This window comes from Nocardia sp. NPDC051321 (genome assembly GCF_044455225.1).
In the GTDB taxonomy this organism is placed as follows: Bacteria; Actinomycetota; Actinomycetes; order Mycobacteriales; family Mycobacteriaceae; genus Nocardia.
In genome coordinates, this window is record NZ_JBITEM010000027.1 from 1 (window position 1) to 57,671 (window position 57,671).

Sequence of the window (57,671 nt, forward strand, 5' to 3'; positions counted from 1 at the left end):
TCTCGTGTCCGAGCTGTCGAAGCGCATGCGCCGCAGGCGCGAGTCTCGACAGCTCGGACACGAGACTCCGGGGGCCGCGAACACGCCGCGCCCGCGCGGCCAATAAGACAGCTCCGTTAGGGTGTTGGGCAAACCGTGTGACATGGGCGGACGGGCTTTCCCCGGCGTCGTACTGCCATGGCAAACCAGCATGACGGAGGGCCTTCGATGGGGTTGTTCACGAAGCGCAAGCGGCGCCCGAGCCGCAGGGCCGAGGCGAAAGCTCTCAAGCACAAGGCCGGTTTGGAAGCCAAGCTGGTCGCGAAGAACGATCGCAAGGCCCGCCGCGCGGCGGGCCGTACCCAGCGCAAGGTGGCCAAGGCGCAGATCTCGGCATTGCAGGCGGAGGAGAAGGCCTCGCTGAAGCTGGCCGCCAAGGCCGAGCGTGAGCTGTTCAGCGCGAGCCAGATGAAGAAGTATCTCGGCGTCGCGCGGGTGCTCATCCCGGTGCTCGCGCCGCTGGCGTACCGCGCCGCGACGTTCCTGCGCGCGCAGCTGGACACCCGCAAGGCCCAGCAGCTCGGCATCGGCATCGAGCAGCTCGGCGATTTCGGCGGCCACGGCGCCAAGCTGCAGGCCAGGATCGCGAATACCGAAGCGGCCCTTGGCAAGGTCGGCGCGCAGGGCAAGGACAAGAGCGAGACGCAGAAGTTCGTCGCCGCCACCCAGGCCCGCCTGGACAGCCTCGCCGCCGCGGTGCAGACGGCCGAGCAGATGCCCGCGCCGCGCCGCCGCGCCGTGCACACGTCGATCGCGGAGGAGCTGTCCGGGGTCGAGGCCGACGTGCTCGCCCAGCTCGGCGTGCGCTGACCTGCCCTGCCATGTCCCCCGCACCGAGTACCGGCCACCTGCGTGGTGGTCTGGTCGGCGTGCTGGTGGGGGCGCTCGCCGTCGCCGCGCACGGTTCGGCGGGCGGCGGTTTTCCCGGTTCGGCGGAGCTGACGCTGATGCTGCTGGTCGCCGCGCTGGCCGGCGGCGCGGCGAATGCGCTTGCCCGCGGCCGTGGTTCGGTGCCCGGCCTGCTCATGGCCGGGCAGCTGGCGAGCCATGTCGCGCTGTCCGGTCTGCTCGGCCACGACCACGCCGCTGCCGCGACGAGCCCGCTGCCCAGCGGCTGGATGCTCGTCGCGCACGCGGTCGCCGCGCTGGCCTGCGCCGCGGTCATCTCGATCACCGATCGGCTGTACGCCGTGGCCTCCGGTGCCGTCCGCGCCGTGCTCGCCAAGCCATCGCTGCCCCGGATCGTGGGACCGGCGCACTGGTCCAATCCTGGTCTCCCGCATTACCGCTTTCATCCGAACGGCGCGATCGGCCCGCGCGCGCCGCCGGTGCTTGCCTGACCCGCCGCACCATTCCCCTTCGGACAGAAAGACTCTCCCCTCATGCACCGTTCGATTTCGCGCGTCACCGGCACGGCCGTTGCCGCCGCCACCCTCGCGTTCCTGGCCTGCGGCACCGCGGCCGCGCACGTCACCGTCGACGCGCCGGGCGCCCAGCAGGGTAAGTACGGGGTGATCACGCTCCGCGTCCCCACCGAATCCGACACGGCGAGCACCACCGCGCTCACCGTTGTCATGCCGAACCTGAAAAGCGCACGCACCGAACCGATCCCGGGCTGGTCGGCTAAGGCCGAGAAGAATGAGAAGTCGGAGATCACCGCGATCACCTGGACCGCCGAGCAGGGCAACCCCGGCGTCGGCCCCGGCCAGTTCCAGCGCTTCGCGATCGCGGTCGGTCCGCTGCCCGCGCAGGAGACGGTCAGTTTCCCGGCCAAGCAGACCTACAGCGACGGCAAGGTGGTCAGCTGGGATCAGCCCGAGGGCAAGGACGGCGCGGAGCCCGAGCATCCGGCCCCCTCGCTGAAGCTGGCCAAGGGTAAAGCAGCCGATGAGCACGGCGTCGACACCGCGGCAGCGAGCAGCTCCACCGACGACAACGACAACACCGCCCGCTGGCTCGGCGGCATCGGTCTTGCCCTCGGCCTGCTCGGCGTCGCGCTCGGCCTCGGCAACGTGATCCGGGCGCGGAAGTCGTGATCCGGCGACTAATCACCGCCCTCGTCGCGGGGGTGTTCCTCCTCGGATTCGGCGTTGCCGCAACGGGAATCGCCGCCGCGCATTCCGCGCCGACGGCCAGCGTGCCGGACGACGGGGCGACGATCGACGCGGGTCCGGCGCGGGCGAGCATCACCTTCAACGAGGCACTGCAGCCGAGCTTCCCCGCGCTCACCGTGGTGGGCCCGGACGGCTATCTGTGGTCGAAGGGCGCACCGACGGTCGACGGCAACACGGTGAGCGTCGAGGTGGGCGAGCTCGGTCCGGTCGGCGAGTACACGCTCGCCTACCGGGTGACCTCCGCCGACGGCCATCCGGTCAGCGGCAAAAGGCATTTCACGCTCAGCAAGGCGGGCAACGGTACGCACGGCGACAAGCCCAACGCCAACGGCGGTAGCGCCGACTCGGCCAGCTCCGGCGGAATTCCGTTGTGGGTCTTCATCGTCGGCGCTGTGGTGCTCTTCGGCGGCGGTTTGGCGTTCGCGTTGTTCGGCGGCAGAAGCCGGAAACCGAAGCAGCAGTGACCGGTAGGACGATCGGCGGCCGGGGCGGCGCGCGACGGGGCACCGCACGCGCGCCGTGGTCGGTGCTGCTGATCGTCCCCGCCGGGCTGCTCGGCGTCGTCCTCGCCTGGGCGCTGACGCTGCCCGCCGGTTTCGCCGCCGAGGCGACGGTCCGGGTGCTCGCCGACGGTGTCGGCGCGACGGTGCTCGGGCTGGCCGCGCTGCCCAGGGTGCACGAGCGGCTGGTGCCGCCGTGGCGGTTGCTCGCACTGCTGGCCGGATTCTGGTGCGGCACCGAGTTCGCGGTGCTGCTGTTCGAGGCGGCCCAGGTGGTCGGTGTGCCGGTCGGCAGGTTGGCTGCCGGACAGTTCGGCAGCTATCTGGTTGATGTCAGCGGCGGGCAGGTCGGCATCGCCATCCTGGTGGGTGTCGGTGTGGTCGCGGGGTATTCGGCGGTGGCCTTCCGGCGGGCGGATATCGCGTCCGCCGATCTGGTGCTGGTGTTCGCGGCCGTCGCGCTGGCGCTGCGGCCGATCACCGGGCACATGTCCCAGCAGACGTTCGGGTCGGTGCTCGCCGCGGTGCACGCGTTGGCGGCGGCGGCCTGGTTCGGGCTGCTCGTCGCGCTCGCGCTGGTGGTGCGCACCCGTGGCGAGTGGGCCGCGGTGCTGCCGAGGTATTCGGCGATGGCGTTGCCGCTGGTCGCGGCGGTGGCGGTGACCGGGCTGCTCAACGGGCTGGTGCGGGTCGGCGGGCTGACACCGTTCGTCAGCACCGGCTACGGCCGCATCCTGCTCGCGAAAACCGTTGTGCTGGTTGGCCTGCTGGCATTGGGCTGGTGGTGGCGGCGCAGTTGGGTGCACCGGGCCGCCGATCACCGCATGACCGCCGAGGCATCGCTGCGCCGAGCCACGGTCGAAGTCGTGGTGATGGCGCTCGCGTTCGGGCTGGCCGCCACCCTCGCGGTGACGGCGTGACCAGGCGACCTAGATCGAAACCAGTTACTGTTTTCGCATGACCGAAGTGAAGATCGTCGAGGATTGTGCCGCGTCGGCGGAGTCCGCGTTCGCCTACGTGAACGACTATCAGAACCTGCCGCGCTTCCTGTATGGCATCCAGTCCTTCACCCCGGTCGGCGCGCAGACGGTCGGCGTCGGCGCCGCCTTCGACGGGCACATCAAGCTCGGGCCCGCCTCGCTGAAGTCTCGCATCGAGGTCATTCGGTGGGAAGAGAACGCCGTCATCGCGGTGAAGTCGATCAAGGGCTTCGAGGTGGAATCGACCTTCCTGTTCCATCCCAAGGGCGACGGGGTGTGCACCGTCGACGCGATCGTCGACTTCCGGGTGGGCGGCGGCCTGGCCGGGCGCGCGCTCGGCAAGACCATCGAGCCGTTCGTGAAGATCGCGGTGCAGCACACCACGCACAACCTGATCACGCAGATCACCGCCTTCCACCGGAACCGCGCGACCGAATCGGACGGGTCCGTCCATTGATCGGTACATAAAGGATGCTTGACCGATGAGCGCTACACCGTCCCTCTTCCAGCGCCTCGGCTATCTGACCGGCCGCACCCTGCCCGCGTCGATGACCGACTGGGTGCGCGAGGACCTGGTCGGCCCGGGTGCGACGCGACGCTATCTGCTGCGCGTTCTGGTGCCGTTGATCCCGGTGCTCATGCTGTTTCTGCTGCTGCCCGGCCCGCTGTGGATGGGCCTGGCGATGATGGCGCTGCTGTATCTGCCGCTGATCTATTTCACGGTGGCATTGATGTATGTGTATCGGCGGCATCGGCTGATCAAGCACGGCCTCGATCCCGCGCTGGCCGACGCGGATGCCCGCCGCCGGGCCGAGCCGGAACGGCTCGCCTACGAGCGCAGGCACGGCCGAGGTTAACGGTCCAGCAACCTAGCGGTGACCAGTACCACAGGCATAGCCTTTAGGTATGAAAACCCCCACAATTCGGCAGCGGATCGCCTACGATCTGGGCCGCGAGCTCCCCGAGGAGCTGCACGAGTGGGTCATCCGCGACCTCGTCGGACACGGGGCCATGGAGCGATATCTCGTCCGATTCCTCGGACCCGTCATTCCGTTCTTCGCCCTGGTACTGCTGTTTCCCGGGCCGATGCCGCTGAAGATCGGCTTGATCGTGATGATGATCGTCCCGATGATCATCTTCACCGTGGCGCTCGCCTATGTGTGGCGCCGCTTCCGTCTGGTCCAGCACGGGTTGAACCCGGATCTGGTGGACCGCAACAAGTTCTCCGAACACGATCGGGAGATGTACGAACTGCATTACGGGCACCGTTAGGTATCGCCCGAACGAGACCCGCATACCCAAAGCAACCCCAACGCGCGAGTTTTGCGAGCGCCGTTCGCGGCCCGTCGCGCGTCCGAGTGGACGAAGCGCATGCGCCGCAGGCGCGAGTCTCGTCCGCTCGGACGCGCGACTAAGGGGGCCGCGAACACGCCGGGCCGCAGGCACGGCAAAATCAGCACAGTGACCGAATCGCAGAATAACGTTGTTGCCACTGCCGACCTGGCCGACGAGATCGGCCCCGACATCCGCAGCTGCGACACCCAGTTCATCCAGTTCGGTGGCCGTGCGGCCTTTTCCGGCCGGATCACCACCATCCGCTGCTTCCAGGACAATCTGCTGGTCAAGCAGACGCTCGGCGAACCGGGCAACGGCAAGGTGCTTGTCGTCGACGGCGACGCGAGCGTGCACACCGCACTGGTCGGCGACGTCATCGCCGGCCGCGGCGTGGACAACGGCTGGGCGGGCGTGATCATCAACGGCGCGGTGCGCGACTCGGCGATCCTGCGCACCCTCGACATCGGCGTCAAGGCGCTGGGCACCAACCCGCGCAAGAGCACCCAGACCGGCGCGGGCGACCGGGACGTACCGGTCGAATTCGGCGGCGTCACTTTCGTTCCCGGCGACATGCTCTACAGCGACCACGACGGCGTCGTGGTCCGCGCCGAGGACTCTGTCTGATCGGCGGCGCTCGCTGGCCCTTCGTGGTTACGCAGGCTGCCGCCTCCGGCCCTGACGCTCACGCCGCGGATCAGACCGACACCCTCGCCTGATGACCTGCCAGGGTGACGACGTCGCCGATCTGCAACTGCCGCCCACGGCGCAGTTCCACCTCGTCGTTCACCCGCACCAAACCGGAGGCGATCACCGTCTTCGCCTCCGAGCCGGATTCGATCAGATTGGCCAATTTCAGGAACTGACCGAGCCGAATGCCTTCGTCATCGATCGGTACGTCGACTGGTTCTGCCATGAGATACATCCTTACCTTGCACCCGAAATCGGTTGACGCCAGCCCCCGCGCACGGCGCCGCGGGGTGCGCGTCGCGCCCGGAGGAGGCAGCTTGGGTAACCACGGAGGGCGCCGCGAACACCGCCGATGAAACACTGACACGCGTGTGCGACGCGCCGAGAACCGACATGCCCGGGAGGTCTTCGAACACCACGGCGGCGGCACCGTACACACTGGTTCAGTGACCACCACGCAAGCCCGGCAACACCTGATCGAACCGCCCGCGGACAGACCAACCCCGCCGGTCCCCCATCGGGGGCACGGCCGACTGGCCGAGGTCCCGCATATCGCGGGTCTGGTGCTCGGGGTTTTCGCGGTGGTGTGTTTGCTCTGGAGCCTGTCGCCCGGCCTGCGTTTCCTGACCCAGGTACCGCGTCGCTACATCGACAACTACTACTTCGACGCACCCGACACCAACCTGATGTGGGCGCTGATCATCGGCCTGCTCGCGGGCGCGCTGGCCAGTCGCAAGCGCATCGCCTGGTGGCTGCTTGTCGGTTATGTGTCGCTGTACGCGCTGGCCGACGGCCTGGATTTCGCGGACACCGGCAATATCGACGCGCTGGTGGCGATGATCGTGCACCTCGGCGTGCTCGGCGTGCTGGTCGCGGCCTGGCGCGAGTTCTACACGAAGGTGCGCCGCGGGGCGGGCTGGAAGGCGCTCGGCGTGCTCATCGGCGGCCTGACGGTCGGCTGCCTGCTCGGCTGGAGTCTGGTCGAGTTGTTCCCCGGATCGCTGCCGCGCGGCGCGCAGCGGCCCGGCTGGGCTATCTATCGGGTAACCGCAGCGGTGTTGGTGGACAACGAACACTTCGACGGCCACCCGCGCCCGTTCGTCAACTTCCTGCTCGGACTGTTCGGCGCCATCGCGCTGCTCGCCGCGGTGATCATCCTGCTGCGCTCGCAGCGGGCGGCGAACGCGATGACCGGCACCGACGAATCCGCGATCCGCGGCCTGCTGGAGCGGTCCGATCTGGAGGACTCGCTCGGCTACTTCGCGACCCGGCGGGACAAGGCGGTGGTGTTCGCGCCGAGCGGCAAGGCGGCGGTCACCTATCGTGTGGAACTAGGCGTCTGCCTGGCCAGCGGCGACCCGATCGGCATTCGCGAGGCGTGGCCGCAGGCGATCGACGCTTGGCTGCGGCTTGCCGACCAATTCGGCTGGGCCCCGGCGGTGATGGGTGCCAGCGAAATCGGCGCGACGTCCTACCGCCGGGCCGGCCTGTCCGCGATCCGGCTCGGTGACGAGGCCATCCTGGACACCAGGACGTTCTCGCTGGCAGGCCCCGAGATGAAGCCGGTCCGCCAGGCCGCGAACCGGCTGCGCAAGCACGGCATCACCGTCCGGATCCGGCGGCATCGCGACATCCCGGCCGACGAGTTCAAGCAGGTGATCGCCCGCGCGGACGCCTGGCGCGACACCGAGACCGAACGCGGCTTCTCGATGGCGCTCGGCAGGCTCGGCGATCCGCTGGACGCGGACTGCCTGCTCGTCGAGGCAGTAAACGGACAGGACCGGGTGCTCGGCATGCTCTCGCTGGTGCCGTGGGGTCGCACCGGCGTCTCGCTGGAATTGATGCGCCGCGACCCGCACGGCCCGAATGGCGTGATGGAGCTGATGATTTCGCAGCTCGCGCTCAACTCAGAGCAGCAGGGCATCACCAAGGTGTCGCTGAACTTCGCGGTGTTCCGCTCGGTGTTCGAGGAGGGCGGCCGGATCGGCGCCGGTCCCGTGCTGCGGCTGTGGCGCGGTGTGCTGCTGTTCTTTTCGCGCTGGTGGCAGTTGGAGGCGCTGTACCGCTCCAACGTGAAGTACCAACCACATTGGGTGCCAAGGTTTTTCCTGTTCGAGGAGCGCAGGCAGCTGCCACGGGTCGCGGTGGCGAGCGCGCTCGCCGAGGGCTTCCTGCCCCGGTTCGGCAAGGAGCCGGACACCATCACGCACACCGGCATGCACAGCGCGGTGCCCCCGAACATGACCGGGCTGCACGCCGACGGCAGCCCGCCCGACCTCGGCCCGGTCGAGGGCAAGCAACAGCTGCCGCGACGGCCCGAGCAGGTGCGGGTGCGGATGGACAAGCTGGATCGGCTCACCGAGTCCGGCGTCGAGGCGTATCCGGTGGCTTATCCGCCGACGCACACCGTCGCGAAGGCCAGGCAGTCGCCGCGCGGCACCACGGTCCGGATCTGCGGCAGGCTGCTGCGCATCCGCGACTACGGCGGCGTGATCTTCGCGGTGGTGCGTGACTGGACCGACGACATTCAGCTGGTCATCGACCGCGATCGGGTCGGCGCCGACCGCAGCGGCGAATTCACCGAATTCTTCGACCTCGGCGACCTGATCGAGGTCAGCGGTCAGATCGGCAGCAGCAGGCGCGGCGAACTCTCGCTGCTCGCGGCGGACTGGCGGATGCTCGGCAAGTGCCTGCATCCGTTGCCGGACAAGTGGAAAGGCCTGTCCGACCCCGAGGCGAAGGTACGGCAGCGCTACGTCGACATGGTGATCAATCCCGAGTCGAGGGAGTTGCTCGCCAAACGCAGCGCAGTGGTCCGCTCACTGCGCGACTCGTTGAACGCCTGGGGCTATCTGGAGGTGGAGACGCCGATCCTGCAGCAGGTGCACGGCGGCGCCAACGCCACCCCGTTCCTCACCCACATCAACGCCTACGACCTGGACCTGTACCTGCGGATCGCGCCCGAGCTGTACCTGAAGCGGCTCTGCGTCGGCGGCATGGAGAAGGTGTTCGAGATCGGCCGGACCTTCCGCAACGAGGGCGTCGACTTCAGCCACAACCCCGAATTCACCATTCTCGAGGCCTACGAGGCGCACAGCGACTACGAGCGGATGATGCACGTCTGCCGTCAGCTCATCCAGGACGCCGCGCTCGCGGCCAACGGTGCGATGGTGGCGTTGCGGCCGCAGCCCGACGGCTCCTACGAGCAGGTGGACATCTCCGGCGAGTGGGCGGTGAAGACGGTGCACGGCGCGGTGTCCGAGGCGCTCGGCGTCGAGGTCACCCCGGAGACCGACCTGGACCAGCTGCGTGAGCTGTGCGACAAGGCCGAGGTGCCCTATCAGCACGGCTGGGACGCGGGCCAGGTGGTGCTGGAGATGTACGAGCATCTGGTCGAATCCCGCACGGAGGAACCGACTTTCTACATCAACTTCCCCACCTCGGTGTCCCCGCTCACCCGCGCACACCGCAGCATTGCCGGTGTCACCGAGCGCTGGGACCTGGTCGCGTGGGGTGTCGAACTCGGCACCGCCTACAGCGAACTCACCGATCCGGTCGAGCAGCGGCGCAGGCTCACCGAACAATCGCTGCTCGCGGCCAACGGCGACCCCGAGGCGATGGAGCTCGATGAGGACTTCCTGCAGGCGCTCGAGCACGCGATGCCGCCGACCGGCGGGCTCGGCATGGGCGTCGACCGGGTGGTCATGCTGATCACCGGGCGCAGCATTCGGGAGACATTGCCGTTCCCGTTGGTGAAGCCTCGCTGAACGAGGCATTGCCTGCGAGGGGTTCACAGGGGACGAATCGGACAGCTACCCTGGGAAATTCGGGCCGGGTGGCCGGGAGCATTCGGTCCCGGGAGGAGTCCGATACACGAGATGGGGTTCGGAAATGTACCTTGACCTGCTGACCAACATGAGCCTGGTGGACCACAGCGTCTGGGCGAGTCCAGACACCTGGAACTCGGCGATGGAACTAGCGGCCAAGAAGAAGCGCCGCAGCAGCGGCGGCCTGATCATCGGCGGCCTCTGCTGCCTACTGGTCGTCGCAGCCATCATCGGTGGCGTTTACCTGCTGGTGCGCCGCAGGAAGCAGTAACCCTCGCACCCGAAATGGCCCGGTCCGCAGCACGCGAGCCGGGCCATTTGCGTTGAAAACGCTGGGGCTCAGAGGCGCCCCCGCACATCGACTGCGACCCGGGTCCGTCCAACGTGCAGCACGCAGGGCGGATGCGGCAGAGTGGGGCGGGTGCAGTTGATTCTCGTTCGCCATGCCCAACCGGTCCGGATCGTGAACTCGGCCGGGCCCGCCGATCCCGAGCTCGCGCCCGTCGGCCTCGAGCAGGCCGAGCGGGTGCCTGCCGCGTTGAGTCAGCATCGGATCACCCGGGTGGTGAGCAGTTCGCAGCGCCGGGCTCGCGACACTGCGGCACCGACCGCAGCGAAGCTCGGCCTCGGTGTGGACATCATCGACGACCTGGCCGAGTACGATCGCGATCTGCCCGCCTACATTCCGATCGAGGACGCCAAGGTCGAGTTCCGTGCGGTGTACGAGCAGATCAAGGCGGGGCACTTCCCGGACCAGATCGACGGCGGGGCGTTCAAGTCCCGGGTGCTCGACGCGGTCACCGAGATCGCCGCGGGCACCGATCCGGCCGACACGGTGGTCGCGTTCACGCACGGCGGCGTGGTGAACGTGTTGCTGCAGGAAATACTCGGGCTGGAGCGGCCGCTGACCTTTCCGATCGACTACTGCTCGATCACCCGAATCCTGTACTCCCGCACCGGGCGGCGGACCGCCGCGACGGTCAACGAGAACGGGCACGTCTGGGACCTGTTGCCGCGCAATATCAAATCCTGACCGTCCATTCACAGACGATTGGCAGGGACGTCGCACCGCCGTCCCAGTGACGGAACCTTCTATGGGAGCTGGCCGGTTCAAGCGGCCCAGCTCGAGAGAAAGGACTTCCGTGTTGCTCTCAGGAACATCGATGCGACGTCGCATTGTCGGAATCGCCGCGGCGGGGGCGCTCCTCGCCCTTCCGCTAGGCGCGTTCGCGGCCACCGCTTCCGCCGAGGCCCCGGCACCCGACGCCACCGTCCAGGTCCAGGCGGCCAACGGTGACGTGGACCAGCAGGGTGCCGACATCAACCGGCCCCATCACAAGCACCGTCCCGGCGGACCCCACCGCCACCATCCGCATCCGGGTGGCGCGCCGGAGCAGCTCCAGCAGTTCCAGCAGCTGCTCCCGCCGACCGGCTCCGGGTAATCCCTGCTCGGACAAAGCGAAAGGCCCACCTCCTGTGGTCGGGGGGTGGGCCTTCGCTTTGTGTCGGGTGGATCAGGCCATGCCTGCGATCCAGTTGTGCATCCAAGAGACGGCGGTCTGACCGCCGCCGACCGAGTAGCTGCCGTACAGCGTGTGCGCCTGCGACTTGTAGAACCGCTCCAGGTCCTTGGCCCGCTGCTCGTTCGCCGAGTCGGTCAGCTGTGCCTGCAGCGTCGGCACGCCACCATGCGCGAACAGGTCGTTCATGATGTTTCCGGCTTCGATCTGGTAGCGCCACATGTTGGCCGGGTTCGCGTCCGAGGCCTGTGCCATGAAGCCGGCGAACCGGGTGACGAAGTCGTCCGGCTCGGTCGCGCAGTACAGGTCGTCGGTCGCACAGATGCTGCGGGTGCGGTCGGCGATCCAGCCGAAACCGCCGACCCGGGGGCCGCCGGCACCCGCACCGGGAGCAGGCTCGCCGACCTGAACGTCGGTCGGCGAACGACGCGGGTCGGAGATCAGGCCGACACCGGCCATCCGATCCGGCGCGACAACGCTGAGCCCGGTGCCGATCTCGGCCGCGAGATCACCGGCGGCGTCGGCGCCCTGGCTGTACCCGACGAGCGCGATCTTCGTCGCGCCGCACGAGTGCACCATGTCCGAGATCAGGCCGCGCGCCCGATCGACGGCTTCCTTCTTCGAGTTGCCGTAGACCTCGCCTTCCCAGGGGAAAGCGGTCGCGGCATAAGTCACATAGTCGACATCCGCCGACCGAGGCAGATTATTCGTGACACCCGCCAGCATGCCGGGTTGCGGCTTCTTGTCTTTGCCGGTCTCCCAGGTACCAGGGATCGCCACCACGTAGAGGCTCGGACAGCCGGTGTCCGCACTCGCGGAACCGACACCGAACACCATGCCGGACAACACCGTCGCGGATGCACCAAGAGCCGCGACAACCTTCTTCAACTGCATACCGCTCCAGTCCAAACCAATGCCCCTCGTGGGCATCCCCGACAAGTTGCGCACCAACTCTGAACCCGACGGGTGACCTTCCAGTGCACACTGGGTTAACACCGGTCACCCACCACCGTGACGGCTGCGACCCCAAACCCGCATCCCAAGATCAGCAGCGCGACGGGATCACAATAGAGGGCCGAGCCCCCGCGCGCCATCCGAAACCCCGGGTCATGTCCGTTTTCCGTCGAATGCCCAAACCTCAACCACCCCACGGAAACCCACGGCTCAAACCCCGCCTGGCCGACCTCACTGCGCTGTTGACCATTCGGCAATCACACAGCAAATTCAGCCTCATATCGAAACCTACCCGCCCTAGCGGCTATAACAACCCGTGCACCGCGCTCGATCAGCGAGCGGCACCGGACCACGGCAAACACTGAAGCCCCCGCAATGATGACCTACACGTCGCCATTCGGAATCCATTGACAGCCAAAACCATCCCCGGGAGTGTCGCGATCCTTCGACACCTCGCCCTGTGTGGTCAGGCGATTGCCATCACCAGAGCGGTGCCGCCCACCGCTGCCAGCACGCCGAGCAGTGAAATGAAAATTCCTACGCCCAGGCTGCGCGCGCGGCCACCAGACAGGATCAGCACGGCAGCCAGCAGAGTTTCGACCAGGTAAACAATGACGAGCCAGAAGATCAGATACGGATTGATCAGTATCGGGATCGCGTTCACCACCATGCCGACGGCTGTCGCCGTGAACGACGCCACCCCGAAGATCGGTGCCTGTCGCCCGGTTGTCCGCTCCGTCCCCTCGGTCGGCGTCATGTCCCCGCCGGAATCAGTTGGAGCACAACAATCAACGCCGGAGCGCACAGCAGGATCAGCGACGCAACCAGCGCACCGAAGCCGATGCCGCGCCTGGCTGGATTCGCGGACCCCCCCACCACGAACGCGACAACCAGCCCGACCCCCGCGGCGACAAAGTACGCAGTGAGCGGGATGTCATTATCGGCTGGATCGATGATCCTCGTCATGATCGCCAGTATCGGAACAAGCACCACAAACGACAACGAAACACTCCAGGTCGCAGCCATCCAATAGTGTCGACCAGGCTGAAGCAGACGCACGTTTCGTACCCGCTTTCTAGATGTAACCCTTATCGGATGTCGTGATCGGCTTGACTCTCGGCGGATCGCCGACTGTACCGAACTCGGTACCGGGATAGGGATTGCCCGGAATGTCGTACTGATAGTTCCATTCGTTGAAAGGGCGGAATTCCAGCCCACCCCTGCCGATTTCGTGATGGAACGGTAGATTCGCGGCGGGCCCCCAGCTGCGACCGGACACGGCGGGATCGCTGGCCACAGTACGGCTCGAGCCGTCCGGCCGGTCTTGATACACCTCGAGCGAGGGATAGTCGGTGCGCGTGCCGTGTACTTCGATGCCGTCACGTCCAGGCTTGAACACCAGGTCACCATTCACGGTCGCGGCGTGGTCGGCCAATGGGCTAGGCGGTTTCTTGGCAGCCTCGGGCGCCAGTGGATTCGCCGCATCGTACTGAATACGGACAGCACCGTCGTTGGTCTGCCACACCTTGCCCTCGGGAGCGGCCACCTTGACCGGGCCGGGAGTTCCGTCCGCGTTCTGTTCTACCGACGGGTTTTGCCGCATCACCACGATGCCGTTTTCGTAATCGATATACGTGGTGACCCGCGCATGCTCGGGGTCGAAGTTCGGGTCGGTCGATCGGTTGTCTCCCCGGTCGCGGCCGCCCGGATTAGTGATACCGGGATTGCTGACATCCCGCTGCTCGATGAACTGCGAAGCGCGCACGATCCCCTGGCCGTGCACCGGATCGATTCTGACCACCCGGATCTCGGGCCCAACTCCTTGATATTTCGGATCGTAGCTTTTCGGATTGAGCGCCTCGGCGGTCGTCCAGTCGGTCGGGGTCTTGGGTGGCCGTCCGAAACTTTGCTCGAACGCCGCCGCCGATGTCCGCATACGATCCGGATCCGCCCGTGTATCCGAGGATTTGTCCCGCTGGATCTCGGTCGTGGCCGCCGTCAGCACCGAGGCGGGCGCCATGTTCTGGAGTTCACCATTGGCATCGGCGATTTTCGCACCCCAACTCGCGTCGTAACCGTCCAGCGCCGAAACCAGGCCCACCAGCCGCAATAATTGGATACCCGCCTCGGAGTTCCAGTCGGTGACGCCGTGCACAGTCCAGTCGTCGGCGACGCTGATCGGCGGCACCACGTACTGCTGGAATATGCTGCGGATCTCCGCGATCGGATATGCCATGTCTCGGCCGGCAGCAGCACAGGCCACGCTCAGATCGTCGTAAGCCGTTGCGATCGCGCGCATCTGGGTCTGCTCTCGATCAGCTCGATCCTCGGCAGACTGTTTGGCCTCACCCTGCCAAATCAGGTCGTCGTGGATCGTTCGATGCATGGTGTTCGACGCTGTGATAACAGCTTCCGCGATAGCGGTCGCGTTATCGGCGACCTTCTGCAAACCGGAAACATCCCAGTTGAGCACCTGATGCGGAGTTGCCATCGACGTTACTTTCCGGCGTGGGGATCGCCGGAATTGAGGTCGCCGATATCAGCGGGTCTAGCTCTAGCTCGTCAGAGACCGTAACACATGCTTGAACACCCTGTCTGACCTGCAGAATCGGCAGGGAAGGCGGAATAGAACAAAGCGCCTGTGGACGTCGGTGTCCACAGGCGCTTTTCCGCTCCGGTAAGAGAGGGTTCGGGTCAGCGTTGGGCGACCATGGTGGGGGTGATGGGGGCCGGGAGGGCCGTTTCACCTTCCAGGAAGCGGTCTACCGAGGAGGCCGCGGCGCGGCCTTCGGCGATGGCCCAGACGATGAGGGATTGGCCGCGGCCCATGTCGCCCGCGACGAAGACGCCGGGGATGTTGGTCGCCCAGTTCTTGTCGCGCTGGACGTTGCCGCGCTGGTCATAGCCGACGCCGAGATCTTCGAGCAGGCCCGGCTTTTCGGGACCGGTGAAGCCCATGGCGAGCAGCACCAGGTCGGCCTCGAGGGTGAAGTCGGTGCCGTCGACCTTCTCGAAGCGGCCGTTGGCCATCTTGACCTCGTGCGCCTGCAGGCCGGTGACCTTGCCGTCGGTGCCGACGAAACGCTCGGTGTTCACGGAGAACACCCGCTCGCCGCCTTCTTCGTGGGCCGAGGACACCCGGAACATGAGCGGGTAGGTCGGCCACGGAGTCGAGGCGGCCCGCTCCTCGGGCGGTCGCGGCATGATCTCGAACTGGTGGATGCTCGCCGCACCCTGCCGGTGCGAGGTGCCGAGGCAGTCGGCGCCGGTGTCGCCGCCGCCGATGATGATGACCTTCTTGCCCTTCGCGTGGATGGGCGGCAGGCCGTCGGCATCGGTGACGTCGTCGCCGAGCTGCACCTTGTTGGCCCACGGCAGGAACTCCATGGCCTGGTGGATGCCGTCGAGTTCGCGACCGGGGATCGGCAGGTCACGCGCGATGGTGGCGCCGCCGGTGAGCACGACCGCGTCGTACTGTTCGCGCAGCTGCTCGGCGGTGATGTCGACACCGACGTTCACGCCGGTCTTGAAGATGGTGCCCTCGGCCTCCATCTGCGCCATCCGGCGGTCGATGAAGCGCTTCTCCATCTTGAATTCCGGGATGCCGTAGCGAAGCAGCCCGCCGATGCGGTCGGCCCGCTCGAACACGGTCACGGTGTGACCGGCGCGGGTGAGCTGCTGTGCGGCGGCGAGTCCGGCCGGACCGGAGCCGACGACGGCGACCTTCTTGCCGGTCAACCGGGTCGGGTAGACCGGGGTGACCCAGCCCTCGTCGAAGGCGTTCTCGATGAGGTCGATCTCGACCTGCTTGATGGTCACCGGGTCCTGGTTGATGCCGAGGACACAGGACGCCTCACAGGGCGCGGGGCACAGCCGCCCGGTGAATTCCGGGAAGTTGTTGGTGGCGTGCAGGCGGTCGATGCCCTCGCGCCACTGGCCCTTGTAGACCAGGTCGTTCCACTCGGGGATCAGGTTGCCCAGCGGACAGCCGTTGTGGCAGAACGGAATACCGCAGTCCATGCAGCGGCTGGCCTGACGCTGCAGTGTCTCCTTCGGATAACCCTGCTCGTAGACCTCTTTCCAGTCCATCAGCCGCAACTCGACCGGGCGACGGGTGGGTAGTTCCCGCGAGGTGTGCTTCAAAAAACCTTGTGCGTCAGCCACGTTCGGCCTCCGTAATCTTGCCTGTGGACATCGGGCTCAGCTGGTTCGGGATGCAGTGTGTACTAGCCACGAGCCGCCTCCATGATTGCTTCGTCGACGTCCTTGCCCGCCTTCTCCGCCTCGGAGATGGCAAGCAGCACCTTCTTGTATTCGCGCGGCATGAGCTTGACGAAGTGGTTCACCTGCTGCGACCAGTCGCCCAGAATGCGTTCGGCGACAGCGGAACCCGTCTGGTCGCGGTGCTGGGTGATGATGTCGCGCAGCCAGGTGAAGTCGTCACCGGAGAGTTGCTCGACGGCGTCGGCCTGCTCGGGGTTGAGCCTGGCCTCGAAGGTGCCGTTGGGGTTGTAGACGAACGCGACACCGCCGGACATGCCTGCCCCGAAGTTGCGTCCGGTCTCGCCGAGGATGACCACCCGGCCGCCGGTCATGTACTCCAGGCCGTGGTCGCCGACACCCTCGACCACCGCGAGTGCGCCCGAGTTACGCACGGCGAACCGCTCGCCGACCACGCCGCGGATGAACGCCTTGCCGTTGGTGGCGCCGAACAGGATCACGTTGCCCGCGATGATGTTCTCTTCCGCCACGAACTCGGCCGGTGCGTTCAGCGACGGGCGCACCACCAGGTGGCCGCCGGAAAGTCCCTTGCCGACATAGTCGTTCGCGTCACCCTGCACGCGCAGCGTGATGCCTGCGGGCACGAAGGCGCCGAAGCTGTTGCCCGCCGAGCCGGTGAAGGTGATGTCGATGGTGTCGTCGGGCAGGCCCGCGCCGCCGTAGAGCTTGGTCACCTCGTGGCCGAGCATGGTGCCGACGGTGCGGTTCACGTTCGTGATCTTGGTTTCGAACTTCACCGCCTGGCCACGCTCGAGCGCGTCCCGGCTCTGCGAGATCAGCTGCTGATCCAGCGCCTTGTCCAGGCCGTGGTCCTGCGTCTTGGTGCAGCGCCGGTCCTGGTACATGAACGCGGTCTCGACGTTGTCGAGGATCGGCGACAGGTCCAGCTTGCTGGCCTTCCAATGCTGCTTGGCCTTGGCGGTGTCGAGCAGGTCGACCCGGCCGATGGCCTCGTCCAGCGTGCGGAAGCCCAACAGCGCCAGGTGTTCCCGGACCTCTTCAGCGATGAACAGCATGAAGTTCTCGACGAATTCCGGCTTGCCGGTGAAGCGTTCGCGCAGCACCGGGTTCTGCGTCGCGACACCGACGGGGCAGGTGTCGAGGTGGCAGACCCGCATCATGATGCAGCCCGAAACCACCAAAGGCGCAGTGGCGAAACCGTATTCCTCGGCGCCGAGCAGCGCGGCGACCATCACGTCGCGGCCGGTCTTCATCTGACCGTCCACCTGCACGACGATCCGATCGCGAAGTCCGTTGAGCAGCAACGTCTGCTGGGTCTCGGCCAGGCCGAGCTCCCACGGACCGCCCGCGTGCTTGAGCGAGGTGAGCGGCGAGGCACCGGTGCCGCCGTCATGGCCGGAGATCAGCACCACGTCCGCGTGCGCCTTGGACACACCGGCCGCGACGGTGCCGACGCCAGGCTCCGCAACAAGTTTCACGTGAATCCGCGCCTGCGGGTTCGCGTTCTTCAGGTCGTGGATCAGCTGCGCCAGATCCTCGATCGAGTAGATGTCGTGGTGCGGCGGCGGCGAGATCAGGCCGACGCCCGGCGTCGAGTGCCGCACCTCGGCGACCCACGGGTACACCTTGTGCGCCGGAAGTTGGCCGCCCTCACCGGGCTTCGCGCCCTGCGCCATCTTGATCTGGATGTCGGTGCAGTTGGTCAGGTAGTGCGCGGTCACGCCGAAGCGGCCGGAGGCCACCTGCTTGATCGCGCTGCGCCGCCAGTCGCCGTTCTCCTCCGGCTCGAAGCGGGCAGGCGATTCGCCGCCCTCACCCGAGTTCGACCGGCCGCCAAGGCGGTTCATCGCGACGGCGAGAGTTTCATGGGCTTCCGCCGAGATGGAGCCGTAGCTCATCGCGCCGGTGGAGAACCGCTTCACGATCTCCGCGGCGGGCTCGACCTCGTCGATCGAGATCGACGCGCGCTCCTTCTTGAACTTGAACAGGCCGCGCAGCGAGGCGAGCCGCTCGGTCTGGTCGTCGACCAGCTTGGTGTACTCCTTGAAGATGGAGTACTGCCCGGTGCGGGTCGCGTGCTGCAGCTTGAACACGGTGTCCGGGTTGAACAGGTGGTATTCACCCTCGCGCCGCCACTGGTATTCGCCGCCCACCTCGAGCTCGCGGTGCGCGCGCTCGTTGCGGTTCTCCAGGAACGCGATCCGGTGCCGCTCGGCGACGTCGGCGGCGATGTCCTCGAGGCCGATGCCGTCCAGGTGCGAGCGCAGGCCGGTGAAGTATTCGTCGGCCAGCTCCTGGGACAGCCCGATCACCTGGAACAGCTGCGCGCCGGTGTAGGAGGCCAGCGTGGAGATGCCCATCTTGGACATCACCTTCAGCACGCCCTTGCTGGCGGCCTTGTTGTAGTTGTAGACCGCCGTGCGGAAGTCCTCGGCGTGATCGCCGGTGCTGCCTGGCATTTCGAGCGCGCCGCGCTCGAGCATGTCCTCGATGGTCTCGAAGGCCATGTACGGGTTGATCGCGGCCGCGCCGAAGCCGACCAGCATGGCCATGTGGTGCACCTCGCGGGCGTCACCGGCCTCGATGACCAGGCCGACCATGGTGCGGGTGCGCTCGCGCACCAGGTGGTGATGCACCGACGAGGTCAGCAGCAGCGACGGGATCGGCGCCAGCTTCTCGTTGGACTCACGGTCGGACAGCACGATGATCCGCGCGCCACCGTCGATGGCGGCCGAGATCTGGGTGTTGATCGCCTTGAGCGCCTTGCGAAGTCCCTTGCCGCCCTTGGCGACCGGGTACAGGCCGCGCACGATCACCGAACGCAGCTCGGGCTGGGAGCCGTCGTCGTTGATGTGCACAAGCTTGGCCAGCTGATCGTTGTCCAGGATCGGCTGCTCGATGGCGATCTGCTTACAGGACTCAGGGCCGGGATGCATCAGGTCGGCCTCCGGGCCGAGGGCCCGGCGCAGGCTGGTCACCACCTCTTCGCGGATCGCGTCCAGCGGCGGGTTGGTGACCTGCGCGAACAGCTGGGAGAAGTAGTCGAACAGCAGCCGGGGCCGCGACGACAGCACCGCGATCGGGGTGTCGGTGCCCATCGAGCCGAGCGCCTCGCCGCCGGTCTTGGCCATCGGCGAGATCAGCAGGTTCAGTTCTTCGTTGGTGTATCCGAAGATCTGCTGCCGGATCAGCACTCGATCGTGCGACATGTGCACGTGCGGGCGGTCGGGCAGGTCCTCGAGCTTGGTCACACCCGCGTCCAGCCATTCCTGGTACGGGTGCTCGGCCGCAAGATCGGTCTTGAGCTCGTCATCGCCGACGATGCGGCCGAGCGAGGTGTCGACCAGGAACATGCGGCCGGGTTGTAGTCGGACCTTGCGCACGACCTTGGACGGGTCGATGTCGAGCACGCCGACCTCGGAGGCCATCACGACGAGTCCGTCGTCGGTGATCCAGATGCGGCTCGGCCGCAGGCCGTTGCGGTCGAGCACGGCGCCGACCACGGTGCCGTCGGAGAAGCACACCGACGCCGGGCCGTCCCACGGCTCCATCAGCATCGAGTGGTACTCGTAGAAGGCGCGGCGCCGCTGATCCATCGTCTCGTTGCGTTCCCACGCCTCGGGGATCATCATCAGCACCGCGTGCGGCAGGCTGCGGCCGCCGAGGTGCAGCAGTTCGAGCACCTCGTCGAAGCGCGCGGTATCGCTCGCCCCGGGGGTACAGACCGGGAAGATCTTCTCCAGCCGGTTGTTGCCCGCCGAGTCGGTGCCGAAGATGTCCGAACGCAGCAGCGCCTCGCGCGCCCGCATCCAGTTCTCGTTGCCGGTGACGGTGTTGATCTCACCGTTGTGCGCGACCCGGCGGAACGGGTGCGCCAGCGGCCAGGACGGGAAGGTGTTGGTGGAGAAGCGCGAGTGCACGATGCCGAGGGCGGACTCCACCCGGCTGTCCTGCAGGTCCAGGTAGAAGGCGCGCAGCTGCGGCGTGGTGAACATGCCCTTGTAGACGAAGGTCTGGCCGGACAGGCTCGGGAAGTACACCGACTCCTTGCCGACCGTGCCCTCGCCGGGGCCCGCCTTGCCGAGCTCGTGCTCGACCCGCTTGCGGATGACGTACGCGCGACGCTCCAGATCCATTCCGGACAGTTGCTCGGCCGCACCCCTCGGAGAGCCGATGAAAACCTGCCGGAACGTCGGCATCGCGTCGCGGGCGAGCGCACCGAGCGACGACTCGTCGATCGGCACCTCCCGCCAGCCGAGCACGGCGAGGCCCTCTTCCTGCACGATCTTCTCCACGCCGTAGGCGGCACGGGCGGCCTCACGACGGGCCTGCGGCAGGAAGGCGATACCGGAGGCGTAGGAGCCCTCCGGCGGCAACTCGAAGTCCACGATGGCGCGGAAGAACCGATCCGGAAGCTGGATCAGGATGCCCGCGCCGTCACCACTGTTGGGCTCGGCGCCGGCAGCACCACGGTGCTCCAGGTTCAACAGCGCCGTAATAGCCTTGTCGACGATGTCGCGGCTGCGGCGGCCGTGCATGTCGACGACGAACGCGACACCGCAGGAGTCGTGTTCGTTCGCCGGGTCGTAGAGCCCGACGGGTCCAGGTGACCGGTGGCCAGGAAGTTGCATCATGCCTCTGCCTTCAAGAAGGGCGTTCGACGAAAAAGAAATAGGCAATTCCGTCTGAATGCCTCCGTACAAGACTGCGCCCGTACGTTCCGAAACCAGCCGCGCTGATGGTCTCAGTGTTCGATTAGTGGTGCTCTCGGGCTCTGCGTGGTTACGCAAGCTTCCGCCTCCGAGCCTGACGTTCGCACCACTATGTGCAGTCACGTCTCCAGTTGTTCACCCGCTTCAGTGACGTAGTGGGTGCTCGTCGGTAACAGATCCCTAACGAGATCCTTACCTCCGTGCGGGTTCTCGCCAGCTACGCTGAGCACCGGTGAGGAGCTGCCCGAGCGGGCGAGGGTGCCGATCATTCTGTGTTCGGCGTAAGAGCAAACGATAAGTCAGGTCCGGGGCCCAACCAACTTAGGTTGCACTAATAACCGGGTCTAGCTGGGCTTCTTCATTCGGTCCTCCACGTGTGCGCGTCGTCCAGTGTAAAGCAGCAAGTACCCCATGATCGATCCCGCGGCAGTCGAGGCCAGCCGCGCGGCGCCGGCGCGCGAGAGCGGCCCCAAACCTCGCAAAAAGGTCAGGAAACCGCTCTCACCTGCATCGAAGATGATTTCCCTCGCTCACCATCCGGCAAACCCTTCGGCGGCGGCTAACTCGGAAGCGGGCTGGATGAGATATTTCCGACAGGGTTCTGACGAGCCTGCGCCGGGATCCGACCGTCCGGATTCTTTTGCCTCCTGTGGCATTCAGCACACATGCAGCAAACATGGCCGAGTGGTATTCGACACATTTTGATAACCGAAACCTATACGCCGTCAGGCGGTAATGGACGTGACTTATTGCGGACCGGAACGCCTTTCACCGAACATTCGCCGACAGGGCCGATGCAGCACCTGAAGTTCACCCTTAAAAAGAGGTTAAGGGGGTCCTTAGAACTGTTCTGCGAACGGCACGCAGCGTTCAGCGAGGAGCACACAGTGCGGCCGCGGCACGCACCAGCGCGGCTTGATGCAGCACGTCGGTATTACCGGCGCCGAATACGCCGAAGACGCTGACGGCCAATCTTTCCGCACAGTCCGGCGCGGTCAGTTCGGCGCGCCGGGCGGCGAGTTGGTCGACGATCTCGACGTTCACCCGGTCGATCACCGGGCGTACCGACGTCAGATCGGGTGCCGAGCCGGGCGCGGCGGCCGGATCGAAACGCCAGCGGGTGATCAGGCCGCGCTGCACGACCTTGTTGGACTCGATCTGACCGGCGAACACCTGCCGCACCCAGCCTTCTGGCAGGTCGAGGCCCGCACCGAGCGTTGCCATCGAGTCGTACACCACGGCCTCCCTGGCCGGATCGTCGATGGTGGGTTCGGTGCCGGTGCGGGCGGCGCTCACCCACTTCGCGGCGGCCACCGCGTCGCCGGTGTCGAGCCGTTCCAGCACCAGCGCGACCAAGCGGTCCAGCGACTGGTCGCGGTCACCGCCGGGATCCGCCGTTGCGCTAGCGGGCGACACGATCAGTGCCGCCGCGATGATCATCAGCGAAATGCGCCGCATGACCTGACCTCCCCAGATGGTTCGCACGGAAACGGATCATCGAGTCAGAGTAGGCGAACTCGCGCTCGCGCTCCCGGGCGTCCCGGCTCTGGAAAAACCCGACGCGCTTGCCTCGACGCCCTCCCTACCAGCACCACATCGCCGGCTTTGTGAAGCTGGCCACATACGTCCGCTGCCACTCGGTGTGTCGGGGGGCGCCCTGTCACGCTGTGACAACGAAACCATGTCGGTTTCAGCGGGTCCGTTCGAGCGACCTGCAAGCAGTAGCGGTACCCGCGAATCGAATCCACTGGGACCAAGAGGATGTGAGTTCCCATGACCCTCACCGGCTTGTTCACCTGGCTCGGCGGGGGCCAAGACGGCGAAGTCGCCTACCGCCACGAACGCACCGGATACGCCATGACCGGCGCGGCGGTGCTGCTGTTCGCGATCGTGTCCGGCCTGATCACCGCGCTCGCGCTAGCCGCGACCGGCACCTGGGCGTGGTTGACGACAGTCCTGGTTGCGCTGCTCGTGACGGTGCTCGCCGGCGCGATCGCGCGAGCGCTGGCGACCGCGCGCCCCGCGGGCGGACCCGACCGGCTCGGCCTGCTCGCCCGTCTCGCCGTCGCCGTGCTGGCCGGTGGGCTGATCGCCGAACTGGCCGCCATCGTCGTCTTCGGTGGCAGCGTCGACCGGACTCTCGACGAAAGCGCCCGGCGCTCGGTCGCTTCCGCACCTCAGGTCGCCATCGCGCGCACGGAACTAAACAAGGCGCGGGCCGATCGGACCGCACTGGGTCAGTCGATCGCCAAGGCGCAGAACGATGTCGACCGTTCGCTGGTGATCGCCCGCTGCGAACTCAACCCGATTCCGGACTGCCCGCAGCTCCCGATCACCAGGGTGCCCGGGCGCGGACCGGAGGCGCAGACCGCCAACGACATGCTCGACGACGCCCGCAAGCAGCTGGCCACGGCGCAGGGCCGGGCTGAGGCACTGGACAACCGCATCGCCGACGACGAAAAGGCCGTGACCACAGCCGAATCGGCGGCCTTCACCAGCGCCGACCGCGGCCTCGGCGCGCGCTGGCAGGCGATGAACGACTACACCACGCAGCACCCGGGCGCCATGCCGCTGCGCATCCTGACGATCATCGCGTTGATCGCGCTCGCGCTGCTGCCGCTGGTACTGCGGTGGTGGCGTGGGCAGACCTCGTTCGACCGGCGTGCCGCCTTCCTGGATGTGCAGAATCAGGCCGAGCACAAGGCCGACGCCGCCATCGCGGTCCAGCGGGCCGAGGCGCGGGTCGCGGCCGAAGCACTGCTCGCGGAACAACAACTCACCGCCGTGCGCCTCGCCACGGAGGCGGACACCGCCATCGACCGGGAGCGGCAGCGCACCCGGATAGTCGCGGCCATCGGCGGCTTACGGATCGGCATCACCGAACCGCCGCGCCGCCCCGAACTACCAGCCGCAACGGCTGACGATCGAAAGGACAGCTCCGTGTCTGCCGAAGGATTCGTGACACCGAACCTGCCCGCCCCCGCCGCGCGGGCACTCGCACCGAGCGCGCCTGCGCCCAAGACCGGTGGCGGCCTGGAACTTCCGCTGATCGGCACGGTGCCGTTTACCGACACCGCGGCCAGGTTGATCCGCCCGCTGGTCCCCTCGTTCGTGGCCAACGCGATCGACAACGCCACGCACCCGCTGCGCACCGCGCGACAGGCGTTCGAGGAGGTCGAGGAGATCACCTTCACGCTGAAGCGCACCCGCAAGGTCACCATCGATACTCAGGATTCGCACGCGCCGGCGGGTTACCAGCTCGCACCGGGGTCGCCGGAGGCGCTGCACGCCCAGCGCGTCGCCGCCACCGTGGTCGACGCGGACTACGGACCGGACCCGCGCTACTCGGCGCTGCCGGAGGGCTCGGCGGCTCAGCCGTATGGCCTGTCCGGTTCGCGGCAGGACGAGCTCGGCGGCCGAGGGCAGTCCGAACTTCCCGGTCGTGGCCAGCGCGAACTGCCTCGCGGTCGCTGATTGCCACTCCCCCGCCCTGCCGCACCGGTAGCACCGATAGTCGAGGCACTCGGACGATCTTGGGCCGCTGGTCCGGCTCTTCGCGGGTGGTCCGGCCTAGGCTTTCCTCCCATGGCCCACAGTGACGTTTCGACAGCCGCGTTCGGTTCGCGGCTGCTCGGACCGGTGGACGAGTCATCCGGGATGCGGCGGATCCGGGTGCAGCTGCTGCTGACCGTGCCGTTGGTGGCGGCGAACCTGGCCGGGATGGCCGTCACTTTCGCGTTGATCGGCTTCGTGTTGCCGGGGCCGACGGTGTTCACCCGGGAACTGTTGCTGCTCGATGTCATCGCGACGCCGGGATACGCGGCGCTGGCGTTGCTGGTCGGGATGTGGTGGGGCACCGTGCGCGGACTACGCACCTTGCGCTGGGCGATCGATCCGGACCAGGTGCCCACCGAGGCGGAACAGATCGCCGCCGCCAGGGTGCCGCGAAATCTGGTGCTGCAGCAGGCACTGCTGTGGTCGGGTGCCGCCGCCGTACTGACGCCGCTCTATGCCCTGGTCGAGCCCGCACTCATTCCGAAGATCCTGATCGGCATCGCCTTCAGCGCGATCGTGGTGTGCGCCAACGGCTACCTGATCGCCGAGTTCGCGCTGCGGGTGGTGACCGCGCGGGTCTTGGACGCGGCGCCGTCGCGGCGGCGGCGTGGCATGGGCGTCTTCTCCCGTTCGATGGTGGCTTGGATGTTGGGTGCCGGCGTGCCGGTGGCCCTTTCGATGATCGTGGCCGGGTGGGCGCTGGTCGACTCGTCGGTCAGCACGGCCCGGCTCGCGGTCTGCGTGTTGTCCCTCGGCGGCGCGGCGCTGGTATTCGGTCTGTTGTTGATGATGCAGAGCGTGTCGGCGATCATCGCGCCGATCCGCGGTGTGCGGCGCGCACTGCGCCAGGTCGAGGACGGCGACCTGCAGGTGGCGATCACCGTGTACGACGGCACCGAGCTCGGCGAGCTGCAAAGCGGTTTCAACCACATGGTGGAAGGGTTGCGCGAGCGCGAACAGATCAGAGATCTGTTCGGCAGGCACGTCGGGCGCGATGTCGCCGACGCCGCGCTGGCGGGCAATCCCTCGCTCGGCGGCGTGGAGACCGAGGCGGCGGCGCTGTTCGTCGACATCGTCGGATCGACGACGATGGCCGCGACGGTGCCCGCCGCCGAGATGGTCGCCATCCTCAACCGCTTCTTCGACATCGTGGTCGACGAGGTGGAGGAGCACGGCGGCCTGCTCAACAAGTTCGAGGGCGACGCGGCGCTGGCCGTATTCGGCACGCCCGCGGTCCTTTCCGACGCGCCAGGGGCGGCACTGGCCTGCGCGCGTGCGATTCGACGGCGGCTCGACGACACCGCCAACGACTTCATCGCCGCGATCGGCGTCGCCGCGGGCCGCGTGGTCGCGGGCAATGTCGGCGCCAGGCAGCGCTACGAGTTCACCGTCATCGGCGACGCGGTCAACGAGGCCGCCCGCCTCTGCGAACTCGCCAAACAGGACAACCTCCTGCTCGCCTCAGCCAACACCGTCGCCGCCGCCGACCCCACCGAGGCCAAACACTGGCAACTCGCCGAATCCGTAACCCTCCGCGGCCGCCTCACCCCCACCCAACTAGCCCGCCCCCAACACTGACCGGTATCACCTGGTAGCAGGTCCGGGGGGTGTTGACGTGAGCCAAATGGTCGCTGGTGAAGATCGTTAAGCGACCACTTGACTCACCGCGAGGGGTTGGGGGTGCGGAGTCGGAACGCTACTACTGCCGCGATCAGCAGGATCGAGGCTGTGCCTATCGCGGCGAAGTGGATGCCTGAGACGAACGACTCGTGCACCGAGGTGAGGAAGGTGCCAGAGACGGACTCTGGTAGTTGTCGCGCGAAAACGGTGGCCGCGCCGAGGGATTCCGAGGCGACGCCCACTTTGTCGGTTGGCACGTTGGTCAGGTCGAGGCCGTTGCGGAAGATCGCCATGACCACGCTGCCGAGGATGGCGACGCCAAGGGCGATGCCGGTTTCGTAGGCGGTCTCCGAGACGGCCGCGGCCGCGCCCGCCCGCTCGACCGGAGCCGAGCTGACCACCAGGTCCGACGAAACCGTCAGGGCGACACCGACACCGGCGCCGATGAACAGGAAGCCGAGGATGAACGGCGTTGTGCTGCCCGCCAGGGTTCGGGCCGAGCCAGAGGAACAGCGCGGAACCGAACGCGGCAACGGTCAGCGAGCCACCGAGCACCGCGCCGGGCCGAGCCCGCTGCACCAGCCACGCCGCGGCGAGCGACGCGACCACGCTGGCCGCCAAGCCGGGCAGCAGTAGCACACCTGCTTCCATCGGCGAGTGGCCGAGCACCAGTTGCAGGTACTGCGAGCCGAAGAACAGCACACCGGCCAGCGCGAACACCGCGAGCAGGTTGGTGATCACCGCGGTGCGGAACCTGGGCAGCGCGAACAACTTCAGGTCCAGCATCGGGTTGTCCAGGGTGCGCTGCCTGCGCACGAACACCACACCCGCGATGACGCCGACCGCACCGATCACGGCCAACCGCGGGCTGAGCCCGTGTGCCGCCGACTCCTTGATCGCGTACACGATCGGCACCAGCGCCAGCATCGACAAGCCCGCACTCGGCAGATCGAATCGGCCGGGGTTCGGGTCCCGTGATTCCGGAACGAGGAACGGGCCCAAGGCGATCAGCACCAGCATGACCGGCAGGTTCACCAGGAACACCGAGCCCCACCAGTAGTGCTCGAGCAGCCAGCCGCCGAGCAGCGGTCCGGCCGCCGCGCCGCCGCCCGCCATCGCGCTCCACACCGCGATGGCGACGGTGCGCTGGCGCGGATCGAGGAACATCGAACGGATCAGGCCGAGGGTCGCGGGCATGAGGGTGGCACCGGCGACACCCTGCAGCACCCGCGCGCCGATCAGCATCTCCGGGGAGACGGCCCAGGCCGCGATCACCGACGCGACACCGAAACCGGCCGCGCCGATCAGCAGCAGCTTGCGGCGGCCGATCCGGTCGCCGAGGTTGCCCATCATCACCAGCAGGCCGGCCAGCACGAACGAGTACACGTCGATGATCCACAGCAGCTGTGGTGTGGTCGGCGCCAGATCGGCGCTGATCGCGGGCACGGCCAAGTCGAGCACCGTGGCGTCCACCGCGAGCAGCAGCAGGGCGAGGGCGAGCACGGCAAGGGCCGCCCAGTCGCGCGCGGTGGCGCGGGGTGGGGCGTCGGCGGTCGGCCCGGTCAGCCGGGGGTTCTTCGCGGTCTGGGTGGTCATTGTCTTTCTCGACTTCCGTCGTATTTCTTACCGTCCGGACGGTACAGTACCAGACCTTACCGTCCAGCCGGTATAGTTCGCCAGGTGACGGCTAACACCCGCGACCGGATCCTGGACGCACTCGAATCCCTGCTGCTGGAAAAAGGCATGTCGCACGTGACCCTGGAGAGCGTCGCGACCAAGGCCGGCGTCTCCAAGGGCGGGCTGCTCTATCACTTCAAGAGCAAGGACGCGCTGCTCGCCGGGCTGGTCCGGCGGCTCACCGAACGCGCGGGCCAGCAGCTGACGGACTACACCGACCGCGGCCAATCGGTCGCCAGCTGGTACCTGCAGACCCCGAACCCGGACAACGCCGCCGACGCGGTGGAACTCGAGATCTACCGCTCCATGCTGGCGACCATGCGCACCATCGACGCCGCGGCCGACGCGGAGGCCGACGAGGTGCAGCAGGCACTGATGGAGATGATGAACTCCTGGTCGGACGGCCTGGACCTGGAGATCGACGACCCGGTCCAGGCCGACATCGTCCGGCTGGTCGGCGATGGCGTATACCTGCGTGCCCTGCTCGGCCTGCCGCAGATCGAACCGGCCCGGTACCGGAAGGTCGTGGAACGGCTGCTGGACAAGAGCGTCGAACCAGCGACGAACTCGACCGCGTAGGGCCTGTCAAGACATTCGGCACGAGGTTCAGGTCCATGCGTGAACGACGAACGACCTGCGAGGGCCGCAATTCTGGGACAGCCCGTTAGACTCGGCCCGTGCTACCAGCCGCCGACCCGGCCGGTGCCGTCGGGGCGGGAGACGATCCGGTACCAGGTTCCCCTGGAACGACGGTGCCGATCCGTCCGATGACCTTCCGCGAACTGCTGGACGTGCCGTTCGCGCTGATCCAGGCGAATCTGCCCGCGCTGGCCTGGTTGACCGCGCTGTCCATGGTCGCCGCCGAGCTCGTGGTGGTCGCGACCACCGCTGGCATCGCGCGGCTGACCGGTGATGCCGACAATGCCATCGCGTGGGCGGCGATCCTGTCGACGATGGCCTGCGCGTGGCTGCTGCGGTTCATGCTGCGCGGCGCGACCGTCGCGATCGGGCTGGCCGATGTGTCCGGTGCGCCGATCGGCTGGCGCACAGCGCTGCGAAGGGTCGCTGCGGCGTCCGGGCCGTTGCTGGTGTTCCAGGTGCTCTATACCCTCGTCGCGGTCGGCGTGCTCGCGCTGTCCAGCCTGCTGATCATCACCTTTCCGTTCGGGGTGGCCTGGCTGGGGTGGTTGCGCGCCAAGCGTTTCGTGGCGGTCCCGGTCATGTTCGTCGAAGGGGTACCGCATCGCGCGGCCGTCGCTCGCGCGAAAATCCTGGTCGCCGGTGCGGAGTGGCAGACGGTCGGCCTGTGGTTCGCGCAGCGTTGCCTGCTCGCGCTGTTGTCCGTGCCGCTGCTGGGGATTCCGTGGTATTTATCGGACTTCTCCGGCACCCATCGCTGGCCGGTGATCGTGCTGCTCACCAGCGGTGTGCTGCTGATCATCGCGTTCGGCGAGGTCGTCGAGGCGGCCACCAGGGTGGTGTCCTACCTCGACCGCCGTTGCCGCCGTGAGGGTTTGGACATTCACATACCGGGCCAGGTGCGATGAGCGAGCACGACGAAGTGTCGCAGGACATCGAGCCGCCGGGCCCACCGCGGCTCGGCGCCGCGGCCGAGCACCGCGCGGCCGCCGAAAACGCCGCACAGCAGCGCGATTTCGACCGCGCGCTGCGCGAACGCTTCCGCGCCGTGCTGCGTGGACTCGAACAGCGTGGCGTGCTCGAGGTGCGCAGGTCCCGCACCGCACGGGAGACCGCCGACGATGTGACGACCGCGCTGCCGCTCGACGTCGTCGCCGAATTCGACCCGGCCGCACACAGTTTCGACGAGGTTGTCTACGGCGGGCGACGCGCGACCGAGGACGAGTACCGCAGGCTCGAATACGCCGACCGCTTCTCCGCGGCGGCGCCGCCGCCCGTGCTGGAACCCACGGAGATCACCGCCACCGACAAGGCGCCGCGCACCCGCCGGACGCTGCCGCCACTGCCGGAGCTGTTGCGCAACCCCAAATTCTGGGCGGCACTCGCCGGTGTGGCCGCACTACTGCTGCTGCTCTACGCCGCGCTGCAGTCGTGCGGCGCGCCGAACGCGCCGCAGCAACCTCCGGACATTCCGCGCACCAGGCCGCCACACGACTCCGGCGGATCCGGCTTCGGCACCGGCGACGACGCGATCTGGGATCGGCTGCCCGCGCCGGTCTTCTTCGGCGGGCTGCAATTCCTGATCGCCGCCGCCCTGGTGGTGTGGTGGCGGGCGCGCCGCCGTGGCGCGCTGGTGCGCGAGCCGCGGCCGGTCGAGGTCGCGGCGAACGAACTGCTCGCCGGGCAGGCCGCGCTGTATCGGCGGTCGAAGGACCACGAGCACGTCGCGACCAAGCTGCGCGCGGCGACCCTGCGCCGCATCCGCCCGACGCTCGGAATGACCGCGGACACCCCGCCGGACCGGCTCGTCGCCGCTTTGGCCGCCCGCATCGGCGAAGATCCGCATCAGCTCTGGCTCGCCCTGTTCGGCGAGGTGCCCGACGCGGACACCCTGGAACTCGTTGCCACCCAACTCGAGTGGATCGAAGCGGAAGTCGGATGAACCGCCGACACCATGCCGCAGCACTCATCCCATCGACGGGGCGCGGGAACCCCCGCATGACACTGGAGGTCGGATGACCATCCCCACTACGGACACCAACCACACCCCCACCGCCGAGGAGGCTGGGGCGGCGTTCGCGGCGTTGCGCGCCGAGATCGGCAAGGCGGTGGTCGGCAACGACAACGCGATCATGTTCCTGGTGCTCGCGCTGCTGTGCCGTGGACACGTGCTGCTCGAAGGTGTACCTGGCGTGGCGAAGACGCTGCTGGTGCGGGCCTTGGCGACGGCACTGGAGCTGGACCACGCCAGGGTGCAGTTCACCCCGGACCTGATGCCGGGCGATGTCACCGGCTCGCAGATCTACGATCCGCACTCGGCCGAGTTCACCTTCCGGCACGGCCCGGTCTTCACCAACCTGCTGCTTGCCGACGAAATCAACCGCACGCCACCGAAAACCCAATCGGCGCTGCTGGAATCCATGGAGGAGCGCCAGGTTTCGGTCGACGGCCAGCCGCGCCCGCTGCCCGACCCGTTCGTCGTGATCGCCACCCAGAACCCGATCGAGCAGGAGGGCACCTATCCGCTGCCCGAGGCGCAGCTGGACCGGTTCCTGTTCAAGGTCGACATCCAATTGCCCGGCCGCGACGACGAATTCCGCATTCTGCAGCGCCATGCCGCCGGTTTCGATCCACGCGATCTGGCCGCCGCCGGACTGCGCCCGGTGGCCGGACCCGCGCATATCCTCGCCGGCCGGGCGGCGATCGCCAAGGTGACGATCAGCCCAGAGGTGCTGGCCTACGTGGTCGACGTGTGCCGGGCCACCCGCATGTCCCCCGCCGTGCAGCACGGCGCGTCCACCCGTGGCGCCACCGCGCTGATGGCGGCCTCGCGCGCGTTCGCGTGGCTGAACGGGCGCGGATTCGTGACTCCCGACGACGTCAAATCCCTTGCCGTCGCGGTGCTTCGGCATCGGCTGCAGCTGCGGCCGGAGGCGGAGCTGGACGGCGTGACCACCGAGAGTGTCATGTCGTCGCTGCTGCTTTCGGTCCCGGTTCCGGTGTAGTCCGTGGTCGTCACCGGTCGGCTGGCCGCCGCGGCAGGCCTGCTCGCGCTGCTCGTCACCTTCGTCGTTCCGTCGTTGATCGGCGTGCTGGTCGCGACCGGCTTGCTTGCCGCTGCAGTGCTTTTCGACCTCGGCTCGGTCGGCCGGGCCCGCGATCTCGCCCTGTCCAGGGAGCCGCTCACCGTGGTCCGGCTCGGCCGGGCCACCGAGGTGGAACTCGTCGCGGTGAACAACGGCACCCGCCCGCTGCGCGGCACGGTATGGGACGACTGGCCAGACAGCGCACGCACCGAAAATCGTACGCACCCACTGGATCTCGCACCGGCCACGCTGGTCCGCTTCCGCACCACGCTCGCCCCGACGTATCGCGGCGATCGGGTGGCGGGCCAGGTCACCGTGCGACTGATCGGCCCACTCGGCCTGGCGGGCAGGCAGACTCGCCGAAATGTCCCGGCCCGGGTCCGCGCGCTGCCGCCGTTCCGTAGCGAGCGCCTGCTGCGCTCGAAAGTCAAACGGCTGCAACAACTCGAGGGTCGCAATGTGGCCAACCTGCGCGGGCAGGGCGACGAATTCGACTCGTTCCGGGAGTATGTCGCCGGCGACGACGTGCGCGGCATCGACTGGCGCGCCACCGCCCGCGCCACCGACGTGCTGGTGCGCACCTGGCGCCCGGAACGGCACCGGCACATGCTGATGCTGCTCGACACCGGCCGGATCAGCGCGGGCCGGGTCGGCGATGGCACCCGACTGGACGCCAGTATCGAGGCCGCACTGCTGCTCGGTGGGCTGGCCGCCGCCGCGGGCGACTCGGTCGATCTGCTCGCCTACGACCGGGAGCCGCGCGCCGAGGTCCGCGGTATCAGCGGAAAAGGCTTGCAGCTCAAGCTGATGCACGCGATGGCGGGCATCACCCCGGCCCTCGTCGACACCGACAGCGCTGGGTTGGTGCGCGCCGCCATCCAGCGCACCCGCCGCCGCAGCCTGGTCGTCTGGTTCACCAGCCTCGACGGCGCCGCCGTCGAGGAAAACCTGCTCCCGGTGCTGCCCACCCTCGCCCAACGCCACCGCGTCCTCATCGTCTCGGTCACCGACCCGGACGTCGCCGCCGCGGCGACGCGTCGCGCCACCCGCGCCGACCTCTACCCCGCGGCCGCCGCCGAATCCATCCTCGCCGAACGCGCCCTGGTGCAGGAGTCCTTGCGCCGCAGGGGCATCGCGGTGGTCGCCGCCTCCCCCGACCACCTCGCCGAGGCTCTCGCGGACGAATACCTGGAGCTCAAGAAGTCCGGCACGATGTAGCCCGCCCGGCGGCCCGCGGCGCATGATGGGAGCCATGTCTGATCTCGCCGCGTTCGTCCGCGGACTGCCCAAGGCCGAGCTGCACCTGCATCTGGAGGGGACGCTGGAGCCGGAGTTGAAGTTCCGGTTGGCGCAGCGCAATGGGATCGAGCTGGCCGAGCAGACGGTGGACGAGGTCAAGCAGACCTATCAGTTCCACGATCTGACCTCGTTTCTGCAGGTCTACTACCCCGCCATGCGGGTGCTCCTGGAACCGGCGGACTTTCATGATCTGGCGTTCGACTACCTCACCAGGGCGCATGCCCAGGGGATTCGGCACGTCGAGATGTTCTTCGACCCGCAGGCGCACACCGGGCGCGGGGTCCCGTTCGCCACCGTGATCGACGGGTACCGGTCGGCGATCGTGCGGGCGCGACGCGAGTTCGGCATCTCGGCCGAGCTGATCCTCTGCTTCCTGCGCGACTATGCCGCGGAGTTCGCGATGGCGACCTTGCTGGAGGCGCTGCGGTACCGGGACTGGATCATCGGCGTCGGGCTCGACTCGGATGAGCGCGGCAATCCGCCGAGCAAGTTCGCGGCGGTCTTCGCGCGGGCCCGGCGCGAGGGCTTCTTGCTGACGATGCACTGCGATATCGATCAGCAAGACTCGATCGAGCACATCCGGCAGGCCCTGGAGGACATCGCCGTCGACCGGCTCGACCACGGCACCAACATCGTCGAGGACGACCGGCTCGTCGAACTGGCCAAGGGCAAGGGGATCGCGCTGACCTGCTGTCCGGTCTCGAATTCGTTCGTCACCACCCGGATGAAGTCCGACGAGATCGTTGGCCTGCTGAACCGCGGCCTCACCGTGACGATCAACAGCGACGATCCCGCGTACTTCGGCGCGTACGCGGCGGACAACTATGTCGCGCTCGCCGAGCACGCGGGCCTCGACATCGATCAGCTTGTGGCGCTGGCCAAGAACTCGTTCCGCGGCTCCTGGATCACCCCGGCGCGGCTGGACCAGTTCCTGCGCGAGATCGACGACTACGTCGCGGCCAACCGATAACTACGGACCGACCCGAAGCGGTACCGGCCCCGGCCGGAAGACCGGGAACATCGGCGGCGGCAGCACCCGGCGTTGCCGCTCGGCGATCACCGCACCCAAAATCTGCAACGGCGGATATCCGGTCGGCACCGGCACCTGCAGCCGCTGACACACCGCACTGACCAGCGCGGTGCCGAGCTCGTGTTGCACGACGGGCGTGAGGGTGCGGAACCGGCTCAGGTACTGCCGCACCGCGAGCGCCAGATCGTCCGGCAGCATGGCCAGCGGCAGCGGACCCGCCCAGCCCGCGAGCCACGGCGGTGCCACCGCGAGCAGCGGTGCGGGCAGCGGCCGCTGGGCGTGCACGACAACGGTGCCCGCGAGCACGTCACCGACCCGCCGCGCGTTCGGCGAACACAGCGACGTCACCACCGCGACCGCCCCGAACGCGCCGAGCATCCAGAAGTCGACGATCGCACCGGCCAGCCCGCGGGTGAGCGCGTGCCGGAAATCGATCGGGCCACCGTCCGCGCGCACCACCCGCAGCCCGAGCACCAACTTGCCCAACGTCCGCCCGCGCGACGCCGTCTCGCAGACCACCGGGTAGCCGACCAGCACACCAACGACGGTGACCAGCACGGCAACATCCAGCCACGCCGTGTCCGCCCCGCTGGGCAGCAGCACGCTGACGGTGAGCACGAACAGCATGACGGCCAGCAGCAGCTGCACCACCACGTCGACGAAGAACGCGGTGGCCCTGGTGGGCAGGCGGGCGATCGGCAGCTCTAGCGCGACCGCTTCCCCGGTGGTGAATTCAGCCATGTCGATAGCATTCTTGCGACCGGCGGTAGTGGGAGGCAAGCCAGTGGATGTTGACGCGTACAGCTATGCACACCGGAGGGCTTGGGAACGGCTCGACTATCTGACCAAGCGGAGCAGGCTCACCGGTGCCGAGGCGGACGAGCTCGTCACGCTGTACCGGCGCACGTCCCAACAGCTGGCCCGGTTGCAATCGCACAGCCCCGATCCGGAGCTGATCGCCGGGTTGAGCGCGCTGCTGGCCAGGGCGCGCGGGCGGGCGATCGGCGGCAGCGGCGATACCTGGCAGGAGATCGGCCGGTTCTTCACGCACCGCTTCCCGGCCGCCCTGTATCGGACTTGGCCGTGGTGGGTCAGCGTGGCGGCGGCGTTCCTGTTGATATCCGCCGGGTTGGCCGTCTGGGTGGCCCGATTCGATTCGGCGCGTGCGGTTCTCGGCATTCCGTCCGACACCGGCGAGCTGACGGGGCGCGGCGGTGCCTTCGAGTCCTATTACTCCGAGCATCCGCAGGGTGCGTTCGCCGCGCACGTGTGGACGAACAATGCCTGGGTGACCGCGATCGCGCTGTTCACCGGGGTGCTGATCCTGCCAGCGGTGTACCTGCTGTTCATGAACGCGCTCAACCTCGGCGTCTCCGCCGGGCTGATGGCCGAGGCAGGGCGGCTGGATTCGTTCTTCGGGTTCATCCTGCCGCACGGCACGCTCGAGCTGACCGCGATCTTCGTTGCGGGCGGGGCGGGCCTCAAACTTGGCTGGACACTGATAGATCCGGGTCGGCTGAGCCGGTTGGCGGCGGTGGCGCGGCAGGGCAGGGCGACCGCGACGGTGGCGCTCGGGCTGGTCGGCGTGCTGCTGGTGTGTGGCTGTATCGAGGGTTTCGTGACGCCGAGCGCCCTGCCCGCGCCGGTGCGCATCGCGATCGGATTCCTCGCCGAGGCGTTGTTCCTGGTCTACGTGTTCGGGGTGGGTCGAAGGGTGGTGCTCGCGAAGGCCGATGCGGCACTTGATGTGGCGGGCGAGGGCCGACAGACAACCTCGAGCACACACTGAGCGAAGCGGGTTCGGACACTCGACAGCAACGCCGCGTCGCGGTTCGGTTTCGATGTCCCCCAATTGAGTTCCGCTGGCCGCAGCGAGTCATGCTCAGCTGCGGCCAGCGTTACCGTTGACTCTACACAATCGTTATCCCCATGCAACCCTTGTCGCTCGTGTCAAGCGTATAAAGCAGCACGCCAGCAAACCTTGGTGAGCCCATGGTTTTTCACAGTTCCAGCTAACTTGCAGCTGTCGGTTTTGGACCGTTTGAAACGGTCGGCGAGTTCATGATCGCGCGAATCCGCAGGTCCTTCCATATCTGCTTCGTGGCGACACAGACATCGTTCGCACGATTAGCTGGGGTCTCGACATAGATCCCTCAATGACACCTGCACATGGCCGACGACCTGCATGTTTCTCTCGAAGAATCGAGATAGCTGGACACCGGGTGAACAGAAAGCGACTACAGGTTTGTTTAAGGTCTCATTAACACGACACATACCTGGTTGGACCGCCTGTGGACATGCATACATCTGGTCAAGATCGGGAATAACCAGATACGGAAAGGTGGCGGCACGTCCGCTTCAGCCGGGCCGGTTCAGCACCACGGCCGCAACTTCCAGGTGCAGTGTGATCTTCGCCTCACTAGTCCCCTGAACCATGGCGAATGGGGCGAAATCGACACTGCGGCAAGCATTCCCCAAACGGGACACACCGGTACAACACGCCGAAAGGCCCACGCCCAGTTGGCTGCCCGCTCCAGTCGAGGCGCAGCGCGACCGCTACGCGCCGCCCGGCTATGCACAGGGTTCAGCAGCCGTAACCCGCGATCACGCGCCCTGCGCACTCCGTGCACAGGCTGGGAATCGTGCACCGTCCACCGCTGTGGACAAGTTCGGCACGTGCCGCCGTCGTCCGGAACACCATGGGTCGATCCGATCGATGTCCACACCTGGGCACCGCCGCGTCATCCACACAGGCGACCCTGTCTCAACACCTTTCGCGCACAGCTTTCCGCACCCTTGGCGACCTTCATGCACAGCCACCACCCAGGCGCTTCGGAGTCGATTGCGCCGCAACGCTCGAGGTCAGGCAAGGAACGCGAAGGTGAACGGCGTTCGGCCATCCCGAAACAACACACAGCTCCATCCACAGCCGCGATCCGGCTCCGCCAAACCTCCTGCGGCGCAATATCACGCCCAGAAGGGGCTACCGCACGTGCGGGTCTCGCTGGATGCTCCTCGAGCAGCTCACAGATTTATCCACAGGTGGAAGCATCAACATTCGGCATGTGCATAAACCGTGAAGTCGGCTGAGCGACAGCGATATCCACACCTGCCCAGCGCGCTCAGCCGACCCGAAGAATCCCGGTGACCGTGCCCTGCAACACCTGTCGGCCATGGGTGATCAACGGCGACGTCTGCAACGGATCGTCGACAATGGCGCCCGGCAACGGACGACTGGCGATCACCGCTCCGGTCTCCGGGTCGAGCACGGTGAACGCGTAACCGTCCAGCGGTGTGGTGACGTCCGGCCCGAGACGGGTCACTGCGTACAAAGCGCCATCGGCTGTGGACAAATGCGGGACGGCCGCGCTGCGCACCGAGTTCTCCCACACCGTGTGACAACCGTTGTCGTCCACGTCAACCCGGGTCATGCCGCCGGTGAACGGCGCGGTCGGCGGGACGGCCGGCCCCGCGCCTTCGGGCACCGCCGGATACGGGTAGCCATAGGTACTGGCGACGAACAACGAGCGCCCGATGCCGACCGGTGAATTCTCGCTGCCCGCACCGCCCTTCGTCAGTACCGGTTGCGTGCACACCAATTGTCCGGTTGCCGAACGGAATACCAGCGCGTTGACCTGCCCGTCGGCATTGTCGACGATGGTCAGGTATTCGGCCCCCGTGTTCGGCCCGAAGTAAGTGGGCGTAGAGCCGGTACCCCAGCTCAACTGGCCCGGCTTGCGGGCCGAGCCGCGCGCGTACGGCGCGCGCCAGAGCACCTCGGGCCGGCCCGACGCGTCGGCACGCAGCTCGTACAGCGCGTGGGTGGTCGCCACCGCGATCCGTCCGCTCGGCGCCGCCGAAATACTGTTGGCCACGTGCTCATCGGCGGGCAACGTCACTGTGACCGCCGCGCCGGACGGTGCGACCAGCCCGACAACGCCTTTCCCGGTGGCGAACCAGATGTTGCCCGACCAATCCGGCACCAACCCGGTCACGTTGTCCCCCAACGGAATCACCGCCGACAGGTCGGCCACCGGCGCGCTCGCCAACTGCCACTTACCCGCCGCGTCGCGGGCATGACCGACCCGGAGCAAGCGATTGTCACCATCCACGACCACGAGCCGGTCGTTGTTGTCCAGATACGCGTAGACGCCGCCGAGCAGACTGCCCTTGGTCAGCTGGAGCGCGGCCAGCGAGTGCCCGAGCGGTCCGGGTGCCGCCGGATCGATCAGCTGCACCGTCGGAGCCTGGCCGGCGATCGCCGTGCACAACGCCACCACCAGCCTGTCCGAACCCTCGAGCAACGTCGGGCATGCCGCAGCGAGCGGATAGGCCGAGACCGACGCCGCGCCAACGCCTGGCCCGGCCAGCGGAGTGGCATCCGACGAGCCCGCGTCCCCGTGCATCGTCGAGGTGCCGAGCGGCCCGAGATAAGGATTGGGCGGCGCCAGCGGACCCCACTGACCGGTCGCCGCGGCGGGGCCCGCGTTCAACAGCGCGATCGAACAGGCGGCGAGCAGGATCAGTGGTGCGCGCATCACGGTCTTTCGGGTCGACAACACAGCATCCGATCGAACCGAAACGAACGCCTTCGGAACAGTATTCGAAACGTCGATGATCCAAATTGCGGCCGGACATCGGTCGTCAGCGGCACCGGCGGCTGTGTGCCTACGATGGCGCCATGAACGGTGTGCGCGCCCGCTTGATGTCCACCCTGGCCGGTCAGCTCGGCAATCCACACGGTGTGCTCGGCAAGGGCGTTGCGTTCATGCTCAACCGCGGCAACAAGCGCGCCATCGCGGCCGCGGTGACGGCCGCCGCGATCACCGAGGGCGAAACCGCCGCCGACCTCGGATTCGGCGGCGGCGCAGGGCTTTCCCTGCTGCTCGCGCGCGTCGGGACGAACGGCGTCGTGCACGGCGTCGAGCTCTCCCCCGACATGCTCGCGCGCGCCCGTTCGGCCTATCCGCGCGACCTCGCCTCGGGCCGGCTGCGTCTCGCCGAGGGCTCGCTCACCGCATTGCCGCTCGCCGATGACAGCCTGGACGCCGCGATCACGGTCAACACCATCTATTTCGTGCCGGATCTGGACGCGGTCTGCGCGGAACTGGCCCGCGTCGTCCGCCCCGGCGGCCGGGTGGTGATCGGCATCGGCGACCCGGACACCATGGCGAAGATGCCGTTCACGCCCTATGGCTTCACGCTCCGCCCGGTCGCCGACGTCATTGCCGCGCTGGAGAAGTCGGGTTGCACCGTGGACCACCAGCAACTGCCGAATCCGCCGATCCCGCATCATCTGCTGATCGCCACGAAGCGTTCGTGAGCCCGCGCGACTACATCAACGCGCCGCCGTCGATCCTGATCTCCGTGCCGGTCATGTACCGGCCATCATCCGAAGCCACCATCGCGACCACCCCGGCGATGTCCTCCGGACTACCGAGCGCACCGCCGTTGAGCCAACCGGTCATCCGGGCGAACAGCTTCGGATCGAAGCCTTCCGGCTGATCCCGGATCGACTTCGTGGTGATGCCGCTGGTGATGCCCGCGGGCACGACGTTCACCGCGCGCAACCCCTGCTTGGCGTACTCCAGCGCGATCGCGTGCGTGAAGGCGTTCACGCCGCCCTTCGACGCCGCATAGGCCGCGAGGTAGGGCGCGGCGCTGAACGCCGCGGTCGAGGAGATGTTGACGACGACGCCGTGCCCGGATTCCACCAGCGCGGGCAGCGCGGACTGCGTCATCAGGAAGGTGCCGGTCAGGTTCACCGCGATCACCTGGTTCCACGCGTCCAGCGGCATCTCGTGGGTGCGGGCCGGGCGCAGGATGCCCGCGCCGTTCACCAGCACGTCGAGCCCGCCGAGGAAGTCCAGCGCCGTCGCGGTCGCCGAGCGCACCGAGTCCGGATCGGCCACATTCACCGCGACCGTCCGCAATCGCCCGGCGGCATCGCCCGCCTTCTCCGCCGTCGCCGCCAGCCCCGGCTCATCGATATCGGCGGCGACCAGCTGGGCCCCCTCGTCCAGCAGCCGCAGGGCGATGCCCTGTCCGATGCCGGAGCCTGCTCCCGTCACCACCACGCGGCGGCCGTCATATCTGCGCATGCCAAGAATTAGAACAGGTTCTCATTGTGAGTCAAGCCACTTCCGCCACCTCAATTCCAGAACGCCGAATTGAAACACGTTCTAGTGTGAGCAGATGCCGAACGACGCGTTCCAACCGGCCAGGCTCGGGCCGGTGCAGCTGCGCAACCGCATCATCAAGGCCGCGACATTCGAGGGGCGCACGCCGGACGCCCTGGTCACCGACGAGCTCGTCGACTTCCATCGCCGGGTCGCGGCCGGCGGCGCAGGGCTGACCACCGTCGCCTACTGCGCGGTCGCGCCCGAAGGAAGAACCGACCGGCATCAGATCTGGATGCGTCCCGAGGCGGTGCCGGGGTTGCGGCGGCTCACCGACGCGGTGCACGGCGAAGGCGGCGCGGTGTCGGCGCAGTTGGGCCACGCTGGCCCAGTTGCGAACGCGGCCTCCAATCGCGCACCGGCGCTCGCGCCAAGCAGGCAGTTCAGTCCGATCAGCCTGCGGCTCACCAAGGCGGCGACCGCCGCCGACATCCGGCGGATCATCACCGCGCACGCGCGAGCCGCCCGCTTGGCGGTGGAATCCGGGTTCGACGCCGTCGAACTGCATTTCGGGCACAACTATCTGATCAGCTCGTTCCTCAGCCCCGCGCTGAACAAGCGCTCGGACGAGTACGGCGAAACCCTGGTCAACCGCGCGAAGCTGGCCAGGCAGACCGCCGACGCGGTGCGCCAGGAGGTCGGCGGTGAGATCGCGGTGCTGGCGAAGTTCAACATGGACGACGGGGTGCGTGGCGGGTTCGGCGGCGACGAAAGCCTGTCCGTCGCACGGTGGCTCGCGCAGGACGGCAACCTCGACGCGCTCGAACTCACCGTCGGCAGTTCGCTGCGCAATCCGATGTACCTGTTCCGCGGCGACGTGCCGCTGCGCGAGTTCGCCGACCAGTTCCCGCCGCCGCAGCGCTGGGGCATTCGACTGGCGGGCCGTCGATTCCTGCGCACCTACCCGTATCGCGAGACCTACCTGCTCGACGACGCGCTGCGCTTCCGCTCCGAGCTCGGCCTGCCGCTGGTGCTGCTCGGCGGCATCGCCTCGCGGGCCGCGATCGACACCGCGATGTCGCACGGCTTCGAGTTCGTCGCGATGGCTCGCGCGCTGCTGCACGATCCGGAATTGGTCAATCGCCTACGGGCCGAGACGGCGACCGAGTCGCTGTGTACACACTGCAATCGGTGTATGCCGACTATCTATCGGGGCACGCATTGTGTGTTGACTTCTCCGGTATCCGATTCGGCAGCAACGATTTAGCCAGCGAGAAGGCCCGGTCCGCAATGGACCGGGCCTTCTTTCGGTGCGGTATCCCCATTGCTCGGCAATGCGGACTACGGTGCCTGGCCGGGCTTCGTCAGCCTGGCACCGACCACGCCAGCCGTCGAACTATTAGGCAGGCTTGGCTGCGGCCGCGGTCAACTCCGGACCGACGATCGACACCCACTCGTTCATCTCGGGCGAATCGTCCTTTGCGATTGCCACGACATCTTGCCTATTGCAGCCGCCGCCGATCGGAACACCGTCGAACCGCTCCTGCAGCCACTGATACGTTCCCGGCACGGAAAGGAAGGCTTGTGAATAGGACTCACCGATTTGGATGCGCCGGTAGGTGATTTGCCCATCGTTCTGGCAGTAGTTGTCCACCAGTCGGTCGGTCGCGTAGGCGGGCATAATCCAGTCACCCATCGACTGGAAGATATACGTCGGGCGGTCCGGAACCGCATTTCCCAGCTTGACCTGATCCAGAATCTTGCTCGGGAGCGGCTCACGCGTCAGGTCCGGGGTGTCGAACAGTCCCTTGATGTTCAGGTTGGGGAAACTCGATACCTCCCAGCCCTGGCACACATTGCTGTGCACGGTCCGCAGGCCCTGACCCAGCGGGTTCATGTGCTGATCCAGGTAGGTCTGCAATTCCGGGTATTCGCGACTCAGGCCGATGATGCCCGCGAACACCGTGCCCGCGGCAGGGCCGTTGTTCTGGTAGTCGACCAGGTCGCGCAGGTCCGACGCGGTGGAACCGGAGACGACGCCGGCCACGTTCACATCCGGCGCGTAGGTGGCGCGCTGTTCGGCGGCGTGCATCGTCGGGATCGAGCCGCCCGAGTCACCCCACAGGCCGACCTTGGTGTCGCGGCCCTGATGCAGCTCCATCGGCTTGAAGTTCTCCGCCGCCCGGATGCCGTCGAGGGTGATCCGGCCAGCCAGCGGGCCCGCGGCGAAGGCGGAGAGCAGGCCTTCGTGGTCGGGGATGGAGACGCCCCAGCCCTTGGTGACCGCGTAAAGGGCCATCGGGAGCATGAAGTTGGGGCCCATCGTGCCCGCGTAGTTCGGCGGCAGCGCCAGCATCTGACTGGTGTACGACGGCGCGCAGTGTGCCGCGACCGCGTCCTCCGGGATCTGTACCGACACCAGGTTCGTCGGGGCCTTGCCGCGCGGCTTCATGACCGTGGTCACCGCGGCGATCGGCTCGTCCCGGCTGTTGTTCGAACGGTACGACAGCTGCCACGCGTCGACGTCGGGCTGAATGATCGACTGGAACGCGGGATGCACTTCGCGGGCGGCGATGATCTCGCCCGGCTGCTTGGCCGCGACCACATCGCGCGGCGGGTTGAGAAACACCTGATCTTCGGCAGGCATTGCCGGCGGAGTCAGGGCGGGCTGAATCGGGACATAGTCATCCGAGGCGCACGGACAAGCCGCGGCGAAGCCGACAGCCGCCACTTGAATCATGGCCGCGGCACCCGCGGCCAACATCGTTGCCCGCCCATATCGGCGGTGCCGAGTTTTGAACATGTTCATACCTGATCCTTCAGCTGAGGGAAAGGTGCATGACAAGCTGTTGACCGGGAGCGGCGGCACCAAATCCCTGACGAATGCAGGCATTAGCGAAGTGACCACTCCGGTGTGAGCCGCCGCAATCGTAGATGAACATTTGAATAATCCAACGCGAAACGCGAGGAAGAACCGATTTAAATCCCTCCCACCACCAGCAACACCGCCCTGACCTATCCCCAATTAACTTCCGCCCGAGACCTTTCCACCCCGCCCCCGGCCCGAAATGTCCGATGTGATAACACCCCCACCAGCGTGAATCGACGCCGTTTCAATAACTGAGAACAGCAATGTACACGAACCACAAATCCCCGAAAATAACCCCCACTGGGCGGATTTCACGTTGTACACACCTTGTGGATATCGATAGCTATACACAGCTTGTGGATATGCCTCAACCCCAATGAAGCCCCGCCGAGCGGGGCGTGGCGGCAGCGGCCCACAAGGATGACGAAACGAGAAAAGCCCATGCTCTACATGAGCATGGGCTTTCCACGAGTGAGTGGGCGAAGGTGCCGGGCTTTCGGATCAGCCGAGACCCGGGATACCCGCGCTGCCGGTCGACGGCTTGCCGCAGGAGGGGTTCATGTCGACATTGACCATCTCGGTGAAGGTGGCGTCGGCGGTCGGATACTCCTGCGCGAGGATCTTGTGCTGTCCCTTCGTGCCCGGCTTCCAGGTGGTAGTCGCCTTCCCGGAGGCGTCGACCGACGGCGTATCCGGCTGGAAGCTGTCCCGGGTGCCGACACCATTGGCATCAACCTCGAAGAACGACACCGCGGTACCCGGCTGCGCGGTCGCGGTGATGATGTAGGAGCAGCCCGCTGCGTTCGGCACGATCTCGAGGCCGGTAACCGCGGCACCGGCCTGAGGCGCGCCGAGCACCACCGCGCACGTTACTGCGCCGAGCGCCGCGACCACGAGACCTGTCCGGTTCGAGACAGTCACACTAAAAACCTTCTTCCGCAATGGATTTCCCGACTATTGACCGTGCCAGCATGCCACACCAGAACCCCGGCCCAAGCCGATGAAATTCGGTGCTTGACACGCTCGTGGCGCTGACGAACTGTCGTTTGATCATGTCGCTAGCGCACATTCGAAACGCGGTACCCATAGCCACAAGAGGTAGCCACACCCCCCACGCCGTAGCCATCAGAGACCCAACCCACACATGGGCTTTACAGGCATCGGGGGTTCGGGGGCGAAGCCCCTCCGAGCGGGGCGTGGGGGCAGCGCCCTCACAAGAATGACGAAACGAGAAAGGCCCATGCTCTACATGAGCATGGGCCTCCCACGAGTGGAGTGGGCGAAGGGGGACTTGAACTTCCGGTTTCCCTGCTCACACGTGCATTTCGGTGCAATATCGTGCGTTTCACGTGACTTCGGCACGCTGACGACGACTACCGTAACGCCGTAGTGTTGACCCGGTCAACATCCCCCACCGAGGGGATCCCCTCGGCGTGTCGCCCCGAGAGCCAGCCCGCCATCTCCGTCTGCAGCGCCTTCGGTAGCCATCGAAACGGTCCGGTTCGGGTCCTCGCCCGGTTGGCCGACATCTAATCGGCCAACCAGGCCCGACAACTACCCCGCCGGGTCGGGCGTGTCGTTCAGTCGCGGTATCTTCGCAGCAACGACTTGCGCCGCGGCAGCACTGGCGGTGCGGTCCAGATGCCCATACCGTTTGTCGGTCGTGTCGTAGGAGTCGTGCCCGGCATCGCGGGACACCACGAACATCGGCACACCACCCAACAACCGCCAACTGATCCCGGTATGGCGCAACGTGTACGGACTCGGCCGCTTACCGCCCAACCGATCCGCCACAACATTGCCTTCGTCATCGACCCGCACCAGCTCGCGCAGCGCGGGCAGGAAAGCTTCTTGATAGAAGTACGCAGCACGGATCGGGGTGCCGCGCCGGGTGTGGAACAACAACTCGTCATACGACCGGTCCAGATCCAACAACTCGATCGTCTCGAACGGCACGTTCACCGTCCGCACACCACGCCTGGTTTTCGGTGGTCCCAACCTCCACCCTGTGCCGGTGTACTTGAACGCCTTGTTGATCCGCACCGCGCCGGTGTCCCGGTTGACGTCTCCCACGGTCAGAGCACCGATTTCGCTGGGGCGAGCCATCGACGCCAAGGAAAACTCGGCCTGCACATGCCACCGCTCGGGCATCGCTCCCAGGAACAGCTCGTACTCGGCAGGTTCGAAGAACACCATCTCCGGGGTGTCATGACGCGGCAACCGGGTGCCGATACACGGGTTATAGGCGATCAACGGCCTCGGCCGCACCCGCGCCGCCGCAGCCATCGCCGCAGCGAAGAAACCGTGCTTGTTGGCGATGGTCTTGCCGCTGTTGCCCTTCTCCTCCGGCCACAACACCCATGCGGCGTCGGTGAACTGGGTGACTGCTCCCAGGGGTAGGTGTCTATGAACGGGCGATGTCATTGACGATGTAGGCGCGGTACTTACGTTTCGTGTACGGCTCGACACCGATCAGATGATCGACGTAGGCGTGCAGCCAGTCGGTCACTGTCGCCGGCGCCGCGGTGCTGCCGCGCTGAAAGTCGAGCAACGCCACCGCATCCGCTGGGCCGAGCTTGTCGACCAGCTGCGCCCATCCGATCGCAGCCTCCAGAGTGGGAAACGATTTCGAACTCTGCGCCACACGCCCATCACGGGCGATACGGATTGGGACCTGCCACACGACCGTGCCATCACGACGCACACGCGGACGAGGAGTCGGCATCAAGGAACCTCCAGATAGTCGGGACAATTCCTGTCCACCAATCCGCAGAAGTCCTAGATCACCACGGCAGCAGGGCCGTTGTGTGGGACAAGCCGAAACGACGAAGCCGCCGCGGACCACGACGGGTACCGCGGCGGCTCCTGTGCCGGAGGTCGGTCAGCGCTGGTTGGGCCTTTTGCCGTGGTTTGCCTTCTTCTTCCGACGGGCCCGCTTCTTACTCGCGCGTTTGGACATGCATGCCTCCTACTGGGGTATCGAAGTTCAGGCTGTGTGCGCGAGTTGATTGCTCCACGCACCCAGCCGGGCACGTGCGCGCGAATTACGCACCAGCGCAGCGGCATTCACCTGTTCCCTGCCTTCGTAGTAGCCGCCGTTCACGACCGGAGTGCCCGGGGCGCTCAGGGCGACCAGCAGGTCCGCGGCGGTGTCGAGCGGCGCGCTGCGGTGGCTGCGCAGCTGCGGAACGTCGATCTCGAAGTCGGTGGGGTGCACGCTGATCGAGGTCAGCCCCGTCGGCCCGGTCTCGGCCAGCGAGCGACTGAACATGGTCAGCGCCAGTTTGGCCTGTGCATAGATCGCGAGCGGCGTGTAGATCCCGCGTTTACGGTCCAGGTCCGAGTAGACGATGCTGCCGCCCAGATGCAGCCGCGACGTCACGGTGATCACCCGGCCCTTCGCCGCGGCGAGTGCGGGGGCCAGCGCCATGATGAGTCGCTGCGGCGCGAGATAGTCCACCTGGAAGGTCAATTCGTGCCCGTCCTCGGTGTGGGTGCGCCGCTGCGGTGCGGGGATGGACGCGGTGTTGATCAGTGCGTCCAGGCCGGAAAGCTCCGCGGTCAGGGTGCGGCCGAGCTCGTCGACCTCGGCCAGACGCGCAAAGTCCGCGTGCACCATGCGTACCTGCCCGGGACGCGCAGCGGCCTGCAGGCGCTGCAGCGTTTCGTCGGCGCGGTTCTTGTCCAGAATGTGCGCGATGACGGTGTCGCCATCGGCGATCACCCGCTCCGCGGTCGCGAAGCCGAGGCGGTGCTCGGCCCCGGTCACTAGGACGGTACGGGTGTCGGACGAGCTTGCGGACATAGTTCTCCGATCAGGGTGCGCGCGGCCGACGCCGAAAACGGCAGCCACGCGGGAAAGCGGGTCGCGGCAGTGGTGTGGAACGTCGCACGCACAGCGGCGACAGCGCACAGCGCAGATCGACTGCACGGTAACGGATTTGACGGACCGGTTAGGCCGGACTCGGCGGCTCGTCCTCACTCCCGAAGCCGAAGAGCTCCAGGACGGACGGCATACGCTCGACGCGGTGCCGGGCAACGTCGGCTACCGCGCGCATGGCGCGGTACGGGCCGACGGCTGCAGTCATACTGCGATATCAACCGATCACGCATCCCGGGGCAAGGCTTCCGGGTGCGCTTTGACGGATTTCTGACAGGTGCCCATCCTTCGTGCCGAGGCGGGGTGATTCGATCTCCGCGTCGGCTGACCGGGAGGAGATCGGACCTCCGAACAGCCACACAAATCCCGCCTTGCATCTACGTATACATCTACTTATAGTGAGACTGTTCTGCTTTCGAGCTGTACCAAACACGTACTGCCGCGAGATGGGGGATGGCCATGAGTGAATTCCTGCCATCCGTAACGCAGAGAGAACGGATATCCACATGACAGCCATTCAGGTTCAGGTGCCTGCGATCCGCGTGCAGGGTCTGGAGAAGTCCTACAAGGACCTGCAGGTACTGCGTGGCGTGGATTTCGACGTGGCGCGGGGCAGCATTTTCGCTCTGCTCGGCTCCAATGGGGCGGGTAAGACCACGGTCGTGAAGATCCTGTCCACACTGCTCAAAGCAGACGCGGGCACGGCCGAGGTCAACGGCTTCGGCGTCGCCACGCAACCGGCGCAGGTGCGCGAGTCCTTCAGTCTCACCGGTCAGTTCGCCGCCGTCGACGAAATCCTCAGCGGGCGTGAGAATCTTGTGCTGATCGCGCACCTGCGGCGCATCGATAACCCGAGTTCGGTCGTGGATGAGCTGCTCGAGTGTTTTCAGCTGACCGACGCGGCCAAGCGAAAAGTATCGACGTATTCGGGTGGCATGCGTCGCCGCCTCGACATCGCGATGAGCCTGATCGGGAATCCGCCGGTCATCTTCCTCGATGAGCCGACCACTGGGCTCGACCCACAGGCCCGCATCGAGGTGTGGAAGGCCGTCAAGAAACTCGCCGCGCACGGCACCACGGTGCTGCTCACAACACAGTATCTGGACGAGGCCGAACAACTCGCCGATCGGATCGCGATCCTGCACCGGGGCCGGATCATCGTGAACGGCACCCTCGCCGAACTCAAACAACTTCTCCCACCGGCCAAGGTCGAGTACGTCGAGAAGCAGCCGACCCTCGAGGAAGTCTTCCTCGTCCTCGTCGGTGCCGACGGCGACACCGGCAATGCCGCAGCGCCGGCACCGACGAGTAAGGAGCAACGATGACCACGCAATTCTTCGGTGACACCGGCTATCTGCTGGGGCGATCGCTGCGCCACATCGCACGCAGCCCGGACACCATCATCACCACCGCAATCATGCCGATCGCCTTCATGCTGCTGTTCGTCTACGTGTTCGGCGGCGCGATCGAGTCGGGATCGGATAAGTATGTGAACTACCTGCTGCCCGGCATCCTGCTCATCACGATCGCTTCGGGCATCTCCCTACACCGCATTTCGGCTCTTCGGGGATATGCAGGGTGGCATCTTCGAACGATTCCAGTCCATGCCGATCGCGCGGTCCTCGGTGCTGTGGGCGCACGTGCTGACCTCGATGGTAGCCAATATGATCTCGATCGTGGTCGTCGTGCTCGTCGCGCTGCTGATGGGGTTCCGTTCCAGCGCAGGAGTTTTGGCGTGGCTCGCGGTGACCGGCATGCTGCTCCTGGTCACCCTGGCCTTGACCTGGATCGCCGTCATCCCCGGCCTCACCGCGAAGTCCGTGGACGGCGCGAGCGCCTTCGCCTACCCGCTCATCTTCCTGCCGTTCCTCAGCTCGGCCTTTGTGCCCACCGACACCATGCCCGGACCGGTGCGCGCCTTCGCCGAACATCAACCGGCGACGTCCATCGTCAACGCCATGCGCGACCTGTTCGCCCAGCAGCCGGTCGGCAGCGACATCTGGATCGGCCTCGCCTGGTGCGCCGGCATCCTCATCGTCGCCTACTACTTCGCCATGACCATTTACCGCCGAAAGATCTCCTAGGGCACCGGTTGATCACTCCCACGTTCAGCCTGGTTGCGCCTACGAATCATGTTGTCTCCCAACCTCATGCACGACGGAAGACACTACGGAACCTGTCAGTGCGCTACATGCCACTGGTCTCCCGACATACCCGGGGGATTCACCCAGCACACACCAGCGCACGTGAACGACCCACTGCTCGAACGGTAGGCCCACCCCAGTCGTGGCCCATCACGATCAGATTCTCCAGGGACGGAACAAAATCCGGTACGTTCATGCTGTTCTCCTTGTCCGACAAGATTCAGGTGGTCTCGATCAGACCCGCCCTTGGCGGCAATGTCGGCGGGGTCGTACTGGAGACGCAGCCCGCGGGATTCTTGGCCGTCGGCGGAGGTTGGACCCTCATTGTTTCCGATTCCGGGCCGGCTCGGCCTCGATCTCGATCGACGCCGCGTGCTCAGCCATCAGCCGTGCCCTTCCGGGATTCGACGGCCGCCTTCAACGCTGCGAGTTTGGAGGGCCAGAATCCATCCAGGTACGACCGCACCGCCGCAAGTCCGTCGGTGTTCACCGTGAACAGGTGCCGTGTCCCCGCCCGCGCACTACTGACCAGGCCGGCCGCACGCAACACACCCAGATAATGCGAGGTCGCCTGCTGCGACAGACCCACCTCGTCGGCGATCTGCCCCACCGACCGCGGGCCGGAACGGACAACCCCCAGGATCGCCCGACGGTTTCGGTCCGCCAACGCGCGCAACGCCGGATCTGGATCATCGACCGGATCTGTTACCACCTGCGCTCCTCTATTCAACAATGCCACCTTAACACAAGCATCCACTTGTACTTATAAGCACTTGTGCTCCATGCGTGTTGGAGACAAGCGAGGACGCGGCGATGCCCGCCGACGTAGCTGATCCGTCGGAGCGCAGGTCGATCGCAACCCCACACACGTGTCGTCGGTGTCACGACTCCACCGCTTCGGCCTCAACCACAGCATGAGCGATACCGCGGGGCCGCCCGGCGCGCACCCACATCCCGAACAACAGTCCCGCGATCAGCACAGAGGCAACCAGCGACACCACCGGTTCACCCCGAGCGAGGTTGATCACGAGGGTGAACGCGACGACTACCGCACCGAACAGGTTGAGCACCAACCATTGTCGTGCCCCTTCCTGCCAGGAGAAATGAGCCATCGACACCAGCCCGGTGAGGAAGCTGATGAACACCGCGACGGCGTAGAACAACACCAGGCGCTGGTCTTGGCCGCCCGCGGCCACGGTCACCGAAACCGAGATCACCGCGAACACCACGACACCCCAGTACGGGGTGTGATGAGTGTTGGTGCGGCCCAGCATCCTCGGCAGGATCCCCGTTTGCCCTCCAGCAATGTCGTCACCTCGGGCGAGCGCCTTGAGTAGCCCCGGGCCGGCTTGAAACGACGACGAAGCCGCCGACAGCAACAACAATGCGGTTGCGCCTTGGAACAAGGCATACACCGCAGGCGCGGTGGCAACTTGGGCCAGATCGGCGAGTTGCGTGGAATCGGAGGCTGGCACGCCGACACCGAGATGCACAGCAGCAGCAGTCAATCCGAGGGTCAGGCCACCGACGACACCGAGGGTCAGCCATAACGTGATCCGCCCGAATCGGCGTCGCCCTCGATCATCGAGTTGCCCCAGTTGCGCGATCGCCGAGGACGGCGCCTCCACTCCCGTGGCCAGCGCCATCGCCACCGGGAATGCCAAGGCGACGGCCAACACCGGCGTGTGCGGAGGATGCGAAGCGACCGTGTCGGTCGCGTGCGCACCGGTGGTGAAGGCGGCAATGATCACCACCACGCCAACAGCGATGAACAACATCGTCAGCACCGCGAACAACGTCCGGCCCAGGTGCCCGAACCAGGTGATACCGGCCACCAGGATCACCAGTCCGACAGCGAGCGGTATCCGCCACGCGGCCAAGGCCGGTAGGTAGGCGATCACGGCGGAGGATCCCGCTGAGGCGCTGATGGCGATGGTCAGCACGAAATCGACGATCAGCGCACCGATCGGGATGAACGCCCATTCTTCACCGAATGCCTCACCCGCCGCCGCAGCAGCGCCACCACCTTGCGGATACCGGGCCACCAATTGCTGGTAATTGATGATGATCACGCCGATGATCGCCACGACCGACCCCATCGTGGTCAGCAACAGCCCGAGGTCGCCGTGCAAGGCCCGCAACGCGGCCTCGATCGCATAGGCGACCGAGGACACCGGATCGGCCATCACCGCGAATGCGAAAGCCGCCAACAGAACCGGCCGCGAATGTAGGAGACCCCGAAGACGGGTGGATGCCGAACAGTCAACGGGCGGGAGCGTCTCATCACGCGAAGTAGGCATACCCGTCCCCGTCCAGCCAGTGGCAACAACAAATCCGTTGCCGACCAGACTTCCCGGCGCACCAAGTCCATGAACCTACTCCACCCCGATACCGGAATGTGGCTCACTGACTCGAGGCGCTGACATGGCGGTCGGTAACGAATCTCAACGCGCGAGGCAACGTGATCGAACAATGCAACCACTTCGAGGGTGGCCAACAGGGGCATCAAGGGGCCGGCGCGTCGGATCGGGCGGGACTTTCGCAGCCACTCTGCGTCGGGCATGCTGGCCGACCAGGGTTCCACCGCACCGTGGGGCCTGAGCGGCTTTCTACCTGGCGTCGGGACGCGAACCCGTTATACCCCTTCGTATTTCGCCGGGACTGTGCACGTCCCGCGACAGGTCGCGACGGTTCGAGGACTGCAACTGCCATGGCACGCTGGTGACCATCACGCCCGGTTCGAACAGTAGCCGGGCTTTCAACCTGAGCGAGCTCTGGTTGTGCAGCAGGTTCTCCCACCATCGGCCGACGACGTATTCCGGGATGAAGACACTGATGACATCGCGGGGTCCTGTCTTGCGCAAGCGTTTCGTGTAGTCCAGGACCGGACGCGTGATCTCGCGGTAGGGGGACTCGACCACTATCAGCGGAATGCTCACATTGTGGCGTTCCCAATCCTGGCTCAGCTGGCGGGTTTCGGTGTCGTCCACGTTGGCGGTGATCGCGGTGAGGGTGTCCGGGCGAGTGGCACGCGCGAACTGCACGGCGCGCCGCGACGCCTTGGTCCAGCCCGATACCAGCACTACCGCGTGCACCCGAGGTGGCAGTGTTTCCTCGTCGTCGTCCTCGATGTCGAGTTCGGCACGAACCCTCGTGTAGTGGCGGTGGATCAGATACATCAGCACGACCAGGACCGGGATCGCGATAACAACCAGGTACGCGCCGTGGGTGAATTTGGTGATCATGACCACGACCAGGACCACACCGGTGAAGCACGCGCCGACCGCGTTGATCGCCCGCGCGCGATGGATCCGCAGGCGCTCGGCAGGCGTTGTGGCCTCGGCGAGTTCACGGTTCCAGTGTCGGACCATCCCTGCCTGGCACAACGTGAACGAGGTGAACACACCGACGATGTAGAGCTGGATCAATCTGGTCGCCGAGCCGTCGAAGGCGTAGATCAGCGTCCCGGCGATGACGGCGAGCAGGATGATGCCGTTGGAGAACGCCAACCGGTCACCGCGCGTGTGGAGCTGGCGCGGCATGTATCGATCCTGCGCCAGGATCGAATTCAGTAGCGGGAACCCGTTGTAGGCGGTGTTGGCCGCCAGGATCAGGATCAACGCGGTCATCACCATGAGGTAGTAGAAGGCGATGTTGTTGCCGCCGAACACCGCCGCCGCGATCTGCGCGATCACTGTGCGCTGCGAATCGGTCTGGCAATCACCGGGGAACCCGACCAGATCACACGCGTTCTCCGTGACCCGGGTGTGGGAAATCATGGCCAGCGCGGTCACCCCGGAGAACATCGCGATCGAGATGATACCCATCGCCGCCATCGTGCGAGCCGCGTTGAGCGCCTTGGGTTTCCGGAACGCGGGCACCCCGTTGGAGATCGCCTCGACACCGGTCAACGCGGTACATCCCGAGGAGAACGCCCGCAATACCAGGAACGCCAGCGCCGCGGTGCTGAGACCGACATGCTCGGCGCGGATCTCATAATGGGCGCTTTCGGCGACCGGCGCGTCCCCGAACAGCGCCTTGCCGAGACCGATGACCACCATCATCATGACCCCCGCGACGAACGCGTACGTCGGCACCGCGAACGCGCGACCCGATTCCCGCACACCGCGCAGGTTCATCGCGGTCAGCAACGCGATGAACCCGATATTGATCGCGACCCGATGCGTATTCAGATCGGGAACCGCGGAAATGATGTTGTCCACCCCCGCCGCGACAGACACCGCCACGGTCATCACATAGTCGACCAGCAACGCGGCAGCCACCACCAAACCCGGGACCGGTCCCAGATTCGTCGCGACCACCTCATAGGAGCCGCCGCCGGACGGATAAGCCTGCACCACCTGCCGGTAGGACAAGACCACGACGCCGAGCAAGACAACGACAGCGCCCCCGACCCACGGCGCCAAATGAATGTAGGCGAGCCCACCCAAGGTGAGGATGAGCAGAACCTCCTGCGTCGCATACGCCACCGATGACAAGGGGTCACTGGCAAAGATCGGCAGCGCCAGCCGCTTCGGCAGCAACGTCTCACCGAGCCGGTCACTACGAAACGGGCGCCCGAGAACAAGACGCTTGACCACGTCGACCGGTGAAACCACGATAAGCGAGCCTATGGCTGACTCGCGGAATTCGGACTACCCCGCGCCGTAGAGATTCCGTAAGGAAACTAGCAGCAATCCACAAGATCACGTCAAGAACAGGGTGTTCAGTGAATGCGCCGCTACTGTGCGGATCCGATGTGTCCCGCTACGAGGCAGCCGCCCCTATGAACGAGCTACCCTTCGACCTTGCGAACCTGCGGACCCTGGTGAGTCACCCTTGACTCCGTACTCCGGTACGGGGTTGAGAATGGGCGTATGCGAAGTGGTGAGGTTGCCGCGCGGGCTGCGGGTGAACGCGGAGACGCTGCGTTATTACGAGCACCGCGGCTTGCTGAAGGTCCCGCCTCGATCGCTCGGGGGTTACCGGATGTACCCGACCGATGCCGTCAGTGTGGTGCGGTTCGTCAAACGCACCCAAGAGCTGGGGTTCAGCCTCGATGAGATCGATGAACTCCTGCACCTGGCCGACAGCGGCCCCGAGGACCGCGACCAGGTCCGGTCCCTGACCGAAGCCAGGATAGGCGAACTCGCACGTCGCATCCTCGACCTGAGCCGGATGCAAGAGTCCCTCACCGAACTGGTGTCCACCTGCACGCTTCCACGCGCGCCGCCCGGATCATCGGCCACCGGATCCTCGGCCGCGACATCGTCCTGATGGACGCACCCGAACCCGCCGCCTACTGCGTCGCCGGACGCCCGCACACCATCATTGTCACCACTGCCGCGCTCGGCGCTCTCGACGCGGCCCAACTCGACGCCGTCATCGCCCACGAACACGCCCACCTCGCAGGCCGGCACCCCCAACTACTCACCCTCATCCGAGCGCTGGCAACAACCCTGCCTCGACTCGCCCTGACCCGGACGTCGAAACCGAGATCGCCCGCCTCCTGGAAATGTCGGCCGACAACACCCCGCCCGCGCCCACAGCCCGCGAGCGCTGCTGCACGTACTCATCGCCCTCGCCGGAACCAACCTCACCGATGCGGGCGGGCTCGCCGCCGCCGACATCGCCGTCCTGGCCCGCGCCGAACGACACGCCACTCCACCGGCCCGTCCCGAGCAGTGGCGCACGCGGCTGACCATGGCCGCCACGCTGGCCCTCATCCCGACCGGGCCGCTACTCATCACCGCGATGGCAGCCAGCGGCGTCGTGATGTGCAACCCGATGTCGGCGTGAGCCCACCCGGTAGACGCGACAGACGCACCCGGATTTCATTTCATTACCCGTGATCGATACGCAATGAAATGACAACCGACAGCCAGACTCCCGTACCCCGCCAGTCGCGGCAAACTGAGACGTGACACCGGACATCGAGAGTCATCGCCCCATCGCCGGGCGCTCGATCTCAGGACGAGCGAACACATTCCGGCGCAGGTCCCGCGCGGGCTGCTCGAACCCATGCGGCGTCGGTGAACTGGGTGAGTGCTCCCAGGGGTAGGTGTCTATGAACGGGCGATGTCATTGACGATGTAGGCGCGGTACTTACGTTTCGTGTACGGCTCGACACCGGTCAGATGATCGACGTAGGTGTGTAGCCAGTCGGTCACTGTCGCGGGCGCCGCGGTGCTGCCGCGCTGAAAGTCGAGCAACGCCACCGCATCCGCGGTGCCGAGCTTGTCGACCAGCTGCGCCCATCCGATCGCAGTCTCCAGGGTGGGAGAGGAAGATCAATTTCTTGTTGTCGTCTGCATACTGACCGCCGTTGAAATCCCGTGTCAGCGGCCGTGTCAGGCCGGTGGCAGGTGGGTGTAAGGACGGCCGCCGATAGTTCTTCCCATGACGAACAACAGCAACTCCTCGACTTCCTCGATCTGGACCGGCATGGTCGCGGTCGACGACACGGCCCTGGCCGTCACCGACACCGGCGGCAACGGTATCCCCGTCGTCTACTGCAACGGCCAGTTCGCCACCCAGGGCTACTGGAAGAAGGTCATCGCCGACCTCGGCCCGGGCTTTCGCCACATCACCTTCGACGAGCGCGCCCGCGGCAAATCCCAGAAGTCGGCCGACTACTCCTTCGCGACCTGCGTCGATGACGTCGATACCGTTCTCGCCGCCCGGGGTGTGGACTATGCGATCGTGATCGGCTGGTCCTACGGAGCGTTCATCGCCTCGCACTGGGCCAGCCGCAACCCCGACCGTTGCCTGGGCGCGGTCATGGTCGAAGGCGCCCAACCCTACGACTGGTTCGACGACGCCATGGAGGCGCGGATCCGCAAACTGTTCAAGCTGCTCAGCCCGATCACCGCGCTGCTGCGCCCCACCGGGTTGACCCCGCGGATGAGCGCCGCACAACAGGCCGAGTCCAACATCGAACTCGGCAAACTCGCCCGCGTCCACGAACTGGGCCCGGTGCTCGACGACATCACTGTGCCGGCGCGGTATGTGGTGGCGTCGGGGTCCTCGTTCGGCAGCAAAGGTGATGAGCAGGAAAAGATCCGCGCCAGCCTCGCCGGGGTGTGTGAGCGCAACCCGCACATCCGGATCAGCGCCAAGGTCGCCAGCAACCACGACCACATCCTGCGCAAAGACTTCCACGCCGTCGCCGACGCGGTCCGCGAGGTCGCACCCGCCGGCCACTGAGGACAACCCTCGGGGCGCGCCCGCCACCACAACCAACCCAAATCTCGAACACCAACTGACACAAGGGAGTACATCATCATGTCCATCAACCTCACCGACGCCGACAAGCTCACCCTGCGCACCGCCGCCTACGGCGCGGTCTCGCTGCTGGCCGCCGCTAGCCCCTCGCCCCACAAGATCGCCACCAACGGCAGCATCGCCCTGTACTCCGCGACCGGCCTGGTCGGGCATGTTCTCGCCGAAAAGTCCAAGGCCGTGAAGCTGGACGGCAAAACCGTCGCCGAACTCGCCGACCACGTGCTGCCGGCCTTGACCTCAGCAATGAACCTGCTCACCGAACAGGCTCCGGCAGCGGCCGAGGACTTCCGCAGCACCGTCCTACTTGCCCTCGAGGCCGCCCGGGCCAACCACGCCCAGCCCAGCCCCACCATGACCGACATGACCCGCAAGATCACCGCAGCGCTCGACGCCGCCTGATGGAACCAGGGCCGGGACCGGACGGGGCTCATGCCTTGTCCGGTCCCGCACGCTCGTCGCATGGACACGGTGCAATTTCGTGCGGGCCTACTGTTTGCCGGGACTCTTGGCTGAGGAACAGACCAACACCACTGCCCGTCGACACCAAAAACACCGCCACCACGGGCAGATACGGAGGCTGCCGGAAGATCAGCGATCCACGAGCATTGACAATATCTCTGTCGCATACTCTGACCAGCACAAATACGCTCAGCACAAACTCGACGGACAGCGCTCCACCCGCTCCCAGGAGGTAGGGGGAGAAGGGAGTGATTCCGAACCCCCTTCTCCCCACACCCGAGTCCCCCTTCTCCCTCAATCCGGCCACACCGGTTGCGGCTACCAAAACCACTGCCACACAGGGGGAAGCAACGCACGACAAACCGAAAGGGGACCCTTTCCCCGCAGCCAACGCCGACACACCAGTCAACACCAAGACACGTCAACAAACATCCGTGTCAACATCCCGGTCAACAAAATCCCGTTGACGAAGAAAGCCGCCGATCAGAAAAATATACTCTGGCCTGCGGCTTTCGTGCATCACATGGTGGGCGAAGGGGGACTTGAACCCCCACGTCCCGAAGGACACTGGCACCTGAAGCCAGCGCGTCTGCCATTCCGCCACTCGCCCGAGCGACTCGGAGACAGTATCACGCACCTCGGGTCAGCACGAAATCGCCCGTGGGGGGCCGTGACGCGGGGGCTGGACAAGCGCGGGAACCCGCTGATCTTTCCAAGAGTTACAGGTGTGGACGATCGTGGATATCATGCAATGACCGTGCTCGATACGCGACACGCCATACACGTGTGTCGTTGTTACGAATCAGCAGAAGAGACGCTCACCGAAGGGAGGCCGAGATGGGCATCGTTTCACGGTTCGAGCGTCGTCTACAGGGCGCCGTCGGTGATGTGTTCGCCAGGGTGTTCGGCGGCAGCGTCGTTCCCCAGGAGGTGGAGGCGGCGCTGCAACGTGAGGCCGCCGATCATGTTCAGGAGCTGGATGGCGGACACCTGTTGGCGCCCAACAGTTATGTGATCACTATCAATTCTTCCGATCACCAGCAGTTGGACGCCGATCACGACCTCACCACCCGCGCGTTCGCCAAACACCTGCAGGATTA

Annotated in this window: 52 protein-coding genes, 1 tRNA gene and 2 pseudogenes (1 of these 55 running past the window's edge); 31 read left to right on the forward strand and 24 right to left on the reverse strand. The window is 66.5% G+C overall.

The features are described from left to right. Positions 1–207 precede the first annotated feature (207 nt). The 9 genes from ACIA8C_RS41475 to rraA all read left to right on the forward strand — a co-directional run bounded on the left by ACIA8C_RS41475 (position 208) and on the right by rraA (position 5,592). Positions 208–849: a DUF6474 family protein gene (locus tag ACIA8C_RS41475; RefSeq protein ID WP_397144729.1), complete on the forward strand. Its 642-nt coding sequence runs from the start codon at positions 208–210 to the stop codon at positions 847–849. A gap of 11 nt (positions 850–860) precedes the next feature. Further along, positions 861–1,379: a hypothetical protein gene (locus ACIA8C_RS41480; protein WP_397144731.1), complete on the forward strand. Its 519-nt coding sequence runs from the start codon at positions 861–863 to the stop codon at positions 1,377–1,379. Positions 1,380–1,421: 42 nt separating this feature from the next. Then, positions 1,422–2,075, forward strand: a complete 654-nt coding sequence (locus ACIA8C_RS41485) for a YcnI family protein (RefSeq protein ID WP_397144733.1) — start codon at positions 1,422–1,424, stop codon at positions 2,073–2,075. Continuing rightward, the gene (locus tag ACIA8C_RS41490; RefSeq protein ID WP_397144735.1) at positions 2,072–2,617 is read left to right on the forward strand and encodes a copper resistance protein CopC; all 546 of its coding nucleotides are present in this window, start codon (positions 2,072–2,074) and stop codon (positions 2,615–2,617) included. The genes ACIA8C_RS41485 and ACIA8C_RS41490 overlap by 4 nt, the downstream gene beginning before the upstream one ends. Further along, a complete protein-coding gene (locus ACIA8C_RS41495) occupies positions 2,614–3,573 on the forward strand; it encodes a copper resistance D family protein (RefSeq protein ID WP_397144737.1) in 960 nt (319 codons plus the stop codon). Before ACIA8C_RS41490 ends, ACIA8C_RS41495 begins: the two co-directional genes overlap by 4 nt. A 37-nt stretch (positions 3,574–3,610) precedes the next feature. Further along, positions 3,611–4,090, forward strand: coding sequence for an SRPBCC family protein (locus ACIA8C_RS41500; protein ID WP_397144739.1), 480 nt, complete (start codon positions 3,611–3,613; stop codon positions 4,088–4,090). Positions 4,091–4,115: 25 nt separating this feature from the next. Next, entirely contained in the window at positions 4,116–4,490 is a 375-nt protein-coding gene (locus ACIA8C_RS41505; RefSeq protein ID WP_397144741.1) for a DUF5313 family protein, read from the forward strand. Positions 4,491–4,539: 49 nt separating this feature from the next. Then, entirely contained in the window at positions 4,540–4,905 is a 366-nt protein-coding gene (locus ACIA8C_RS41510; RefSeq protein WP_396994851.1) for a DUF5313 family protein, read from the forward strand. A gap of 189 nt (positions 4,906–5,094) precedes the next feature. Then, positions 5,095–5,592, forward strand: coding sequence for a ribonuclease E activity regulator RraA (rraA, locus tag ACIA8C_RS41515; RefSeq protein WP_397144743.1), 498 nt, complete (start codon positions 5,095–5,097; stop codon positions 5,590–5,592). A gap of 70 nt (positions 5,593–5,662) precedes the next feature. Here rraA and ACIA8C_RS41520 read toward each other — a convergent pair whose 3' ends face one another. Then, entirely contained in the window at positions 5,663–5,881 is a 219-nt protein-coding gene (locus tag ACIA8C_RS41520; protein WP_040729260.1) for an RNA-binding S4 domain-containing protein, read from the reverse strand. Positions 5,882–6,101: 220 nt separating this feature from the next. Between ACIA8C_RS41520 and lysX the strand changes: the two genes are divergently transcribed. From lysX to ACIA8C_RS41540, 4 genes are all read left to right on the forward strand, one after another. Further along, positions 6,102–9,422: a bifunctional lysylphosphatidylglycerol synthetase/lysine--tRNA ligase LysX gene (gene lysX, locus ACIA8C_RS41525; protein WP_397144745.1), complete on the forward strand. Its 3,321-nt coding sequence runs from the start codon at positions 6,102–6,104 to the stop codon at positions 9,420–9,422. Between the two features lie 124 nt (positions 9,423–9,546). Continuing rightward, positions 9,547–9,753 carry a hypothetical protein gene (locus tag ACIA8C_RS41530; protein ID WP_397144747.1) on the forward strand — a complete coding sequence of 69 codons (207 nt, stop codon included), beginning with the start codon at positions 9,547–9,549 and terminating at the stop codon, positions 9,751–9,753. Between the two features lie 150 nt (positions 9,754–9,903). Then, complete coding sequence (locus tag ACIA8C_RS41535) at positions 9,904–10,515, forward strand: histidine phosphatase family protein (protein ID WP_397144749.1); 612 nt, start codon at positions 9,904–9,906, stop codon at positions 10,513–10,515. 130 nt (positions 10,516–10,645) lie between these two features. Then, positions 10,646–10,924 (forward strand): hypothetical protein, encoded by a 279-nt coding sequence (locus tag ACIA8C_RS41540; RefSeq protein WP_397144751.1) that lies wholly within the window; start codon positions 10,646–10,648, stop codon positions 10,922–10,924. Between the two features lie 72 nt (positions 10,925–10,996). Here the strand turns inward: ACIA8C_RS41540 and ACIA8C_RS41545 are convergent, their stop codons facing one another. The 7 genes from ACIA8C_RS41545 to ACIA8C_RS41575 all read right to left on the reverse strand — a co-directional run bounded on the left by ACIA8C_RS41545 (position 10,997) and on the right by ACIA8C_RS41575 (position 22,368). Continuing rightward, entirely contained in the window at positions 10,997–11,896 is a 900-nt protein-coding gene (locus tag ACIA8C_RS41545; RefSeq protein WP_397144752.1) for a cutinase family protein, read from the reverse strand. A 526-nt stretch (positions 11,897–12,422) separates the two neighbouring features. Further along, positions 12,423–12,713: a hypothetical protein gene (locus ACIA8C_RS41550; RefSeq protein ID WP_397144754.1), complete on the reverse strand. Its 291-nt coding sequence runs from the start codon at positions 12,711–12,713 to the stop codon at positions 12,423–12,425. Then, positions 12,710–12,922 (reverse strand): hypothetical protein, encoded by a 213-nt coding sequence (locus ACIA8C_RS41555; protein WP_397144756.1) that lies wholly within the window; start codon positions 12,920–12,922, stop codon positions 12,710–12,712. The genes ACIA8C_RS41550 and ACIA8C_RS41555 overlap by 4 nt, the downstream gene beginning before the upstream one ends. Before the next feature lie 109 nt (positions 12,923–13,031). After that, positions 13,032–14,447, reverse strand: a complete 1,416-nt coding sequence (locus tag ACIA8C_RS41560) for a WXG100 family type VII secretion target (RefSeq protein ID WP_397144758.1) — start codon at positions 14,445–14,447, stop codon at positions 13,032–13,034. 203 nt (positions 14,448–14,650) lie between these two features. Further along, positions 14,651–16,120, reverse strand: a complete 1,470-nt coding sequence (locus tag ACIA8C_RS41565) for a glutamate synthase subunit beta (protein WP_397144759.1) — start codon at positions 16,118–16,120, stop codon at positions 14,651–14,653. Between the two features lie 62 nt (positions 16,121–16,182). After that, the gene (gltB, locus tag ACIA8C_RS41570) at positions 16,183–20,832 is read right to left on the reverse strand and encodes a glutamate synthase large subunit (protein ID WP_397144761.1); all 4,650 of its coding nucleotides are present in this window, start codon (positions 20,830–20,832) and stop codon (positions 16,183–16,185) included. A gap of 948 nt (positions 20,833–21,780) precedes the next feature. Beyond that, positions 21,781–22,368 (reverse strand): chorismate mutase, encoded by a 588-nt coding sequence (locus ACIA8C_RS41575; RefSeq protein WP_397144763.1) that lies wholly within the window; start codon positions 22,366–22,368, stop codon positions 21,781–21,783. A gap of 315 nt (positions 22,369–22,683) precedes the next feature. On the opposite strand from ACIA8C_RS41575, the gene ACIA8C_RS41580 reads away from it, so the two are divergent. Further along, positions 22,684–24,384: a DUF4407 domain-containing protein gene (locus ACIA8C_RS41580; RefSeq protein WP_397144765.1), complete on the forward strand. Its 1,701-nt coding sequence runs from the start codon at positions 22,684–22,686 to the stop codon at positions 24,382–24,384. Positions 24,385–24,495: 111 nt separating this feature from the next. Next, positions 24,496–26,043 (forward strand): adenylate/guanylate cyclase domain-containing protein, encoded by a 1,548-nt coding sequence (locus ACIA8C_RS41585; RefSeq protein WP_397144767.1) that lies wholly within the window; start codon positions 24,496–24,498, stop codon positions 26,041–26,043. An 83-nt stretch (positions 26,044–26,126) separates the two neighbouring features. On the opposite strand, the pseudogene ACIA8C_RS41590 reads toward ACIA8C_RS41585, so the two are convergent. Continuing rightward, positions 26,127–27,681, reverse strand: a pseudogene (locus ACIA8C_RS41590) (MFS transporter). Between the two features lie 84 nt (positions 27,682–27,765). Here ACIA8C_RS41590 and ACIA8C_RS41595 point away from each other — a divergent pair. From ACIA8C_RS41595 to add, 6 genes are all read left to right on the forward strand, one after another. Next, positions 27,766–28,341: a TetR/AcrR family transcriptional regulator gene (locus ACIA8C_RS41595; RefSeq protein ID WP_397144769.1), complete on the forward strand. Its 576-nt coding sequence runs from the start codon at positions 27,766–27,768 to the stop codon at positions 28,339–28,341. A 98-nt stretch (positions 28,342–28,439) separates the two neighbouring features. Further along, entirely contained in the window at positions 28,440–29,309 is an 870-nt protein-coding gene (locus ACIA8C_RS41600) for a hypothetical protein (protein WP_397144771.1), read from the forward strand. Continuing rightward, the gene (locus ACIA8C_RS41605) at positions 29,306–30,343 is read left to right on the forward strand and encodes a DUF4129 domain-containing protein (protein WP_397144773.1); all 1,038 of its coding nucleotides are present in this window, start codon (positions 29,306–29,308) and stop codon (positions 30,341–30,343) included. Before ACIA8C_RS41600 ends, ACIA8C_RS41605 begins: the two co-directional genes overlap by 4 nt. A gap of 73 nt (positions 30,344–30,416) precedes the next feature. After that, positions 30,417–31,406: an AAA family ATPase gene (locus ACIA8C_RS41610; RefSeq protein ID WP_397144775.1), complete on the forward strand. Its 990-nt coding sequence runs from the start codon at positions 30,417–30,419 to the stop codon at positions 31,404–31,406. Positions 31,407–31,409: 3 nt separating this feature from the next. Beyond that, the gene (locus ACIA8C_RS41615; RefSeq protein WP_397144777.1) at positions 31,410–32,705 is read left to right on the forward strand and encodes a DUF58 domain-containing protein; all 1,296 of its coding nucleotides are present in this window, start codon (positions 31,410–31,412) and stop codon (positions 32,703–32,705) included. Between the two features lie 34 nt (positions 32,706–32,739). Beyond that, positions 32,740–33,756 carry an adenosine deaminase gene (gene add, locus ACIA8C_RS41620; protein ID WP_397144779.1) on the forward strand — a complete coding sequence of 339 codons (1,017 nt, stop codon included), beginning with the start codon at positions 32,740–32,742 and terminating at the stop codon, positions 33,754–33,756. Here the strand turns inward: add and ACIA8C_RS41625 are convergent, their stop codons facing one another. Then, on the reverse strand, positions 33,757–34,557 hold the full coding sequence (locus ACIA8C_RS41625; protein ID WP_397144781.1) for an RDD family protein: 801 nt from the start codon (positions 34,555–34,557) through the stop codon (positions 33,757–33,759). A gap of 43 nt (positions 34,558–34,600) precedes the next feature. Here ACIA8C_RS41625 and ACIA8C_RS41630 point away from each other — a divergent pair, with 43 nt between their 5' ends. Next, the gene (locus ACIA8C_RS41630; protein WP_397144783.1) at positions 34,601–35,605 is read left to right on the forward strand and encodes a stage II sporulation protein M; all 1,005 of its coding nucleotides are present in this window, start codon (positions 34,601–34,603) and stop codon (positions 35,603–35,605) included. Positions 35,606–36,938: 1,333 nt separating this feature from the next. Here ACIA8C_RS41630 and ACIA8C_RS41635 read toward each other — a convergent pair. Then, a complete protein-coding gene (locus tag ACIA8C_RS41635; protein ID WP_397144853.1) occupies positions 36,939–38,354 on the reverse strand; it encodes a hypothetical protein in 1,416 nt (471 codons plus the stop codon). 143 nt (positions 38,355–38,497) lie between these two features. On the opposite strand from ACIA8C_RS41635, the gene ACIA8C_RS41640 reads away from it, so the two are divergent. Then, a complete protein-coding gene (locus ACIA8C_RS41640) occupies positions 38,498–39,139 on the forward strand; it encodes a class I SAM-dependent methyltransferase (protein ID WP_397144785.1) in 642 nt (213 codons plus the stop codon). Between the two features lie 10 nt (positions 39,140–39,149). On the opposite strand, the gene ACIA8C_RS41645 is transcribed toward ACIA8C_RS41640, so the two are convergent. After that, a complete protein-coding gene (locus ACIA8C_RS41645; RefSeq protein ID WP_397144787.1) occupies positions 39,150–39,917 on the reverse strand; it encodes an SDR family NAD(P)-dependent oxidoreductase in 768 nt (255 codons plus the stop codon). Positions 39,918–40,011: 94 nt separating this feature from the next. Here ACIA8C_RS41645 and ACIA8C_RS41650 point away from each other — a divergent pair, with 94 nt between their 5' ends. Next, on the forward strand, positions 40,012–41,202 hold the full coding sequence (locus tag ACIA8C_RS41650; RefSeq protein WP_397144789.1) for an NADH:flavin oxidoreductase: 1,191 nt from the start codon (positions 40,012–40,014) through the stop codon (positions 41,200–41,202). Between the two features lie 132 nt (positions 41,203–41,334). Here the strand turns inward: ACIA8C_RS41650 and ACIA8C_RS41655 are convergent, their stop codons facing one another. From ACIA8C_RS41655 to ACIA8C_RS41685, 7 genes are all read right to left on the reverse strand, one after another. Continuing rightward, positions 41,335–42,744, reverse strand: a complete 1,410-nt coding sequence (locus ACIA8C_RS41655) for a lipase family protein (protein ID WP_397144791.1) — start codon at positions 42,742–42,744, stop codon at positions 41,335–41,337. A gap of 561 nt (positions 42,745–43,305) precedes the next feature. After that, complete coding sequence (locus ACIA8C_RS41660; RefSeq protein ID WP_397144793.1) at positions 43,306–43,725, reverse strand: hypothetical protein; 420 nt, start codon at positions 43,723–43,725, stop codon at positions 43,306–43,308. A 633-nt stretch (positions 43,726–44,358) separates the two neighbouring features. Next, the gene (locus tag ACIA8C_RS41665; protein WP_397144795.1) at positions 44,359–45,228 is read right to left on the reverse strand and encodes a tyrosine-type recombinase/integrase; all 870 of its coding nucleotides are present in this window, start codon (positions 45,226–45,228) and stop codon (positions 44,359–44,361) included. Beyond that, complete coding sequence (locus tag ACIA8C_RS41670) at positions 45,209–45,448, reverse strand: hypothetical protein (RefSeq protein WP_397144797.1); 240 nt, start codon at positions 45,446–45,448, stop codon at positions 45,209–45,211. Before ACIA8C_RS41670 ends, ACIA8C_RS41665 begins: the two co-directional genes overlap by 20 nt. A 237-nt stretch (positions 45,449–45,685) precedes the next feature. Beyond that, the gene (locus tag ACIA8C_RS41675) at positions 45,686–45,763 is read right to left on the reverse strand and encodes a 50S ribosomal protein bL37 (RefSeq protein WP_397144855.1); all 78 of its coding nucleotides are present in this window, start codon (positions 45,761–45,763) and stop codon (positions 45,686–45,688) included. Positions 45,764–45,790: 27 nt separating this feature from the next. Beyond that, positions 45,791–46,609 (reverse strand): SDR family NAD(P)-dependent oxidoreductase, encoded by an 819-nt coding sequence (locus ACIA8C_RS41680; protein WP_397144799.1) that lies wholly within the window; start codon positions 46,607–46,609, stop codon positions 45,791–45,793. 148 nt (positions 46,610–46,757) lie between these two features. After that, positions 46,758–46,892 carry a hypothetical protein gene (locus tag ACIA8C_RS41685; protein WP_397144801.1) on the reverse strand — a complete coding sequence of 45 codons (135 nt, stop codon included), beginning with the start codon at positions 46,890–46,892 and terminating at the stop codon, positions 46,758–46,760. Between the two features lie 298 nt (positions 46,893–47,190). On the opposite strand from ACIA8C_RS41685, the gene ACIA8C_RS41690 reads away from it, so the two are divergent. Then, the gene (locus tag ACIA8C_RS41690; protein ID WP_397144802.1) at positions 47,191–48,009 is read left to right on the forward strand and encodes an ABC transporter ATP-binding protein; all 819 of its coding nucleotides are present in this window, start codon (positions 47,191–47,193) and stop codon (positions 48,007–48,009) included. Next, positions 48,006–48,768 (forward strand): annotated as a pseudogene (locus ACIA8C_RS41695) (ABC transporter permease). The gene ACIA8C_RS41690 and the pseudogene ACIA8C_RS41695 overlap by 4 nt, the downstream one beginning before the upstream one ends. Before the next feature lie 436 nt (positions 48,769–49,204). Here ACIA8C_RS41695 and ACIA8C_RS41700 read toward each other — a convergent pair. From ACIA8C_RS41700 to ACIA8C_RS41710, 3 genes are all read right to left on the reverse strand, one after another. Further along, positions 49,205–49,540, reverse strand: coding sequence for an ArsR/SmtB family transcription factor (locus ACIA8C_RS41700; RefSeq protein ID WP_397144804.1), 336 nt, complete (start codon positions 49,538–49,540; stop codon positions 49,205–49,207). Between the two features lie 169 nt (positions 49,541–49,709). Beyond that, positions 49,710–51,014 (reverse strand): amino acid permease, encoded by a 1,305-nt coding sequence (locus tag ACIA8C_RS41705; RefSeq protein ID WP_397144806.1) that lies wholly within the window; start codon positions 51,012–51,014, stop codon positions 49,710–49,712. 423 nt (positions 51,015–51,437) lie between these two features. Further along, on the reverse strand, positions 51,438–53,447 hold the full coding sequence (locus ACIA8C_RS41710; RefSeq protein ID WP_397144808.1) for an APC family permease: 2,010 nt from the start codon (positions 53,445–53,447) through the stop codon (positions 51,438–51,440). A 250-nt stretch (positions 53,448–53,697) separates the two neighbouring features. Between ACIA8C_RS41710 and ACIA8C_RS41715 the strand changes: the two genes are divergently transcribed. Further along, a complete protein-coding gene (locus tag ACIA8C_RS41715; RefSeq protein ID WP_397144810.1) occupies positions 53,698–54,105 on the forward strand; it encodes a MerR family DNA-binding protein in 408 nt (135 codons plus the stop codon). Further along, positions 54,105–54,680: a M48 family metalloprotease gene (locus ACIA8C_RS41720; protein WP_397144812.1), complete on the forward strand. Its 576-nt coding sequence runs from the start codon at positions 54,105–54,107 to the stop codon at positions 54,678–54,680. Before ACIA8C_RS41715 ends, ACIA8C_RS41720 begins: the two co-directional genes overlap by 1 nt. Positions 54,681–54,893: 213 nt before the next feature. Here the strand turns inward: ACIA8C_RS41720 and ACIA8C_RS41725 are convergent, their stop codons facing one another. Then, positions 54,894–55,046, reverse strand: coding sequence for a hypothetical protein (locus ACIA8C_RS41725; protein WP_397144814.1), 153 nt, complete (start codon positions 55,044–55,046; stop codon positions 54,894–54,896). Positions 55,047–55,227: 181 nt separating this feature from the next. Between ACIA8C_RS41725 and ACIA8C_RS41730 the strand changes: the two genes are divergently transcribed. Together ACIA8C_RS41730 and ACIA8C_RS41735 are read left to right on the forward strand one after the other, a co-directional pair. Beyond that, positions 55,228–56,034 (forward strand): alpha/beta fold hydrolase, encoded by an 807-nt coding sequence (locus ACIA8C_RS41730; RefSeq protein WP_397144816.1) that lies wholly within the window; start codon positions 55,228–55,230, stop codon positions 56,032–56,034. 78 nt (positions 56,035–56,112) lie between these two features. Then, positions 56,113–56,511, forward strand: a complete 399-nt coding sequence (locus ACIA8C_RS41735) for a hypothetical protein (RefSeq protein WP_397144818.1) — start codon at positions 56,113–56,115, stop codon at positions 56,509–56,511. A gap of 584 nt (positions 56,512–57,095) precedes the next feature. Here the strand turns inward: ACIA8C_RS41735 and ACIA8C_RS41740 are convergent. Continuing rightward, positions 57,096–57,181: transfer RNA gene (locus ACIA8C_RS41740), tRNA-Leu, on the reverse strand. 227 nt (positions 57,182–57,408) lie between these two features. On the opposite strand from ACIA8C_RS41740, the gene ACIA8C_RS41745 reads away from it, so the two are divergent. Continuing rightward, on the forward strand, positions 57,409–57,671 hold the beginning of the coding sequence (locus tag ACIA8C_RS41745; protein ID WP_397144820.1) for an FhaA domain-containing protein. 1,150 nt of this gene lie beyond the right edge of the window; 263 of the gene's 1,413 nt are visible here — the first part of the coding sequence; the start codon lies at positions 57,409–57,411; its stop codon lies off the right edge, out of view.

Excerpts from the sequence above, each read along its gene's own strand:
- ACIA8C_RS41475 (WP_397144729.1), top strand. The coding sequence starts at position 208 with ATGGGGTTGTTCACGAAGCGCAAGCGGCGCCCGAGCCGCAGGGCCGAG.
- ACIA8C_RS41480 (WP_397144731.1), top strand. The coding sequence starts at position 861 with ATGTCCCCCGCACCGAGTACCGGCCACCTGCGTGGTGGTCTGGTCGGC.
- ACIA8C_RS41485 (WP_397144733.1), top strand. The coding sequence starts at position 1,422 with ATGCACCGTTCGATTTCGCGCGTCACCGGCACGGCCGTTGCCGCCGCC.
- ACIA8C_RS41500 (WP_397144739.1), top strand. The coding sequence starts at position 3,611 with ATGACCGAAGTGAAGATCGTCGAGGATTGTGCCGCGTCGGCGGAGTCC.
- ACIA8C_RS41505 (WP_397144741.1), top strand. The coding sequence starts at position 4,116 with ATGAGCGCTACACCGTCCCTCTTCCAGCGCCTCGGCTATCTGACCGGC.
- ACIA8C_RS41510 (WP_396994851.1), top strand. The coding sequence starts at position 4,540 with ATGAAAACCCCCACAATTCGGCAGCGGATCGCCTACGATCTGGGCCGC.
- ACIA8C_RS41520 (WP_040729260.1), bottom strand. The coding sequence starts at position 5,881 with ATGGCAGAACCAGTCGACGTACCGATCGATGACGAAGGCATTCGGCTC.
- ACIA8C_RS41530 (WP_397144747.1), top strand. The coding sequence starts at position 9,547 with ATGTACCTTGACCTGCTGACCAACATGAGCCTGGTGGACCACAGCGTC.
- ACIA8C_RS41540 (WP_397144751.1), top strand. The coding sequence starts at position 10,646 with ATGCGACGTCGCATTGTCGGAATCGCCGCGGCGGGGGCGCTCCTCGCC.
- ACIA8C_RS41545 (WP_397144752.1), bottom strand. The coding sequence starts at position 11,896 with ATGCAGTTGAAGAAGGTTGTCGCGGCTCTTGGTGCATCCGCGACGGTG.
- ACIA8C_RS41550 (WP_397144754.1), bottom strand. The coding sequence starts at position 12,713 with ATGACGCCGACCGAGGGGACGGAGCGGACAACCGGGCGACAGGCACCG.
- ACIA8C_RS41555 (WP_397144756.1), bottom strand. The coding sequence starts at position 12,922 with ATGACGAGGATCATCGATCCAGCCGATAATGACATCCCGCTCACTGCG.
- ACIA8C_RS41560 (WP_397144758.1), bottom strand. The coding sequence starts at position 14,447 with ATGGCAACTCCGCATCAGGTGCTCAACTGGGATGTTTCCGGTTTGCAG.
- gltB (WP_397144761.1), bottom strand. The coding sequence starts at position 20,832 with ATGATGCAACTTCCTGGCCACCGGTCACCTGGACCCGTCGGGCTCTAC.
- ACIA8C_RS41575 (WP_397144763.1), bottom strand. The coding sequence starts at position 22,368 with ATGCGGCGCATTTCGCTGATGATCATCGCGGCGGCACTGATCGTGTCG.
- ACIA8C_RS41580 (WP_397144765.1), top strand. The coding sequence starts at position 22,684 with ATGACCCTCACCGGCTTGTTCACCTGGCTCGGCGGGGGCCAAGACGGC.
- ACIA8C_RS41585 (WP_397144767.1), top strand. The coding sequence starts at position 24,496 with ATGGCCCACAGTGACGTTTCGACAGCCGCGTTCGGTTCGCGGCTGCTC.
- ACIA8C_RS41605 (WP_397144773.1), top strand. The coding sequence starts at position 29,306 with ATGAGCGAGCACGACGAAGTGTCGCAGGACATCGAGCCGCCGGGCCCA.
- ACIA8C_RS41610 (WP_397144775.1), top strand. The coding sequence starts at position 30,417 with ATGACCATCCCCACTACGGACACCAACCACACCCCCACCGCCGAGGAG.
- add (WP_397144779.1), top strand. The coding sequence starts at position 32,740 with ATGTCTGATCTCGCCGCGTTCGTCCGCGGACTGCCCAAGGCCGAGCTG.
- ACIA8C_RS41625 (WP_397144781.1), bottom strand. The coding sequence starts at position 34,557 with ATGGCTGAATTCACCACCGGGGAAGCGGTCGCGCTAGAGCTGCCGATC.
- ACIA8C_RS41635 (WP_397144853.1), bottom strand. The coding sequence starts at position 38,354 with ATGCGCGCACCACTGATCCTGCTCGCCGCCTGTTCGATCGCGCTGTTG.
- ACIA8C_RS41640 (WP_397144785.1), top strand. The coding sequence starts at position 38,498 with ATGAACGGTGTGCGCGCCCGCTTGATGTCCACCCTGGCCGGTCAGCTC.
- ACIA8C_RS41645 (WP_397144787.1), bottom strand. The coding sequence starts at position 39,917 with ATGCGCAGATATGACGGCCGCCGCGTGGTGGTGACGGGAGCAGGCTCC.
- ACIA8C_RS41650 (WP_397144789.1), top strand. The coding sequence starts at position 40,012 with ATGCCGAACGACGCGTTCCAACCGGCCAGGCTCGGGCCGGTGCAGCTG.
- ACIA8C_RS41655 (WP_397144791.1), bottom strand. The coding sequence starts at position 42,744 with ATGAACATGTTCAAAACTCGGCACCGCCGATATGGGCGGGCAACGATG.
- ACIA8C_RS41665 (WP_397144795.1), bottom strand. The coding sequence starts at position 45,228 with ATGACATCGCCCGTTCATAGACACCTACCCCTGGGAGCAGTCACCCAG.
- ACIA8C_RS41675 (WP_397144855.1), bottom strand. The coding sequence starts at position 45,763 with ATGTCCAAACGCGCGAGTAAGAAGCGGGCCCGTCGGAAGAAGAAGGCA.
- ACIA8C_RS41680 (WP_397144799.1), bottom strand. The coding sequence starts at position 46,609 with ATGTCCGCAAGCTCGTCCGACACCCGTACCGTCCTAGTGACCGGGGCC.
- ACIA8C_RS41685 (WP_397144801.1), bottom strand. The coding sequence starts at position 46,892 with ATGACTGCAGCCGTCGGCCCGTACCGCGCCATGCGCGCGGTAGCCGAC.
- ACIA8C_RS41690 (WP_397144802.1), top strand. The coding sequence starts at position 47,191 with ATGACAGCCATTCAGGTTCAGGTGCCTGCGATCCGCGTGCAGGGTCTG.
- ACIA8C_RS41705 (WP_397144806.1), bottom strand. The coding sequence starts at position 51,014 with ATGGCCGATCCGGTGTCCTCGGTCGCCTATGCGATCGAGGCCGCGTTG.
- ACIA8C_RS41715 (WP_397144810.1), top strand. The coding sequence starts at position 53,698 with ATGGGCGTATGCGAAGTGGTGAGGTTGCCGCGCGGGCTGCGGGTGAAC.
- ACIA8C_RS41720 (WP_397144812.1), top strand. The coding sequence starts at position 54,105 with ATGGACGCACCCGAACCCGCCGCCTACTGCGTCGCCGGACGCCCGCAC.
- ACIA8C_RS41730 (WP_397144816.1), top strand. The coding sequence starts at position 55,228 with ATGACGAACAACAGCAACTCCTCGACTTCCTCGATCTGGACCGGCATG.
- ACIA8C_RS41735 (WP_397144818.1), top strand. The coding sequence starts at position 56,113 with ATGTCCATCAACCTCACCGACGCCGACAAGCTCACCCTGCGCACCGCC.